The 55,783-nt window shown below is 69.6% G+C and carries 55 protein-coding genes (2 of these 55 running past the window's edge); 32 read left to right on the forward strand and 23 right to left on the reverse strand.

Going from position 1 to position 55,783, the window contains the following annotated elements; genetic code table 11:
- Positions 1-526 carry the beginning of a Y-family DNA polymerase gene (locus FHY06_RS06040; RefSeq protein ID WP_184603857.1) on the reverse strand. It extends 848 nt beyond the left edge of the window, so only the first 526 of its 1,374 coding nucleotides appear in the window; it begins with the start codon at positions 524-526; its stop codon lies off the left edge, out of view.
- The gene (gene imuA, locus FHY06_RS06045) at positions 495-1,301 is read right to left on the reverse strand and encodes a translesion DNA synthesis-associated protein ImuA (protein ID WP_126182169.1); all 807 of its coding nucleotides are present in this window, start codon (positions 1,299-1,301) and stop codon (positions 495-497) included. The genes FHY06_RS06040 and imuA overlap by 32 nt, the downstream gene beginning before the upstream one ends.
- Positions 1,302-1,485: 184 nt before the next feature.
- On the opposite strand from imuA, the gene FHY06_RS06050 reads away from it, so the two are divergent.
- Both FHY06_RS06050 and FHY06_RS06055 read left to right on the forward strand, forming a co-directional pair.
- Positions 1,486-2,322 (forward strand): CmcJ/NvfI family oxidoreductase, encoded by an 837-nt coding sequence (locus FHY06_RS06050; protein ID WP_126182170.1) that lies wholly within the window; start codon positions 1,486-1,488, stop codon positions 2,320-2,322.
- A complete protein-coding gene (locus tag FHY06_RS06055; protein WP_019652088.1) occupies positions 2,319-2,927 on the forward strand; it encodes a 2-hydroxychromene-2-carboxylate isomerase in 609 nt (202 codons plus the stop codon). Before FHY06_RS06050 ends, FHY06_RS06055 begins: the two co-directional genes overlap by 4 nt.
- Here the strand turns inward: FHY06_RS06055 and FHY06_RS06060 are convergent.
- Entirely contained in the window at positions 2,916-3,830 is a 915-nt protein-coding gene (locus FHY06_RS06060) for a LysR substrate-binding domain-containing protein (protein WP_184603859.1), read from the reverse strand. The genes FHY06_RS06055 and FHY06_RS06060 overlap by 12 nt on opposite strands.
- A gap of 90 nt (positions 3,831-3,920) precedes the next feature.
- Here FHY06_RS06060 and FHY06_RS06065 point away from each other — a divergent pair, with 90 nt between their 5' ends.
- Complete coding sequence (locus FHY06_RS06065) at positions 3,921-4,859, forward strand: aldo/keto reductase (protein ID WP_184603861.1); 939 nt, start codon at positions 3,921-3,923, stop codon at positions 4,857-4,859.
- Here the strand turns inward: FHY06_RS06065 and FHY06_RS06070 are convergent.
- The 7 genes from FHY06_RS06070 to FHY06_RS06100 all read right to left on the reverse strand — a co-directional run bounded on the left by FHY06_RS06070 (position 4,846) and on the right by FHY06_RS06100 (position 13,057).
- Complete coding sequence (locus FHY06_RS06070; protein WP_145758700.1) at positions 4,846-5,808, reverse strand: Bug family tripartite tricarboxylate transporter substrate binding protein; 963 nt, start codon at positions 5,806-5,808, stop codon at positions 4,846-4,848. The genes FHY06_RS06065 and FHY06_RS06070 overlap by 14 nt on opposite strands.
- Before the next feature lie 14 nt (positions 5,809-5,822).
- Positions 5,823-6,956 (reverse strand): porin, encoded by a 1,134-nt coding sequence (locus tag FHY06_RS06075; protein WP_145758701.1) that lies wholly within the window; start codon positions 6,954-6,956, stop codon positions 5,823-5,825.
- A 129-nt stretch (positions 6,957-7,085) separates the two neighbouring features.
- Positions 7,086-8,795, reverse strand: a complete 1,710-nt coding sequence (ilvD, locus tag FHY06_RS06080; protein WP_184603864.1) for a dihydroxy-acid dehydratase — start codon at positions 8,793-8,795, stop codon at positions 7,086-7,088.
- Positions 8,792-9,247: an aconitase X swivel domain-containing protein gene (locus FHY06_RS06085; protein ID WP_132751367.1), complete on the reverse strand. Its 456-nt coding sequence runs from the start codon at positions 9,245-9,247 to the stop codon at positions 8,792-8,794. Before FHY06_RS06085 ends, ilvD begins: the two co-directional genes overlap by 4 nt.
- 61 nt (positions 9,248-9,308) lie before the next feature.
- The gene (locus tag FHY06_RS06090; protein ID WP_019652081.1) at positions 9,309-10,604 is read right to left on the reverse strand and encodes an aconitase X; all 1,296 of its coding nucleotides are present in this window, start codon (positions 10,602-10,604) and stop codon (positions 9,309-9,311) included.
- A gap of 53 nt (positions 10,605-10,657) precedes the next feature.
- A complete protein-coding gene (locus FHY06_RS06095; RefSeq protein WP_019652080.1) occupies positions 10,658-11,503 on the reverse strand; it encodes an IclR family transcriptional regulator in 846 nt (281 codons plus the stop codon).
- A 93-nt stretch (positions 11,504-11,596) separates the two neighbouring features.
- Entirely contained in the window at positions 11,597-13,057 is a 1,461-nt protein-coding gene (locus FHY06_RS06100; protein ID WP_019652079.1) for an FAD-dependent oxidoreductase, read from the reverse strand.
- A 155-nt stretch (positions 13,058-13,212) separates the two neighbouring features.
- Between FHY06_RS06100 and FHY06_RS06105 the strand changes: the two genes are divergently transcribed.
- Both FHY06_RS06105 and FHY06_RS06110 read left to right on the forward strand, forming a co-directional pair.
- Positions 13,213-14,208 carry a Bug family tripartite tricarboxylate transporter substrate binding protein gene (locus FHY06_RS06105; protein ID WP_019652078.1) on the forward strand — a complete coding sequence of 332 codons (996 nt, stop codon included), beginning with the start codon at positions 13,213-13,215 and terminating at the stop codon, positions 14,206-14,208.
- Between the two features lie 5 nt (positions 14,209-14,213).
- On the forward strand, positions 14,214-15,230 hold the full coding sequence (locus tag FHY06_RS06110; RefSeq protein ID WP_184603865.1) for a Bug family tripartite tricarboxylate transporter substrate binding protein: 1,017 nt from the start codon (positions 14,214-14,216) through the stop codon (positions 15,228-15,230).
- A gap of 39 nt (positions 15,231-15,269) precedes the next feature.
- Here the strand turns inward: FHY06_RS06110 and FHY06_RS06115 are convergent, their stop codons facing one another.
- Both FHY06_RS06115 and FHY06_RS06120 read right to left on the reverse strand, forming a co-directional pair.
- Positions 15,270-16,115: an alpha/beta fold hydrolase gene (locus tag FHY06_RS06115; RefSeq protein WP_019652076.1), complete on the reverse strand. Its 846-nt coding sequence runs from the start codon at positions 16,113-16,115 to the stop codon at positions 15,270-15,272.
- A complete protein-coding gene (locus FHY06_RS06120; RefSeq protein WP_019652075.1) occupies positions 16,106-16,666 on the reverse strand; it encodes a cytochrome b in 561 nt (186 codons plus the stop codon). The genes FHY06_RS06115 and FHY06_RS06120 overlap by 10 nt, the downstream gene beginning before the upstream one ends.
- 147 nt (positions 16,667-16,813) lie before the next feature.
- Here FHY06_RS06120 and FHY06_RS06125 point away from each other — a divergent pair, with 147 nt between their 5' ends.
- The gene (locus tag FHY06_RS06125) at positions 16,814-18,280 is read left to right on the forward strand and encodes a glycosyltransferase family 2 protein (protein WP_184603867.1); all 1,467 of its coding nucleotides are present in this window, start codon (positions 16,814-16,816) and stop codon (positions 18,278-18,280) included.
- Positions 18,281-18,311: 31 nt separating this feature from the next.
- Here FHY06_RS06125 and FHY06_RS06130 read toward each other — a convergent pair whose 3' ends face one another.
- A complete protein-coding gene (locus FHY06_RS06130; RefSeq protein WP_019652073.1) occupies positions 18,312-19,139 on the reverse strand; it encodes a DODA-type extradiol aromatic ring-opening family dioxygenase in 828 nt (275 codons plus the stop codon).
- Positions 19,140-19,256: 117 nt separating this feature from the next.
- Here FHY06_RS06130 and FHY06_RS06135 point away from each other — a divergent pair, with 117 nt between their 5' ends.
- Entirely contained in the window at positions 19,257-20,177 is a 921-nt protein-coding gene (locus FHY06_RS06135; RefSeq protein WP_038113894.1) for a LysR family transcriptional regulator, read from the forward strand.
- Between the two features lie 82 nt (positions 20,178-20,259).
- Entirely contained in the window at positions 20,260-22,116 is a 1,857-nt protein-coding gene (locus tag FHY06_RS06140) for an ABC transporter ATP-binding protein (protein ID WP_184603869.1), read from the forward strand.
- A 109-nt stretch (positions 22,117-22,225) separates the two neighbouring features.
- Here FHY06_RS06140 and FHY06_RS06145 read toward each other — a convergent pair whose 3' ends face one another.
- Positions 22,226-22,654 (reverse strand): VOC family protein, encoded by a 429-nt coding sequence (locus FHY06_RS06145; protein ID WP_126182183.1) that lies wholly within the window; start codon positions 22,652-22,654, stop codon positions 22,226-22,228.
- A gap of 70 nt (positions 22,655-22,724) precedes the next feature.
- Between FHY06_RS06145 and FHY06_RS06150 the strand changes: the two genes are divergently transcribed.
- The 3 genes from FHY06_RS06150 (at position 22,725) to FHY06_RS06160 (ending at position 26,548) form a co-directional block, all read left to right on the forward strand.
- Positions 22,725-23,330: a TetR/AcrR family transcriptional regulator gene (locus tag FHY06_RS06150; protein WP_132798290.1), complete on the forward strand. Its 606-nt coding sequence runs from the start codon at positions 22,725-22,727 to the stop codon at positions 23,328-23,330.
- 384 nt (positions 23,331-23,714) lie between these two features.
- Complete coding sequence (locus FHY06_RS06155) at positions 23,715-25,127, forward strand: DUF2868 domain-containing protein (RefSeq protein ID WP_184603871.1); 1,413 nt, start codon at positions 23,715-23,717, stop codon at positions 25,125-25,127.
- Positions 25,124-26,548, forward strand: coding sequence for a GTPase/DUF3482 domain-containing protein (locus FHY06_RS06160; protein ID WP_184603873.1), 1,425 nt, complete (start codon positions 25,124-25,126; stop codon positions 26,546-26,548). Before FHY06_RS06155 ends, FHY06_RS06160 begins: the two co-directional genes overlap by 4 nt.
- Here FHY06_RS06160 and FHY06_RS06165 read toward each other — a convergent pair whose 3' ends face one another.
- The gene (locus tag FHY06_RS06165; RefSeq protein WP_184603875.1) at positions 26,549-27,535 is read right to left on the reverse strand and encodes a sialic acid TRAP transporter substrate-binding protein SiaP; all 987 of its coding nucleotides are present in this window, start codon (positions 27,533-27,535) and stop codon (positions 26,549-26,551) included.
- A gap of 165 nt (positions 27,536-27,700) precedes the next feature.
- Here FHY06_RS06165 and FHY06_RS06170 point away from each other — a divergent pair, with 165 nt between their 5' ends.
- From FHY06_RS06170 to FHY06_RS06205, 8 genes are all read left to right on the forward strand, one after another.
- Entirely contained in the window at positions 27,701-28,216 is a 516-nt protein-coding gene (locus FHY06_RS06170; protein ID WP_184603879.1) for an O-acetyl-ADP-ribose deacetylase, read from the forward strand.
- 39 nt (positions 28,217-28,255) lie between these two features.
- Positions 28,256-30,004: an IlvD/Edd family dehydratase gene (locus FHY06_RS06175; RefSeq protein WP_184603882.1), complete on the forward strand. Its 1,749-nt coding sequence runs from the start codon at positions 28,256-28,258 to the stop codon at positions 30,002-30,004.
- A gap of 18 nt (positions 30,005-30,022) precedes the next feature.
- Positions 30,023-30,793 carry a class I SAM-dependent methyltransferase gene (locus FHY06_RS06180; protein ID WP_184603883.1) on the forward strand — a complete coding sequence of 257 codons (771 nt, stop codon included), beginning with the start codon at positions 30,023-30,025 and terminating at the stop codon, positions 30,791-30,793.
- 151 nt (positions 30,794-30,944) lie between these two features.
- Positions 30,945-32,402, forward strand: coding sequence for a glycerophosphodiester phosphodiesterase family protein (locus tag FHY06_RS06185; RefSeq protein ID WP_019652062.1), 1,458 nt, complete (start codon positions 30,945-30,947; stop codon positions 32,400-32,402).
- A 43-nt stretch (positions 32,403-32,445) separates the two neighbouring features.
- Positions 32,446-33,069, forward strand: a complete 624-nt coding sequence (gene trhA / locus FHY06_RS06190; protein WP_126182191.1) for a PAQR family membrane homeostasis protein TrhA — start codon at positions 32,446-32,448, stop codon at positions 33,067-33,069.
- Between the two features lie 37 nt (positions 33,070-33,106).
- Positions 33,107-34,024: a bestrophin family protein gene (locus FHY06_RS06195; protein WP_184603884.1), complete on the forward strand. Its 918-nt coding sequence runs from the start codon at positions 33,107-33,109 to the stop codon at positions 34,022-34,024.
- Positions 34,025-34,084: 60 nt separating this feature from the next.
- The gene (locus tag FHY06_RS06200; RefSeq protein ID WP_184603885.1) at positions 34,085-34,513 is read left to right on the forward strand and encodes a hypothetical protein; all 429 of its coding nucleotides are present in this window, start codon (positions 34,085-34,087) and stop codon (positions 34,511-34,513) included.
- 58 nt (positions 34,514-34,571) lie between these two features.
- Positions 34,572-35,459, forward strand: a complete 888-nt coding sequence (locus FHY06_RS06205) for an amidohydrolase family protein (RefSeq protein WP_184603886.1) — start codon at positions 34,572-34,574, stop codon at positions 35,457-35,459.
- 12 nt (positions 35,460-35,471) lie between these two features.
- On the opposite strand, the gene bla is transcribed toward FHY06_RS06205, so the two are convergent.
- Positions 35,472-36,359, reverse strand: coding sequence for a class A beta-lactamase (gene bla, locus FHY06_RS06210; protein ID WP_132798312.1), 888 nt, complete (start codon positions 36,357-36,359; stop codon positions 35,472-35,474).
- 174 nt (positions 36,360-36,533) lie between these two features.
- Between bla and FHY06_RS06215 the strand changes: the two genes are divergently transcribed.
- The 6 genes from FHY06_RS06215 (at position 36,534) to FHY06_RS06240 (ending at position 43,251) form a co-directional block, all read left to right on the forward strand.
- A complete protein-coding gene (locus tag FHY06_RS06215; protein ID WP_184603887.1) occupies positions 36,534-36,881 on the forward strand; it encodes an ArsR/SmtB family transcription factor in 348 nt (115 codons plus the stop codon).
- Between the two features lie 37 nt (positions 36,882-36,918).
- Positions 36,919-37,455, forward strand: coding sequence for an SRPBCC family protein (locus FHY06_RS06220; protein ID WP_184603890.1), 537 nt, complete (start codon positions 36,919-36,921; stop codon positions 37,453-37,455).
- 249 nt (positions 37,456-37,704) lie between these two features.
- Entirely contained in the window at positions 37,705-39,810 is a 2,106-nt protein-coding gene (locus FHY06_RS06225) for a LamG-like jellyroll fold domain-containing protein (protein ID WP_260310067.1), read from the forward strand.
- A 52-nt stretch (positions 39,811-39,862) separates the two neighbouring features.
- Positions 39,863-40,063, forward strand: coding sequence for a hypothetical protein (locus FHY06_RS06230; RefSeq protein ID WP_184603892.1), 201 nt, complete (start codon positions 39,863-39,865; stop codon positions 40,061-40,063).
- A 49-nt stretch (positions 40,064-40,112) separates the two neighbouring features.
- Positions 40,113-42,320 (forward strand): phosphocholine-specific phospholipase C, encoded by a 2,208-nt coding sequence (locus tag FHY06_RS06235; RefSeq protein ID WP_184603894.1) that lies wholly within the window; start codon positions 40,113-40,115, stop codon positions 42,318-42,320.
- A gap of 154 nt (positions 42,321-42,474) precedes the next feature.
- Positions 42,475-43,251, forward strand: a complete 777-nt coding sequence (locus FHY06_RS06240; RefSeq protein WP_019652051.1) for a DeoR/GlpR family DNA-binding transcription regulator — start codon at positions 42,475-42,477, stop codon at positions 43,249-43,251.
- 21 nt (positions 43,252-43,272) lie between these two features.
- Here the strand turns inward: FHY06_RS06240 and FHY06_RS06245 are convergent, their stop codons facing one another.
- Entirely contained in the window at positions 43,273-44,112 is an 840-nt protein-coding gene (locus FHY06_RS06245) for an AraC family transcriptional regulator (protein WP_221404102.1), read from the reverse strand.
- Between the two features lie 54 nt (positions 44,113-44,166).
- Here FHY06_RS06245 and FHY06_RS06250 point away from each other — a divergent pair, with 54 nt between their 5' ends.
- A complete protein-coding gene (locus FHY06_RS06250; RefSeq protein ID WP_260310069.1) occupies positions 44,167-45,396 on the forward strand; it encodes an FAD-dependent oxidoreductase in 1,230 nt (409 codons plus the stop codon).
- Positions 45,397-45,439: 43 nt separating this feature from the next.
- On the forward strand, positions 45,440-46,462 hold the full coding sequence (locus FHY06_RS06255) for a DUF2272 domain-containing protein (RefSeq protein ID WP_260310071.1): 1,023 nt from the start codon (positions 45,440-45,442) through the stop codon (positions 46,460-46,462).
- 13 nt (positions 46,463-46,475) lie between these two features.
- Here FHY06_RS06255 and FHY06_RS06260 read toward each other — a convergent pair whose 3' ends face one another.
- The 6 genes from FHY06_RS06260 to FHY06_RS06285 all read right to left on the reverse strand — a co-directional run bounded on the left by FHY06_RS06260 (position 46,476) and on the right by FHY06_RS06285 (position 50,979).
- Positions 46,476-46,724 carry a DUF3297 family protein gene (locus FHY06_RS06260; RefSeq protein ID WP_019652047.1) on the reverse strand — a complete coding sequence of 83 codons (249 nt, stop codon included), beginning with the start codon at positions 46,722-46,724 and terminating at the stop codon, positions 46,476-46,478.
- Between the two features lie 67 nt (positions 46,725-46,791).
- Complete coding sequence (locus FHY06_RS06265; protein WP_019652046.1) at positions 46,792-47,265, reverse strand: ribonuclease HI family protein; 474 nt, start codon at positions 47,263-47,265, stop codon at positions 46,792-46,794.
- A gap of 11 nt (positions 47,266-47,276) precedes the next feature.
- On the reverse strand, positions 47,277-47,747 hold the full coding sequence (locus FHY06_RS06270) for a DUF4124 domain-containing protein (protein WP_026346114.1): 471 nt from the start codon (positions 47,745-47,747) through the stop codon (positions 47,277-47,279).
- A 101-nt stretch (positions 47,748-47,848) separates the two neighbouring features.
- The gene (locus FHY06_RS06275) at positions 47,849-48,823 is read right to left on the reverse strand and encodes a Bug family tripartite tricarboxylate transporter substrate binding protein (RefSeq protein ID WP_132751389.1); all 975 of its coding nucleotides are present in this window, start codon (positions 48,821-48,823) and stop codon (positions 47,849-47,851) included.
- 58 nt (positions 48,824-48,881) lie between these two features.
- Positions 48,882-49,826 (reverse strand): hydroxymethylglutaryl-CoA lyase, encoded by a 945-nt coding sequence (locus FHY06_RS06280; protein WP_184603899.1) that lies wholly within the window; start codon positions 49,824-49,826, stop codon positions 48,882-48,884.
- Positions 49,819-50,979, reverse strand: a complete 1,161-nt coding sequence (locus FHY06_RS06285) for a CaiB/BaiF CoA transferase family protein (protein WP_184603901.1) — start codon at positions 50,977-50,979, stop codon at positions 49,819-49,821. Before FHY06_RS06285 ends, FHY06_RS06280 begins: the two co-directional genes overlap by 8 nt.
- Positions 50,980-51,109: 130 nt before the next feature.
- Between FHY06_RS06285 and FHY06_RS06290 the strand changes: the two genes are divergently transcribed.
- The 5 genes from FHY06_RS06290 to FHY06_RS06310 form a co-directional block, all read left to right on the forward strand.
- Positions 51,110-52,009 (forward strand): LysR family transcriptional regulator, encoded by a 900-nt coding sequence (locus FHY06_RS06290; RefSeq protein ID WP_184603904.1) that lies wholly within the window; start codon positions 51,110-51,112, stop codon positions 52,007-52,009.
- A 33-nt stretch (positions 52,010-52,042) separates the two neighbouring features.
- The gene (locus FHY06_RS06295) at positions 52,043-52,786 is read left to right on the forward strand and encodes a glutamine amidotransferase (protein WP_184603907.1); all 744 of its coding nucleotides are present in this window, start codon (positions 52,043-52,045) and stop codon (positions 52,784-52,786) included.
- A 148-nt stretch (positions 52,787-52,934) separates the two neighbouring features.
- A complete protein-coding gene (locus tag FHY06_RS06300; RefSeq protein ID WP_184603908.1) occupies positions 52,935-53,573 on the forward strand; it encodes a CDP-alcohol phosphatidyltransferase family protein in 639 nt (212 codons plus the stop codon).
- Between the two features lie 34 nt (positions 53,574-53,607).
- The gene (locus FHY06_RS06305; RefSeq protein WP_126182213.1) at positions 53,608-54,189 is read left to right on the forward strand and encodes a glutathione S-transferase family protein; all 582 of its coding nucleotides are present in this window, start codon (positions 53,608-53,610) and stop codon (positions 54,187-54,189) included.
- Positions 54,190-54,283: 94 nt separating this feature from the next.
- Positions 54,284-55,783: the 5' portion of a penicillin acylase family protein gene (locus FHY06_RS06310; protein WP_184603911.1), read on the forward strand. Its footprint extends 903 nt past the window's final position; only the first 1,500 of its 2,403 coding nucleotides appear in the window; the start codon lies at positions 54,284-54,286; its stop codon lies beyond the right edge, outside the window.

Below are 55,783 nucleotides of genomic sequence, written 5' to 3' on the forward strand. Positions count from 1 at the left end.
CGGGCAGCGTGAGCCACGAATGGCTTTCGGGGCGCAGGCCCCAGGCGATGTCGAGCGCCTCGCGAAGACCGGTGCCGAAGCGCCGCGTGAGGCCGCCGCGCGGCAGCGCAGCCACATCGCCCCAGCTGCGGCAACCCAGGCGCGCGAGCAGGTCGAGGTGCTCATGGGCGGCGGTCAAGGTGTCCAGCGGCAGGCCGGCGGGTATCTCCTTCGGCCGTTTCTCGTCCCGGGCGAACAGGCGCAGCCGCGCCAGCGCGATCAGGCTGGTGGGGCCCTGTGCGCCCAGCATGCGCGCGTCGGGCACGGGGTTGTCGGCCAGCAGCAGGCGCATCAGCGTCATGCGCCCGCCCCAGAGGCGCTCGCAGGCGGAGACTTCGAGCATCAGGGCTTCGTCGAGCCAGGCGACGTGGGGCGTGTACTTCAGGGCCCACCAGCCCAGGGACTCGGGCGTAGGCATCGCCGCCAGGGCTTCGGGCGTGTCGGTCGTACCGGCTTCAGGCAACCACCGCAAGGCGATCCAGTGCATCCGGGCCTCCTTTCCACGCGTCGATGCGCACCACCGTGGCCGAGGCTGCCGGCTCGCCCGCAGGGGCCACACCCTGCTGCTGCAGGCGCAGCTTGCGCCGCAGCCGGGCGGCGGCCAACAGCGCGGTCATGCGCTCGTTGCGCGCCGGCAGCATCACCGGCGCGGCCAGCGGCGGGCCTCGGCGCTTGAGGATGTGCAGTTCGATCTGCGACACGTCGGCTTCGCTGCGGTCGGCCTGGATGCGCAGCCGCGCGGGCGATGCCGACAGCGCCACCGACTCGGGCCGGCACACGAAGAGCAGTACCTCGTGCTGCGCGGCCGCCAGCTGCAGCCGACGCAGCTCGCCCACGCGCGCCTGCGGCAGCCAGGCCACGACGGCGGACACGTCGGCGCAGCGCAGCGCCTGTTCGCAGGCCCACAGCCGCGCGGCCGGGGCCTCGCTGCGCACCCACATCAGCGCCTCCACCGGCAGCCCCTGCGCCGCGAGCGAGGCGCCGCAGGGCTCGTAGGGCGCGCCGATCAGCACCACCGGCCCGCCCCGGGTGGCCACCGCCTGTGCCAGCGCCGGCAGCAGCAGCCGCCAGACATGGGCCTCCGGCGCGGGCAGCAGCAGTTCCGTCATCGCACCGACCGGCCAGCCGCCGCCCGGCAGCTCGGCGTCGAGCGCCGCATGGCCGGTGGCGACGACCTGAGCGTCGGCCAGGCCGAGTTCATCGGCATGCCAGACGCCACGGCCCGCGGCAGCGGAAAAGGAATCGAGGAAAGGAAGGCCCATGGTGATGACTGTTAACTGTATTTTCATACAGTATTTCGCAGCCTACAACAGGAACGCCGCTTTCCCTGTTTTTCTTCTTTACAGCCGACTTTCACATTCCCAATGCTCATGCGAAGGCGCCAAAAAGTCGTTTGAGCCCGAGGCGCCGCCTCGCTCCAATGGACCCATCCAAAGGAGCCATCGCATGACCACCCAGAGCACCGTCACCGCAGGCCTGAACTACCTCCAGCCTTCCGCCCTGCGCCCCTTCAGCTACACCTTCCAGCCGCCGCCAGACACGCCTTGGGAAAGCGGCAGCTACGAACTGCGCCCCATGCCGATCGCCGACGCGCGCACCGCCGCCACGCCGCCCGACATCGAGCGTGAGGGTTTCGTGCTGCGCGACGCGCCCACGGCAGTGCGCGACTTCCTCGACGACGCGGAGGTCACCGCCGTCTACCACCGCGAGGTGGCCGAGCTGGCGCTGGCCGTCACCGGCGGCGCACGCGCCTTCGTGTTCGACCACCTGGTGCGCCGGCGCGAGGCCGACCGCACCGCTTTAAGCTTCGGCCGCCGCGCGACCGACGGCCGGGCCGCCGCCAACGGGCGCATCCATAACGACTACACCGAGGAATCCGGCCGCCGCAGGCTCGCATTGGTGCTGACCGATCCCGAAGAGGCCGCGGCCGTGCGCCGCTACTGCATCGTCAATGTCTGGCGCTCGATCAAGGGGCCGGTGCTCGACACGCCGCTGGCCGTGTGCGACGCGCGCTCCGTGATGGCGAAGGACCTGGTCAGCGCCGAGGTGCGCTATCCGCGCCGCACCGGCGAGATCTACCTGGCGACGCATTCGCCCACGCACCGCTGGTCGTACTTCTCCGCGATGGACCGGCACGAGGCGCTGGTCTTCAAGCAGTACGACTCGCAGCTCGGCGGCGTCTCGCGCTACACCCCGCACGCTGCCTTCGACCATCCCGAAACGCCTGCCGACGCGCCGCTGCGCGAGAGCATCGAGGCCCGCTGCCTGGTGGTGTTCGAATGAGCGCCGCCATCGAGTTCTGGTTCGACTTCGGCAGCAACTACAGCTACCTGAGCACCATGCGCATCGAGGCCGAAGCCGCCGCGCACGGCATCGCCGTCCGCTGGCGGCCCTTCCTGCTGGGGCCGATCTTCCGCTCCTTCGGCTGGGAGTCGTCGCCCTTCGTGCTGCAGAAGGAAAAGGGCGACTACACCTGGAAGGACATGGCCCGCCAGTGCCGCAAGTACGGCCTGCCGTGGCAGCGGCCGAGCCACTTTCCGCGCCCTGCCGTGCTGCCGCTTCGCATCGCGCTGGTGGGTGCCTCGCAGCCGTGGATGGGCGAGTTCTGCCGCCGCACCATGTCGATGAACTTCGCCGAGGACCGCGACATCGATTCGCCCCAGGCCATGCACGAGCTGCTGGGCTCCCTTGGCCTGCCGGCGCACCGCGTCATCGAGGAGGCGCTGTCGGACGCCAACAAGCTGCGGCTGCGGCGGCAGACCGAGACGGCGGCCGAGAAAGGCATCTTCGGCGCGCCCACCTTCTTCGTGGACGACGAGATGTTCTGGGGCAACGACCGGCTCGACGAGGCGATCGCGTTCTGCAAGGCGCAGGCCTCAGCCGACTGACGACCTTCGCGCCTCGTCCACCAGCCATTCGGCGACGTGGCGCACGTCCTCGCGCGGCGACTCCTCGGCCTGGATCAGCCAGTAGGCGTGGCCCGAAGGCTGCGCCGGCGAGGGCGCCGCGATGCGCACCAGCCTGCTGTCGTCGAGCAGCGGCTGGATCAGCTCCAGCCGCCCCAGCGCCAGGCCCTGCCCGGCCAGTGCGGCCTGGATCAGCTGGTCGTACTGGTTGAAGTGCAGCACCGCCTGCGGCTTCGCGTCGGCCCAGCCCACCGACGCGAGCCAGTCCTTCCACTGCAGCCAGGGGTGCTGTGGATCGTCGAAGGCCAGAAGGCACTGGCCGGACAGCACACCGGGCCCATCGAGCGAGCGCAGCCCGAGCGAGGGATGCGCCACCGGTGCCACCGTCTCCCCGAAGAGCCGCACCGCGCCGGCCGGCGCCAGCGCGGGCGTGGTGTATCGGATGGCCAGGTCGATGCCGTCGTTGCGCAGGTCGGCCAGCCGGTTGTTGGAGGACACGCGCACGTCCACGCCCGGATGCAGCTTCTGCACCCTGCCCAGCCGCGGCAGCAGCCACAGCCCGGTCATGCCGATGCTCGCGCTCAGCGTCACGGGGCGCTGCTCGCCGGACCGGCTGATGCCGCCCATCACGTCCTGCAGTTGCTGCACCGCGCCGTCGGCGCTGCGAAAGAGCCGCTCGCCCTCGGGCGTGAACGAGATCGAGCGGTGCCCGCGCACCAGTAGCGCCACGCCGAGCAGAGATTCGAGCGCGTGGATCTGCTTGCTGACCGCCGACTGCGTGAGGCACAGGTCCTGCGCCGCGAGCGAGATGCTCATGCGCCGGCCCACCGCGACGAAACCCCGCACCAGGTCCAGAGAGGGCATGCGAAGCAGGGAGAGTGGCATTCCCATGGTGAATATGAGGCAGCGAAAAGGCGGATTGGAGCACAGGGTGGGGAATCGCGCCCGGCGCCGCGCCGCCGGATACTGGGCCGGATGCCACCCCGGAACGACTTTCCAGCCCTCACCCGCGCCGAGTTGCTGCGCCTGGGCATCGCGCTGTGCGCCAGCGCCGCGCTACCGGCCCTTGCCCAAACCCAGTCCAAGCCCACGATGAACACCCGCCCCATCCCCTCCACCAAGGAAGCGCTGCCCGTCATCGGCTGCGGCACCTGGATCGGCTTCGACCAGCGCCCAGGCAGCGAGGAATACGCGCGCCTGCCAGGCGTGCTCGATGCCCTTTTCGCGGCCGGCGGCACCCTGATCGACAGCTCGCCCATGTACGGCCGCTCCGAGGAAACCACCGGCGAGCTGCTGGCCGCGTCGAAGCAGCAGGCCAGGGCCTTCCTCGCCACCAAGGTCTGGACCTCGGGCCGCGAGGCCGGCATCGCGCAGATGGAGCAGTCGTTCTCGCGGCTGCGCACCCGGCGCATGGACCTGATGCAGGTGCACAACCTCGTGGACTGGCGCACGCACCTCGCCACGCTGCGCGGCTGGAAGGAACAGGGCCGCGTGCGCTACATCGGCATCACGCACTACACCGCCTCGGCCTACGGCGACGTCGAGGCCGTGCTGAAGGCGGAGAAGCTCGACTTCCTGCAGATCAACTACTCGCTGGACGCGCGCGAGGCCGAGCAGCGCCTGCTGCCGCTGGCCGCCGAGCGCGGCGTGGCGGTGATCGTCAACATGCCCTTCGGCGGCGGCGGACTGCTGCGCCGGCTGCGCGACAGGCCGCTGCCGCCCTGGGCCGCAGAGATCGGCTGCACCAGCTGGGCGCAGGTGCTGCTGAAGTTCGTGCTGAGCCACCCGGCCGTGACCTGCACGATTCCGGGCACCAGCCGCGGCGAGCACATGGCGGACAACGCGGCGGCCGGCACAGGCAGCTTTCCCGATGCGGACTTCTGGCGCCGCGAGGCCGCCGCTATTCGAACTTGACGTTGTGCTCGCGCACGGTGGCGCCGAAGGCGTCGTACTGCGTGCGGAAGAACTCGTTGAACTTCGCGGGGCTCATGCCGTAGCCCTCGAAGCCCTGCTGCACCAGTTGCGCGTGCACCTCGGGGCGCTTGAGCGTGTTCTGCAGTTCCTGCGAGAGCCGGTCGGTGATCGCCTGAGGCAGCCCCGGCGGGCCGAAGAAGCCGGCCCACGGCGTGATGGTGAGCTTGCCCAGGCCCAGCTCGCCGCCGGTGGGCACGTCGGGCAACAGGGCGCTGCGCTGCGGCAGCAGCGTCACCAGCGCGCGGATGCGCCCTTCCTTGACGAAGCCCGGCGCCAGCGTGCCGGTGGTGAACATCATCTGGATCTGCCCGCCGAGCAGGTCGGTCATGGCCTGCATGTCGCCCTTGTAGCGCGCGTTGACCACCTTGCGGTCGCCCAGCAGCTGCAGCATCGCGAGCTCCGAGGCGCTGTTGCTCGACGCCGAATTGAGCGCCCCCGGCTTCGACGCCACGAGCGCGAGCAGCTCGTTCACGCTCTTGACCGGCAGGCTCGCCGGCACCACCAGGAACATCGAGAACTGCCCGGCCGAGCTGATCGGCGTGAAGGCCTTGAAGGGGTCGTAGGGCGGCGTCGGCCGCAGCGTGGGCGCGGCCACCATCGCGGTGTTGGTGCCCATCAGCAGCGTGTAGCCGTCGGGCCTGGCCGACGAGGTGGCCTGCGCGGCGAGCACGCCGTCGGCGCCGGGGCGGTTCTCCACGATCACCTGCTGGCCGAGCTGCTTGGCCAGCCCCTCCGCGATGATGCGCGTGAGCACGTCGGCGCCGCCGCCGGCCGCGAAGCCCACGATCAGCTTGAGCGGCTTGTTGGGGAACGCATCGGCGCTCCATGCCGCCGCACCGGGCAGTGCCGCGGCCGCGAGGGCCGCCAGGGTCAGGGTTCTGCGTCGCATGAGATGCCTCCGTTTCAGAACAGATGGCGCACGCCGAATTCCCAGCCGGTCGAGCGATGCCCGGCCGCCGGCGCCACGCCGCCGCTGACCACGTAGCGCCCCTGTCCGCTGTTCATCAGCCGCGCATAGGTGCCGTAGAGCGCGGTGCGCTTCGACAGGTTGTGCACGTAGCCGATGCCGAACTGCCGCGCGTCGTCGCGGTTGCGCGGCATGCCGTTGGCGTTGCGCAGGTTCTCGTCGCTGCGGTCGTCGAGGTAGGCGTAGCTGATGCGGATGCGCCCGACCTCGAAGGCCGGGATGTGCGCGCCGATCTCGGCCGTGTTCTTGCGCACCGTGCCGGCCGCCAGCTTCACCGTCACCTTGTTGTAGAGCGCGAAGAACTTGGCGAAGCCCGCGTCCCACGAGCCGCCGATGTTGGCGTGCGTGTAGTTGCCGACGGTGGCGGTGGCGTTGAACTTCGAGCGGGTGACGGCCGCCGCCACATCGAAGGCGCCCGATGCGAAACCGAAGCGTGCGCCGGCGAAGTTGCCGTCGTGGCGGTTCGCCAGGGTCGAGTCGTTCTCGCCGGTGCCCACCATTGCCATGCCGTAGAAGCCGCCGATGTTGGGCGGCAGCCAGTAGCTCACGGTGTTGCTGCCGGTGATGGTGGTGGGCAGCGGCCCCGTGCCCACGGACGCGAAGGTCAGGTTGCCCGCGCGCGCCACGCCGTTGGCGTTGAAGGGGTCGAAGTAGATGCTGTTGTAGTGCGTGGGAATGAAGTCGTGGCCCAGCCGCAGCTCGCCCAGCGTGTCGGACGAAAGGCTCACGAAGGACATGCGGTCGAAGGTGATCGGGCCCGCCGTGCCCGCGCCGCTCGCCTGGTTGTTGGAATTGCTCGGGCGGCCGGTGCCGGTGTCGGGATTCAGGCTGCCTTCGAGCCAGAAGCCCGCGCGCAGACCGCCGCCGAGGTCCTCGGTGCCGCGAAAGCCGAGTCGGCTGGTGGAGAGACCGCCGTTCGACAACGCCTTCACCGAGCCGCCGCCCGGGCCCGCGCCGTTCGTGTACTGGATGCCGAGGTCCATCACGCCGAACACGGTGACGCTGGATTGCGCCTGTGCCACGCCGGTGCCGGCCAGCCCCAGCGCCGACCACATCAAGATTCTCTTCATGGTTTGCTTGTCTCCTGCTTCTTTTCTTGGGTTGAAAACTCTGTCGAACGAACGAAGGCGCGCAGGGCTGCGCCACCGGGTGCGCTCGGGTGTGCGCACCGGTTGGCGAAAGCCGGGGTTGGAAGAGGTCTAGCCTGGTGGCGCGGTGCGCTCGATGCGCTCGGTACGCACGAGCACGGCGCCCTTCGACAGCGGCCCCACGTTGCGCCGGTACTGCTGCAGCCAGCCGGTGTCGTTCACCGGCGGCGGCGACTGCCAGCCGTCGCGTCGCGCCTGGAGTTCTGCGTCGCTCAGGTCGATGTCGAGGCGGCGTGCGTCGAGGTCGATGGTGATGAGGTCACCGTCTCGCACCAGCCCGAGCGGCCCGCCGAGCGCGGCTTCGGGCGACACCTCGGCCACCACGAGGCCCTTGCAGACCAGGCCCGACAGGTGGCCGTCGGTCAGCAGCGCGACCTGGTCGCCGAGCCCCGCGCCGTCGACCGCGAAGACCACGCGCGACGCGCCGCCGCCCATCGCCGGACCGCCGCAGGCACCGGCACCGCGCATCACGATCACCTGGCCGGGCACGATCTCGCCCTTCTTCAGCGCGGCGATGGCTGCGTCCGAGGTCCAGAAGCACACGGCCGGGCCGGTGAAGCGGCGCACCTTGCGCTCGGCGATGCCGGTCTTGATGAGGCCCGACTCCGGCGCGAGGTTGCCGCGCAGCAGCACGATGGCAGGCAGCGGCGCCACGGGCCGGCCGATGGGGCGGATCACTTCGGCATTGGCCACCTCGGCATCGCGCAGGTTGTCGGCGAGCGTGCCGCCGGTGACGGTGCGCACGCCGGTGTCGAGCAGCGGCTCCAGCTGCTTCATCAGCGCGCGGCAGCCGCCGGCCGCCTCGAAGGCTTCGATGGAATCGCTTCCGATGGGACGCACGCCGGCCAGCACCGGCGTCTCGGGGCCCAGGCGCTCGAACATGCCGTAGACGTCGACGCCGGTCTCGCCCTCGGTCGCCACCGCCTGCAGGTGCTTGGCGGTGTTGAGCGAGCCGCCGATCGACAGCACCGCGCGCACCGCATTGGCGAAGGCGCCGGGCGTGAGGATGTCGCGCGGCTTCAGGTCATCCCACACCATCTGCACGATGCGAGTGCCGGCCGCGCGCACGTCGGCCATCATCTTCGGGCTCAGTGCCGCCACCGGCGCGCTGCCGGGCAACGCCATGCCGAGGGCCTCGCAGACAATGTGCATCGAGTTGGCAGTGCCCAGGCCGGAGCACACGCCGGGGCCGCGGATGGCCTCGCGGCTCATGCCCACGAGTTCCTCCACCGGCAGGTTGCCCGTGACCGCATGCATCGCGCCGATGAACACTTCCTCGATGTCCATGTGGTGGCCCTTGTACTCGCCGCTGGGCTGATAGCCGCAGGGCACGAGCAGCGTCGGGATGTTCAGCCGCGCGGCGGCCATCAGCTGACCCGGAACGGTCTTGTCGCAGGAGGTGAGGCAGACCATCCCGTCGAGCTGCGCGCCTTCGACGGCCACCTCGATGTCGTTGGTGACGAGGTCGCGCGCCGCCAGCATGTAGGCGCCGCGCGCTCCCGCGCCGGTGATGAAGTCGCTGGGCGCGGCCGTGCGGATCTCGAAAGGCACGCCGCCCGCCGCGCGGATGGCTTCCTTGATCTCCGCCGCCACGCGGTCGAGGTGGCTGAAGCAGGCGGCCAGCTCCGAGGAGCTGTTGACGATGGCGATCTTGGGCTTCTCGCAGTCCTCCTCGGGAATGCCGAGCGCGCGCCAGTGCGCGTTGCGCACCGACCAGAGGTAGGAGCCGCGCGGGAAGTTGCTGCGCAGTGGGCGGGTCATTCGGCACCTTCCTGTTTCTTCTTCGTGATCTCTACCACGCCGCGGTCGGCGTCCACGCGCACCCAGTCGCCGGTCTCGATGCATTCGAGCGGGTCGCGCTCGAAGTCGGTCATCGCGGGCGAGTGCGTGACCACGGCGCCCAGCGCCATCTTGGTCGTCATCTCGTTGAACAGGAACGCGGCCGGCGCCGAGTTCATGAGCCGCGTCATGTGGAACATGGCCGACCAGCCCGAGGAGCCCTTGGCCCCCGGGAACACCAGCACCTTGCCCGCGAAGCTCTGCCCGCGCAGCTCGTGCCGCGTCTCGACGACGGTGCCGGTGCGCGGATCGATGCCGCCCCAGCCCGAGATGCGGTCGCGCGTGACCAGCGCCTCGCCTTCCGCAACGCCGCCCACCACCTTGCGGCCGCGGATGACGAGGATCTGTTGTTCGGTGATGACTGCGGCGTTCATTGCAATACCTCCGTGCTTCGCACTGCGGTGCGAGCTTGCTTGGGGCGGCCCGGCGCGTCGCTCATGCATAGCCTCCGTTCCAGCGCCCGGTGCAGGCCGCGTCGATGCATTCGGCGGTGCTGCCGAACCAGGCCTGCACGCCCAGGATGGCGGGCAGGTAGTGCGCCTGCTTGGCGGAATCGAGCGCGACGGTCTTCGTGCCCTTGGGCACGGCGCGGCTCATGGCGGAACAGCTGTCGCCCATGATGATGCCGCCCGCGTCCTCGATGATCTTCGTGTAGCCGTTGCGATCGGCCAGCGCCTTGATGGCGCGCGGCGTGAAGATCCACAGCTCGCAGTCGGGGTGCACCTTGCGCCCTTCGATGAGCTGCGCGGCCTCCCAGATCTGCTCGATCGTGTAGTGCGGGCAGCCCAGCATCACGTATTGAACCTCGGCGTCCCTGGCCGTGATGTTGATCTTCTCGTAGGTGGCGCGGCGCTCGGCCTCTCCGTAGCGCAGCACCTCCACGGGCGCCCTTGCGCCGAGCGCCTGCTCGAGCGTGAGCGCCTCGGGCGTGACGCCCGCGATGTGATACATCTCCACGCCGCCCGAGGACGAGGCCGCCGCGCCGAAGTGCTTGAGCCTCGGCAGGTTCGGCACCCGCGAGATGCCGCGCCGGCTGTGCACCACCGGCACGCGCTCCTGCACGTGCTCGCCGATGTAGTAGCCGAGCAGGCCCCAGTCCTGCACCGATTCGACCTCGATGTCGAGCTCGACCACGTGCGTGGCATGGCGGTTCTGGTCGAGGTGGTAGCCCCAGTAAGGGATGCGGCCGGTGAGCATGGCAGCGCCGGTGCTCTCGCGGCCTTCGGTGTTGGTGCGCGCGCCCAGCACCGAATTGCAGTACACGACCGCCGACGACTCCATCCATGCGCAGTGCTCGCCGCGCGTCGGAATGTTGCCGACCTGGTAGGGCGTGCAGGTGTTCATGATCTGAGCGCCGAGGCCGGCGGCATGGCGCTCGCTCTTCTCGTAGAAGCGCACGATCTCCTCGCTCACGCCCATGCGCTCGGGCTGGCCGGGGTCGAAGCCCAGCTGCAGGTGGCTGGTGAAGACCTTGAACTTCGGGATCTCGACGGTCTCCTGGCTGTCGAGGCTGAATTCGGAGAACACCGCGTCCATGCCGCCGCCCTTGGCGAGCGCGAAATCGCGCTGGAAGGGCGTGGTCGATGTGATGGTGGCGCACACGTTGCGCGTCTCGACCAGCCGCTCGGCGCCCAATGCTTCGCCGTAGCGCACCAGCAGGTCCATCGCCTTCTGCACGGCCGGGCCGTCGCGGCCGTCGTACATGGCTTTTTCTTCATCGCTCAGGTGCATGACCTGTGTCTCCGTTCTTCTGTCGTCATGGGGAATGAACCCCGGCCGGGCTGCTAGCCCGGCGAGGGCGTGGGTACGTGGCCGCCGATGTCGCGCGCGATGCTCAGCGCGATGTCGTGCAGGCGCGGCGCGAGTTCGTTGCGCAGCCGGTCTTCCGTGAACACGAAGGCGGCGCCGCCGCCGTTGAGCGCCATCACCTCGCCGTCGGGCCCGATGAGCGGCACCGACACCGAGTTGATCTCGCGGTGGAATTCGCCGAGCGACAGGCAGTAGCCCAACCGCTTCGACTCGCCGATGGCGCGGTTCATGCTGGGCGCGATGCTGTCCCATTCGGGGCCGCGCAGGAGGCGCATCGAATCGACGAGCTGGTTGCGCTGCGCCTCGGGCAGTGCCGAGAGGTACGCGCGGCCGAGCGCCGAGTTGGCAAGGGGTGCGCGCGAGCCGACGTCGAGCCGCGCCGAGAGCATCGACGAGCGCGGGCGGCAGGCTTCGATCAGCACCATCTCCATGCCGTCGCGCACGGCCAGGTAGACCGAGGCGCCGACCTCCTCCGCCATCGCCTGCATGCTGGGCCGTGCGGCGGCGCGCACGTCGAGGCTGCCGAGGAACACGCGCGACAGCGACACCACGCCCGGGCCGAGCATGAAGCGGTCGGGCGCCTGCGCCGGCTTGAGCATGCCCAGCGAGAGCAGCGTGGCGACCAGCCGGTTGACGGTGGCGCGCGGAATGCCGGTCATGCGCGCCACATCGGCGTGCCCGAGCACGGGCCGGTCTTCGCTGAAGCAGCGCAGCACCGAGATGCCGCGCTCCAGCGCGCTCACGGTGTCGGAGCGCTCGCCGCGCGCGTCGGCCTGCTGTTCGGCCTGGGGGAAAGAGGTGTCGTTCTTTTCGGTGGACATGGAGGAACCCTTCGCAAGACTCTCAGGATCGGGACTCCCGAATGTAGAGGCTCGCGGACGGAGGGTTGCCGGGTTCATGGCCGCGCAGTGCCATCAGGCGCCGGCCTCGGCCGTGGCGGGCGAAGCCGCCGCGCCCTGGCCCTGGCCTGCACCGGCGCGCAGGTACACGCCCTGCTCCAGCAGCGCGGACTGCAGCGCGCCCACGTCGACGAAGCGGGGGGCGATGCCGCCTCGCGAAGCGATCGCCGCGGCTACGCCGGCCGCCTGGCCAGTGATCCAGCACTGCGGGATCTCGCGCATGAAGCCGTGCGAGTTGCGGTCGCAGGAGATGTGGCGCCCGCAGGCCAGCAGGCCGTCGAGCTGCTTCGGCACCAGTGCGCCGTAGGGGATGGAGATGTTCGGGAACTTGGGCGAGACGGCAGGCGACACGCCGATCTCGTCGGCCAGCGGCACGCCGTCGGGCCACTGGCTGCGCAGCACCGAGCCCACGCCGACGAGTCGCCGTGCATGGCGCACGCCGATCTGCGGCGCGCTCAGCATCAAATAGGCGTTCTCGAAACCCGGCGCATGGGCGCGGAAGTAGTCGAGGTGCGCGGCCATGGCGCGGTGCGAGCGCACCTCCACGGCGGTGAGGTCGTCCACGTCGAGCGCGGAGTAGCCCGACTGGCGCGGCCCCATGAAGAGCGCCACGTCATTGCGCCACGAGACGAAGGGCCGCTCGAACAGGCCGCACTGCTCGCGGCCGCCCGCCATGAAGGCGGTGAAGGCCTCGGGCTGGCCGGCCTTGAACTCGATCCAGCGATTCATGTCCACGCCGCCGAAGAGCCAGGAGGTGTTCATGCAGTGATGCACGTCGGCCTCCTCGATGTCGTTCACGTACTCGGCGCCGGCGCGGGCGAACAGGTCGCCGTCGCCGGTGGCGTCGACCACCACGTCGGCCATGATGGCCATGCGGCCTTCCTTGCTCTCGAACACCACGCCCTTCACCGCGCCGTCCTGCACGATGGGAATGGCGGCCCACGAGTGATAGATGAGCTTGACCTTGCGCTCCAGCACGATCTCCTGCGAGAGCAGCTTCAGCCGCTCGGGGTCGATGGTGGGCGACCAGGTGACGACGCCGTGGTAGGCGGCGGTGCGCTGCGACCAGTGCGCGGCCTTGGCCGTGTCCTGCGAGCCCCAGTCCTCGCGCGCCGGGCCGGCGATGGCCTCGGCCGGCAGGCGGTCGAACAGCTCTTCGGCGAAGCCGCGGATCACCAGCTTGCCCTCCCAGTCGGTCATGCGGTCGATCCAGATGACCAGGCCGCCGGTCGACAGGCCGCCCAGGTGGTTGTAGCGCTCCAGCAGCGCCACGTCGGCGCCCGCGCGGGCGGCGGCGGCCGCGGCGGCGGTGCCCGAGGGGCCGCCGCCCACCACCAGCACGCCGCAGCGGTGATAGACCGGAATGCTCTTGCCGGGCTCGGCCCAGCTGCCGTGGTCAGGCCGCTTGACGCGGCTGTCGCGGTCGAAGATGTCGGAGGTCAGGATGCGCTCGTCGGTGCGGACGACAGTTTTCATGAATGCGTTCTCGGCTTGGCTTGTTTCGTCGTATTTTGATTTCACTTTCCATTTTGTCAAACTCAAAAGCCGATTATTCGGGGTATTCCCTAGTAAATATGGCTTTTTATGGATTTGAAGATCAATATTGAAAAAGCATTCCAACGGAGACATCGATGAAGAAACCTCACGGCACCCGCCGTGCCTTCGGCTCGGCCATCGGCGCCGCAGTGCTTCTGGGCCTCGCCCCCCTGGCCATGGCGCAGGACTTTCCGGCGCGCGGCAAGCCCATCCGCATCGTCGTGGGCTTCACCCCCGGCGGCGGCACCGACGCGCAGGCGCGCATCGTTGCGCAGAAGCTCGGCGAGGTGCTGGGCACCAGCGTGATCGTCGACAACAAGCCCGGCGCCAGCACCATGCTGGCGGCCAACGAGGTGTCGCGCGCCCAGCCCGACGGCTACACGCTGCTGTACGCGCCCTCCTCCACCATGGCGCAGAACCCGCACACCTTCGCGCAGGTGCCCTACGACCCGTTCAAGGACTTCACTGCCATCTCGATGGGCGGGCGCGGGCCGCTGGTGCTGTCGCTGAGCACCAGCGTGCCGGTGAACAACGTGAAGGAGCTGGTGGCCTATGTGAAGTCGCACCCCGGCAAGGTGAGCTACGCCTCGTTCGGCGCGGGCACCTCCTCGCACATCTACGGCGAGGCCTTCGTGAAGAAGACCGGCATCGACGCGGTGCACATTCCGTACAAGGGCGGCTCCGACGCGGCGAAGGACCTGATCGGCGGGCGCGTGCAGTACATGTTCGACTCGGCCTCCTCGGCCATCATCACCGCCTCCACCGGCAAGGTGAAGATCCTCGCGGTGGCCGCCGGCTCGCGCATTGCGGCGCTGCCCGACGTGCCCACCTTCGCCGAACAGGGCTACGCCGGGCTCGACCTGCCGAGCTGGCTGGGCTTCTACGGCCCGGCGCGCATGCCGGCGCCAGTGGTGGAAAAGCTCAACGCGGCGCTCGCCAAGGTGCTGGCGATGCCGCAGGTGCAGGAGTTCTATCGAAGCGGCGGCTACGAGGCTGGCGCCACCACGCCGGCCGAGTTCGCGAGCATCACGCGCTCGACCTACGACAGCTGGGGCGCGATGGTGCAGCAGGTCGGATTGGTCAAACAATGAGCGACATGACGGCTTCTTCCTCCTTCTCCTCTTCGCTGCAGCGCCGGCGCTTCGCGGCCTGGCTCGCGCTCGGCGCCGCAAGCTCCCTGCTGCCGGCCCGCGCCGCCGCGCCCTTCCCGGAAAAGGGCCGCACCGTCCGCATCGTGCTGGGCCTGGCGGCCGGCGGCGCCTCGGACGCGCAGGCGCGCTTCGTCGCGAACAAGCTCGGCGAGGTGCTGCAGACGCCGGTGATCGTGGAGAACCGGCCGGGCGCGAGCTTCATCCTTGCGACCGAGGAGGTGATCCGCTCCGCGCCCGACGGCTACACCTTCATGTACGCGCCCTCCTCCGTGGTGGCGCAGAACCCGCAGACGCTGGCGCAGGTGCGCTACGACCCCTTCAAGGACCTCACGCCGATCTCGCTCGGCGCCCGCGGCCCGCTGGTGCTGACCGTGCACACGAGCGTGCCGGCGCGCACGGTGCAGGAGCTGGTGGCGTACATCAAGGCCAACCCGGGAAAGATGAGCTACGCCTCCTTCGGCACCGGCACCTCCTCGCACATCTACGGCGAGGCCTTCGCGCGGCAGGCCGGGCTGGACGTGGTGCACGTGCCGTACAAGGGCGGCGCCGACGCGGCCAAGGACTTCCTCGCGGGCCGCGTGCAGTACTACTTCGACGCCGCGCCCAACGCCATCCAGAACACCGCCACCGGCAAGGTGCGCATGCTGGCGGTGGCCGCGCCCAAGCGCAGCCCGATGCTGCCCGACGTGCCGACCATGGGCGAACAGGGCGTGAGCGGCGTCGACATGCCGAGCTGGCTGGGCTTCTACGGGCCGGCGCGCATGCCGGCGCCGGTGGTGGAGAAGCTCAACGCCGCGCTGGCGCAGGTGCTGGCGATGCCGGCCACGCGCGACTTCTTCCGCCAGGGCGCATACGAAGCCGAATCGTCGAGCCCGAAGCAGCTGGCCGACCTGACGCGCTCGACCTACGACCAGTGGGGCGACATCATCCGCAAGCTGGGGCTGGTGAAGCAGCAGCAATAGCAGCTTCAATGGCAGCCGCCATCGCGGCCGCAGCGAGGCTCAGCGAAAGAACTCCACGAGCCGCGCGTTGACCTCGTCGGCGCGCTCGTATTGCGCCCAGTGCCCGGCGCCGTCGATCACCACGCCTTCGCGCCCCGGGCCTTCGGCAGCGAGTTGCGCCACCAGCGGGCGCGGATCGGCCGTGACGTCGAACTCGCCCCACAGCAGCAGCGTCGGCACACCCATCGTTGCCAGCGCCTGCTGCAGCCCGCCCGACTGAGACACCTCCTTGCTGCGGAAGCGCGTGCCGTGGCAGGAGACGTCGTGGATGGCGAAGGCCAGCTCGTCGATGGCGGCGGCGTCGTGCAGCATCAGCGCCCCCAGGTTGTGCAGCAGTGCCGCGCGCTCGGCCTCGCGGTCGGGGGCGGCGCGCCAGTTGATCATCTGCGCCGTCATGCGCCGCAGCGTGCCGTGGCCGCCGCTGCCGATCAGCGCGAGGCGGCGGACCGCACCGCGTCCGGCACCGAAGCGCGCCGCCGTGAGCCCCCCGAAGGAGAAGCCGCCGAGGTCGATGACGGTGCCCGCGCCGACGAGCTGGTCGAGCGTGCCGCCGAGCGCGGCGAGCAGCGGCCGCAGCGGGTCTTCGCCGGGTGCCGCGCGCGGCGGTGCGTCCGATTCGTTGAAGCCGGGCATGTCGGGCAGCCACAGCGTGCGGCCGGCCGAGAGCGCCTCGGCATTGAGCAGCCAGTGCATCCAGCTGCCGTGGCCGCCGTGCAGCAGCACCAGCGGCGGGCGGCTGGCGTCCGAGCCGAAGCGGCGCCAGCGCACGCGCACGCCCTCGTGCACCGCGTCGTGATGGGTCGAGAGCGCGTCGATGCGCGCGATGAGGTCGGCGTTCAAGGCCACATCCTCTGCAGTTCGCGTTCGCCGTCGAGGAACTGGTGCTTCAGCGCGGCCAGCACGTGCAGGCCGACGAGCACGTACAGCACGTAGCCGGCCCATTCGTGCACACCGCCCAGCACGGTGTGCCAGGTCTCCTTCACCGTCGGCTCGATCGCCATGATCCAGCCGATGCGCGGCCATTCGAACAGGCCGAAGAGCTGCATCGGGTGCGTGGCGGCGTCCTTCCAGGCCGAGTCGTGCATCCAGCCCGACAGCGGCAGCAGGATCATCAGCACGTACAGCGCACCGTGCGCCAGGTGGGCCGCGAAGCGCTCGAAGGCGCCGTAGGAGCCCGGCATGGCCGGCGGCTTGTGCGTGGCGCGCCAGAGGATCCGCATGATGACCAGGCCCAGCACCGTGATGCCTATGGACTTGTGGGTGTCGACGGCCGGGCGCACCCACTCGTCGGGATAGCGGTCGACCAGCAGGATCAGTGCGATGTTGATGATCATGAGGACCGCGATCAGCCAGTGCAGCGCGATCGCGGTTCGGGTGTAGCGGGTTTGTGCGAGCATGCGGGGAATTTTCGGGCGGGTGCCGACTCAGTCGGAAGCGCGTGCGATTGTCCGGGCATTCCTCGGGCTTTTCGAAACCGCAGGCCGAGTATTTGCGTATCACGAACCTCCGACCGACCGATCGACAGCCGCCCTGGCCCACTTTCCTTGAACGATCCTCTACAAAGCGCCTTCGTGGCCGCGTCGCCGCGCCTGTCTCCCCCCGCCACGCCGCTGCGCAGCTGGCTCATCCACGGGGGCGTGCTCGTGCTGTGGGTGCTGCTCTTCGCCATGGCGTTCAAGGCCGTCGACGTCGGGGCGTGGTCGGTGGGCGTGGCCTACGTGCTGTACGACACGGTGCTGCTGCTGTTCGTCGCGTGGATGACGCTGCCGATCCTGCGGCCGCGGCCGGCGCCTTCGCCCGCGGCAGCCGCGCGGCGCGACTCCCTGGGCGTGATCGTCGCCTCGCACAACGAGGCCGCCGTGCTGCCGGTGACGCTGGCCGCCCTGCTCGCCCAGACCGACCTGCCCGACCGCATCGTGATCGCGGACGACGGCTCGAGCGACGGCACGGCCGAGCTGCTCACCACGCGCTACGGCCTCGTCGCTCCCGGACTCGGCGAGCTGAGCGCTCCCAGCTCTCTGCATCCGTCGCTGCGCTGGCTGCGGCTGCCGCACGGCGGCAAGGCGGTGGCGCTGAACGCGGCCATCCTGTGCGTCGACACCGACATCGTGCTCACGGTCGACGGCGACACCCTGCTCGACAGCCGCGCCATCGGCGCCGTGCGCCGTGCGTTCTCGCAGGAGCCGGAGCTCGTCGCCGCCACCGGCGTCATCACGCCCGTGTGCAGCCGCACTCTGGCCGGCCGCTGCTTCCAGTGGTTCCAGACCTACGAGTACATCCGCAACTTCCTCTCGCGCTACGCATGGATGCGCGTCAACGGCCTGCTGCTGATCTCCGGCGCCTTCGCGGGCTTTCGCACCGAGGCCGTGCGCGCGGTGGGCGGCTTCGACACCGACTGCCTGGTCGAGGACTACGAACTCATCCACCGCCTGCACCGCCACGCCCAGGCCCATGGCCTGCCATGGACGGTGCGCGTGCTCGGCGACGCGCAGGCGCACACCGACGCGCCGAGCAGCACCGGCGCCTTCCTGCGCCAGCGCCGCCGCTGGTTCGGCGGCTTCCTGCAGACGCAGTTCTGGTACCGCGCCATGGTGGGCGACCGGCGCTACGGCTGGCTCGGCGTGGCGATGCTGCCGGTGAAGGCCGTCGACACGCTGCAGCCGCTCTACGGCCTGGCCGCGTTCGGCCTGCTGCTGGTGTACCTGGTGCGCGGCAACCTCGGCGTGCTGGCGCCCGTGGCCGGCGTGATCGGCGCGAAGATCGTGCTCGACCTCGTCTTCCACCTGTGGTCGGTGCACCTGTACCGCCGCTGGCTGGGCGCCGCCGGCGAGGCCGCCAAGGTCGGATTCGCGCAGGCCTTCGCGGCCGCGCTGGTCGAGCCCTTCACCTTCCAGATCCTGCGGCACACGGGTGCGGCGTGGGGCTGGTGGACGTTCCTGACGGGGCGCGGCACCTGGGGCCGGCAGACGCGGGTGGGGCTGGTCGACGCCGACGGGGCTCGGCGCGGCTGAGCGCCCGTCCCCTTGTCTCTTATTTCTGGCGTCAGGCCCCGAACCGGAAGCTCGACACCACCAGCCCGCCCATGAAGGCGTCCTCGTGATAGACGCGCTCGCCGGCTTCGCCCTCGGCCGCGCCCACGGCCACCATCAGCGGAATCAGGTGCTCCTCGCGCGGATGCGCCATGCGCGCCGCGGGAGCTGAATCCCACTGCAGCAGCTGCGCGCTGCGCTCGCCGGGGGAGCTCTTTACCACGGCAGCGTCGAGCCAGTCGTCGAAGGCCTTCGACACGCCGTGCGCCTGCGGACCGAAGTTGCGCAGGTTGTGGTAGCTCAGCCCGCTGCCGACGATCAGCACGTTCTCGTCGCGCAGCGGTGCGATCGCGCGGCCCAGCGCGAGGTGCTCGGCGGGGTCGAGGCCGCGGCGCAGCGACAGCTGCACCACCGGCACATCGGCCTTGGGATAGATGGCCGCCATCGGCGAGAACATGCCGTGGTCGTAGCCGCGCTGGGGGTCGATCTGCGCCGGCAGGCCGGCGGCGGCGATGAGCGACTGCACGCGCTGCGCCAGCTCGGGCGAGCCGGGCGAGTCGTAGTGCACCTCGTAGGTGTGCGGGGGAAAGCCCCCGTAGTCGTAGATCATCGGCGGCTTCGCGCTGCCCTGCACGGTGAAGACGGGTGCCTCCCAGTGCGCCGAGACCATGAGGATGGCGGCGGGCGTGCGGCCGATCTGGCGCGGCATGTCGGCCAGCGAGGCCTCGAGCTGGTCGTAGGTCGGGCCCATTTCCTTCTTCATCCAGGGCCAGGGGCCGCCGCCGTGGGAGATGAAGTAGGTGGGCAGGCGGGGCGAAGCGGAAGTGTTGTCGTGGGTCAAGTCGATGCTCCTCGATGAAAGCGTTGGATCGACTGTAGACATTTCCTTGGAGGAAATCGACAGGCTACGATGCATCGGATCAGTTCCTGCCAGGAAATCTTCGACAAGGATGCGCACATGGACCGGATGACCAGCCTGCGGGTGTTCCGCGAAGTCGTGGAGGCGGGCAGCTTCGTGGCGGCGGCCGAACGGCTGGGCATGTCGCCGCCGATGGCGAGCAAGCACGTGGCGCAGCTGGAGAAGTCGCTGGGCGCGCGGCTGCTGCACCGCTCCAGCCGGCACCTGAGCCTGACCGAGGCCGGCACCGCCTGGTACGAGCAGAGCCGCCGCGCGCTCGACCTGCTCGACGAGGCCGAGGCCGCCATCGGCCAGACCAGCGACGTGCCGCGCGGCCTGCTCAAGGTGAGCGCGCCCGTGTGGTGCGCCACGCCGCGCTTTGCCCGGGTGCTGGCCGACTACCGCGAGAAATACCCCGAAGTGCTGGTCGACATGCACCTGGAGAACCGCAAGGTCGACCTCGCGGCCGACGGCTACGACCTCGCATTGCGCGCCACGCAGGAGCCCTCGCCCGCGCTGATCGCGCGCCCGCTGTGCCAGGTGCCCTTCTTCCTCGCCGGCACCCCCTCCTATCTCGAGCGCATGGGCGGCGTGCCCGCCGTGCCGGCCGACCTCGCGAAGCTCGGCGCCATCGTGCCCAGCTACGTCAACCTGGACAACCTCGCGCTCAGGGGCCCGGGCGGGCGGATGTTTCCGCTGCGGCTGGCGCCGGCCATGCGCTCGGACGACACCACGCTCACGCTGCACGCGGTGCGCGCGGACATGGGCATCGCCTACATGCCCACCTGGCTGATCGACGAGGACATCGCGCAGGGCCGGCTGCTGAGGCTGCTGCCGGACTTCGAGGCCACGCCGGTGACGCTCTTCGCGGTCTACACCAGCCGGCAGTACATGGCGCCCAAGCTGCGCACCTTCATCGACTTCCTGGGCGAGCGGCTGGGCCCGCCGGCGGCCGCCCAGGGAGGCCGCGCGGCCCGCTGAACGCTTGCTGAAGAACGCACCTTTTCGGGGCAAGGTCATGCATGCGCGGCTAAAGTCCTGAGCTCTCCGGGAGACTGCGCCCTTGTTCCGATTCTTCGAAAAACTCCTCCACCCCTACCCTGCCGCCGAGCCCGCGATGCCGCCGCAGGGCTTCTTCGCCTTCCTCTGGGCCTGCACGCACGGCGTGCGCGGCAAGATCGCGGTGATGGCGGTGCTCACCGCCGCGATGTCGATCTTCGAGGCGGCACTGTTCGCCATCCTCGGGCGCATCGTCGACTGGCTCGCGGGCCAGGAGCCCTCGCGCCTGTGGCAGGACCGCGGCGGCACGCTCATGTGGCTGGCCGCCTTCCTCGTCATCAGCATCGTGGTGGTGGCGCTGCAGACCATCGTGAAGCACCAGACGCTCGCGGTGAACCTGCCGATGCGCCTGCGCTGGAACTTCCATCGGCTGATGCTGGGCCAGAGCATGGCCTTCTACCAGGACGAGTTCGCCGGCCGCATCACGGCCAAGGTGATGCAGACCGCGCTGGCGGTGCGCGACACCATCTTCGTGCTGGCCGACGTGCTGGTGGCCATGGGCGTGTACGTGGCCACGATGATCATCCTGGTCGGCCTGCTCGACACGCAGCTGGTCTGGCCCTTCCTGATCTGGCTGGTGCTGTACGTCTGCTCGCTCGTGTACTTCGTGCCGCGCCTGGGCAAGGTCGGCAAGGAGCAGGCCGACGCGCGTGCGCTCATGACCGGCCGCGTGACCGACGCCTACACCAACATCGCCACCGTCAAGCTGTTCTCGCACACCCAGCGGGAGGCCGGCTTCGCGCGCGACGCGATGCGCGAGTTCATGAAGACCGGCTACGGCCAGATGCGACTGGTGAGCGCCTTCGAGATCGTGAACCACACGCTGAGCATGGGGCTCACGGCCGGCATGGCGGGCGTGGCGCTGTGGCTGTGGTCGCACGGCTCGGTCGGCGTGGGCGCGGTGGCGGCGGCCACGGCGATGGCGCTGCGGCTGCAGGGCATGTCGCACTGGATCATGTGGGAGATGACCAGCCTGTTCGAGAACATCGGCACGGTGCAGGACGGCATGAAGACGCTCTCGCGCCCGCGCGCCGTGCTCGACGCGCCCGACGCCAGGGTGCTGGAGGTGCCGCGCGGCGAGGTGCGCTTCGAGCACGCGAGCTTCCGCTACGGCGACGCGGGCCGCCGCGTGATCGACGACCTGACGCTGACGGTCAGGCCCGGCGAGAAGATCGGCCTGGTCGGCCGTTCGGGCGCAGGCAAGTCGACGCTGGTGAACCTGCTGCTGCGCTTCCACGACCTGGAGAGCGGCCGCATCCTGATCGACGGCCAGGACATCGCGCACGTCACGCAGGACTCGCTGCGCAGCCACATCGGCATGGTCACGCAGGACACGTCGCTCATGCACCGCTCGGTGGCCGACAACGTGGCCTACGGCCGGCCCGATGCGACGAAGGAGCAGATCGAGGCCGCGGCCAGGCGTGCGGAGGCGCACGACTTCATCCAGACCCTGGGCGACGCGACCGGCCGGCGCGGCTACGAGGCGCACGTGGGCGAGCGCGGCGTGAAGCTGTCGGGCGGCCAGCGCCAGCGCGTGGCCATCGCGCGCGTGATGCTGAAGGACGCGCCGATCCTGCTGCTCGACGAAGCCACCAGCGCGCTCGACTCGGAGGTGGAGGCCGCCATCCAGCAGAGCCTCTACACGCTGATGGAAGGCAAGACCGTGATCGCGATCGCGCACCGGCTCTCGACCATCGCAGCGATGGACCGCCTCATCGTGCTCGACGAAGGCCGCGTGGTGGAAGAAGGCGATCACCGCACGCTGATGGCGCAAGGCGGTCTCTATGCGCGGCTGTGGGCCCACCAGAGCGGTGGCTTCCTGGGCGACAGCCTCGAAGAGGACGAGGCGCTGCGCGCCTGAGGAGCCTTCTCCGCGAAACACCGTGGAACCGGCTTTGCCGGGCCGCAGGTGTTGCCCCCGGAAGGGGGTTGGCATAGCGACACGAAGTGCGCGAAGCCTGGGGGAGAACCTAGCCCGGCAAGGCACCGGCCTCGTATTGGGCGACGAACTCCCCGCTCGGCGGGATCGGCTTGATGATGTCGATCAGCACCCCGTTCGGATCACGCGTGATGAAGTGGCGCTGGCCGAAGGCCTCGTCGCGCAGCGGCAGCAGGATCGGCAGGCCGGCGGCCTTCAGCCGGTCGTGCACCGCGTCGGGGTCGTCCACCTCGAAGTTCAGCAGCGTGCCGCCCGCCACCTGGCCGCGCGCGGCTGCGGGAATGGTCTCGTGGCGGCCGTCGAGCACGGCGAGGTTCACCGAGGGCTCGTCCGCCATCTGCAGATGCACGTACCAGTCGCTCGTGAAGAGCGGCGTGAAGCCGAAGTGCGTCTTGTAGAAATCCGCGGTCGCCGCGACGTCGGCGGTCATGAGAACGGGGTAGTAGCTCGTCACTTTCACGGTGGACCCTTTCATTTAACATACAGACTGCATGTAAATTGAATATAACTTACAGACAGGCTGCATGTAAATGAGCAAGACCACATCGGCGACCGTCAGGACCAACCGCGAGCGCACGGAAACCACCCGCCTCGCCCTGCTGGACGCGGCGCGCGCCCTGTTCGTCGGCAAGGGCTACGCCGACACCTCCACGCCCGAGATCGCGGTGGCCGCGGGCATTACGCGCGGAGCGCTGTACCACCACTTCGAGGACAAGCGCGACCTGTTCCGCCAGGTGCTGCAGCGCGAAAGCCAGGCCGTGGCGGCCGACATCGAGGCGGCCGCGCCCGAGCAGCTCTCGCCGCGCGAGGCGCTGCTCGAAGGCAGCAAGGCCTATCTGAACGCGATGACGGCGCCGGGCCGGACGCGGCTGCTGCTGATCGACGGGCCCGCCGTGCTCGGCATGGAGGAAATCATGGCGCTGGACGACACCACCTCGGCCGCGTCGCTGCGCCAGGGCCTGGAGCGCGCCGGCGTGGGCAGGGACGAGGCCTCACTCGACGCGCTCACCCCACTGCTCTCGGCCGCCTTCGACCGCGCCGCGCTGGCCATCGACGCAGGCGCGGACGCCGAGGAAACCCGCACCGCGATGCTGTGGCTGCTGGAGCGCGCGCTCGGGCCCGCTCGTCAACCCTGACGGCTCGCTCCGGCTCGGCGCTTCACACCCGCCTACACCACCCGCCGCCCCCTGCCGACAGTGGCGCCGCGATACCGGCGCGATGCTGAAACCATCGTCAACACTGAGGAGTAATCGCGTGAATTCCATCATCTACATCGTCGGTCTGGTCGTGGTGGTCGTTGCCGTTCTTTCGTTCTTCGGCCTGCGCTGATCCACGAGCCCTGCTCATCCCTTCAAACGGGGCCGTTCGCGGCCCCGTTCTTCGTCGTGCCCTCGCGGGAACCCGCCGAAACCCGCCGGGCATAATTTGCGCGGCCCCGCCCCGCTCGACCACCGTGTCGCGCCCGTTGCGCAGGGCCTCATCGACTCATCCGGATACAGATCGGCTTCAAAGGGACCCTGTTGACCAACACCGCGCTGCGCGACCCCGCCTTTACCGACGCGGTGATCACCGAGGCCATCCGATGGACCGAGCAGAGCGGGCCGCTCGACGATGCACAGGCGCTGCGCACCGCGGCCTCCCGCACGACCGATCCGCACCGCCAGGTCACCGAGCGCGCGCTGCTGCTCGGAGAACGCATCGGCCTGCAGCCTGAACTCGCGCGTGCGCGGCAGTGGGCGCCATGGGTGCTGATCGGTCTTTCGGCGCTGATCGTCATCGCCGGCCTCGGGCTCGCGGGCAACGTGGTCGGCGGGGGCGAGCGCCACATCAACGTGATCGTCGCGCTCGCAAGCCTGCTCGGCCTGCATGCGCTGACGCTCGTGCTGTGGCTCGCAGGGCTGTGGTTGCCGTTGGGCTCCTTCAGCACCGCCTCGCTGGGCTGGATCTGGCTGTCTCTCACCGCACGCGTGGCCGGCGGCAAGCGCGGGCAGGCGCCGGTTCTGGTGCGCGCGGCCACCGGGCTGCTCTCGCGCGCGAAGCTGCTGCCCTGGGCCTTCGGGCTCGTGAGCCACGGAATCTGGTCGCTGTCTTTCGCGGTGGTGCTGGCCGCGATGCTTTTCGCGCTCGCGTTCCGCAGCTACACGCTGAGCTGGGAGACGACGATCCTGGAGCCGGAATTCTTCGTGCATGCGGTGCAGGCGCTCGGCTGGGCTCCGGCGAAGCTGGGTTTTCCGGTGCCCGATGCCGCGACCGTGATGGCCTCCCCCGGCTCCCCTGGCTCGGTGAATGCGGCCGGGCAGCGCACCTGGGCGCAGTGGCTCACCGGCTGCATCCTGGTCTACGGCTTTCTGCCCCGGCTGGTGCTGACCCTTTTGAGCGGCGCCATCCTGCACAGCCGCCGCAAGGCGCTGCAGCCCGACTGGCGCGAGCCCTACTACCGCAAGCTGCTGGCCCGCTTCGCCGCGATGGCGCCGGCAGCCATCGTCGATGCCGACCCGGGCCGCCTGCGCGCCGCCACGCCATCGGGCCTGCCGGCCTCGGAACTGCACGACGCCCTCTTCGTCCTCGGCTTCGAGCTGCCGCCCGACATGCCCTGGCCGCCGGCCGCGCTGCCCGCGGCCATTGCAGCGCAGGCGCAGCGCATCGACGGCAGCGCCCCCGCGCGGCGCGCCGTGCTCGACCAACTGGCCCGAATCCATCCGCGCACCGTGCTGATGGTCTGCCACGCAGCCTCGAGCCCCGACCGCGGCACCGAGCGCTTCCTTCGCGAGCTGCTGGCGCACTGCGGCGAATGCCGCCTGTGGCTGGCCGACTCGCCCGGGGCCGACGCCACGCAGCGCTGGCTCGACTGGCTGCGCGACACCGGCCTGGATCGCGTCGCCGCCAGCGAACGCCTCGAAGCCGCCCTGCCCGAAAGCGCCATCGCCCCATGACGCAACAGCCCATCCGCATCGCCGTCGTCGGCCACACCAACGCGGGCAAGACCTCGCTGCTGCGCACGCTCACGCGCCGCGTCGACTTCGGCGAGGTGTCGCAGCGCCCGGGTACCACGCGCCATGTGGAGTCGGTCGATCTCGACGTGGATGGCGAAACCGCCGTGCGCTTCTTCGACACACCGGGCCTGGAAGACGCCGTCGCGCTGCGCGAGCACCTGGCCGCCGGTTTCGACGCGCAGGCCACGCCGCCGGAGCGCATCCGCCAGTTCCTGCGCGGGCCCGAGGCGCACGGCGTGTTCGAGCAGGAGGCGAAGGTTCTGCGCACCATGCTCGACATCGACGCCGCCTTCCTGGTCATCGACGTGCGCGAGCCGGTGCTGCCCAAGTTCCGCGACGAGATCGAGCTGCTCAACTCCTGCGCGCGACCTGTGCTGCCGGTGCTCAACTTCGTGCGCGACGCCGCCAGCCGCGAGCCGGCGTGGAAGGAACTGCTCTCGGCCTACGGCCTGCACGTGCAGGTGCGCTTCGACGCGGCGGCCCCCTTCGTGGGCGCCGAGCGCGACCTGTACGGCGACCTCTCCACGCTGCTGCGCGATCGCCGCGAGCTGCTGCGCGGCGTGGTCGATTCGCTGGCTGCCGAAGCCGCACGTCGGCGCGAATCGGCGTGCTCGCGCATCGCCAGCCTGCTGGTCGATGCAGCGGCGGTGCGGCGCACGGTACCGTCCACCGAGTTCGCCGACGACGCGCGCCGCAAGTCCCTCGTTGCCGCGCTGCAGAAGGAGGTGTTCGACAAGGCCCAGCGCTGCACCGACGACCTGCTCGCGCTCTACGGCTTTCGCCAGGGCGATGCCGACGAGGCGCCGCTTCCGATCATCGAAGGCCGCTGGACGCTGGACTTCTTCAGCCCCGAGGCGATGAAGGATGCCGGCCTGCGCCTAGGCAAGGGTGCCGTCATCGGCGCGGCGGTGGGCGTGGTGGCCGACCTCGCGGTGGCCGGCATCTCGCTCGGGGCTGGCGCGGCGCTCGGCGGCGCCATCGGCGGCGCGGTGTCGCAGGGCCTGGGGCCGCTCGGGCGCAAGCTGGCCAACAAGCTGCGCGACGTGCACGAGCTCACCGTGGAAGACGGCGTGCTCTTCACGCTGGCCGCGTGGCAGCTGAAGCTGACCCAGGCCCTGGAACTGCGCGGGCACGCAGCCACGCAGCGCATCACCGCCGAATCGCCCGAGGACGGCGATGCGCCCACGCGCGCGGCCGCCGCCGCGGTGCGCGCCGCGCAGCCGGCGCGCAACCATCCCGAATGGGAAGCCGCCGGTATCACCTCCCGCAGCTTCTGGCGTCCTTCGCCGCAGCGCGAGGCCCTGGTGGCGCAGCTGTCGACGGCGCTGCAGCGCGCCTTCGAAGCCGCGCCCCAGCCCTAGTCAGTTCACCAGCGCCTGCAGCCGCGCATAGTCGCCCGGCCGCGCGCCCAGCTGCTCGGGCGTGGAACGCCTGACGACGCGCTCTTGGAACAGCTGCCGGTTGGCCGGCGACACGGTCATGCCCTTGTCGCGCAGGAACTTCTCGTCTTCCAGCTCGCCGGCGATCACGCCGACGTTGGTCCACTTCGCGGTGTCCGCCAGCACCTTCTCGACCATCGCCTGCTGCTGCGGAGTCAGCCTGCCCCACGCCGCCTTGCCGATGACGATGCCCAGCGTGTCGTAGACGTGCGAAGTCAGCAGCACGTACTTCTGCACTTCGTAGAGCTTCTTCGACTTGACGATGTCCAGCGGGTTTTCCTGCGCCTCGACCTCGTTCTTCTTGAGCGAGCCATACAGGCTCATGAAGGGCAGCGTCACCGGCTTGGCGTCGACCGCGGTGGCGAAGAGCTGATAGGCCGCGGCAGTGGGAACGTACAGGCGCAGGTCGCGGAAGTCTTCGGGCCTGGCCAGCGGCTTTGCCGATGTGACCTGGCGCGCGCCGTAGTAGACGGAGGCGACCATGCGGTTGCCGCTCCTCTCGTTGTAGCCCTTCATGAGCTCGGCCAGCAGCGGGCTCGCCAGGTACTTGCGCATGTGGTCGAGGTCCTTGAAGGCGAAGGGATAGCTCGCCAGGCTCAGCGGCGGATAGCCCTCGGCCAGCGTGGCCTGGCCGACGTAGGCGATCTGCATCGAGTCGTTGGCCAGCATGAGCGGATAGTCGCCCTCCTGCCCCAGCCTGGAGGAAGGCACCACCTCGATCTTGATCTTGCCTTCGGACTGTTCGGCGATCTTGCGCGCCGCCAGCTCGGCCTGCTGGTGGAAGATGCTCGTGGGCTCGTAGACGTGGCCCCACTTGAACTGCAGCGCCTGCGCATGGGCAGCCACTGCGCCCGCGAACGCCATGCAAAGAAAAACACCGGCGCGGCGCCACGGCAACAAGCTTTTCATCGACTCTCCCTCGGGTTGAAAACAGCCCGGCCCCATGCAAGATCGACGCCATGGTGGCGGGCGCTGCCGGGCAGCATGTCCGGCGCGGCGATCGTAAGTATTTGAAACCTTATTCGTAACCGGGTTTGCCCGACTGCGGCCCACGCGCCTACGATGCCTCTGCACATGACCGATACGACCAAGCTGCGCGCCATCCGCGCCGACATCACGACCCTGCGGGTGGACGCCATCGTCAACGCCGCCAACTCCTCGCTGCTCGGCGGCGGCGGCGTGGATGGAGCGATCCATCGCGCGGCCGGGCCCGAACTGGTGCACGAATGCCGGCTGCTGGGCGGCTGCAAGACGGGCGATGCGAAGCTCACCAAGGGCTACCGGCTGCCCGCCCGCTTCATCATCCACACCGTCGGACCCGTATGGCGCGGCGGCGGGTCGGGCGAGCCGGAGCTGCTGGCCTCGTGCTACCGACATTCGATGGCGCTCGCGGCGGCACAGGGCGTTCGCAGCATCGCGTTTCCGGGCATCAGCACCGGCATCTATGGCTACCCGGTGGAGCCGGCGGCAAGGCTGGCGGTGAGCACGGTGCGGGAAGCCCTGGCGGATGCCGCATCGCCGGTGGAAGAAGTGGTCTTCTGCTGCTTCTCCGCCGCAGACCTTGCCATCTACGAAGCGGTGCTGGCCTGATCCGGCATCGGCCCTGAAGAAAAACCAACCCCACACCCCATGTCCGAGTCCAAGCTCCAGTCCGAGGACAGCGACGACAACGCCGGCATGCGCAAGGGCCTCACCAGCTACGGCGACCGCGGCTTCTCGCTCTTTCTGCGCAAGGCCTTCATCAAGGGCGCGGGCTATACCGACGCCGCGCTCGACCGGCCGGTGGTCGGCATCGCCAGCACCGGCAGCGCCTACAACCCCTGCCACGGCAACGCGCCTCAGCTCGTCGAGGCCGTGAAGCGCGGCGTGATGCTCGCGGGCGGGCTGCCGATGGAGTTTCCGACCATCTCGGTGCACGAGAGCTTCGCCGCGCCGACGAGCATGTACCTGCGCAACCTCATGGCCATGGACACCGAGGAGATGGTGCGCGCGCAGCCCATGGACGCGGTCGTGCTGATCGGCGGCTGCGACAAGACCGTGCCGGCGCAGCTCATGGGCGCGGCGTCGGCCGGGCTGCCGGCCATCCAGCTCATCACCGGCTCGATGCTCACCGGCAGCCATCGCGGCGAGCGCGTGGGCGCCTGCACCGACTGCCGCCGCTACTGGGCCCGCTATCGCGCGGGCGAGATCGACGCGCAGGAGACCGCAGACGTCAACGACCAGCTGGTGGCGAGCGTGGGCACCTGCTCGGTCATGGGCACGGCCAGCACCATGGCCTGCATCGCCGAAGCGCTGGGCATGACGATGCCGGGCGGGGCCTCGCCGCCCGCGGTCACGGCCGACCGCATCCGCATCGCCGAGCAGACCGGCGCGCAGGCGGTGCGGATCGCGCGCGAGCGCCTCACCATCGACCAGGTGCTGACTCCCGCCGCCTTCGAGAACGCGATGCGCGTGCTGCTGGCCATCGGCGGCTCGACCAACGGCATCGTCCACCTCGCGGCCATCGCCGGCCGCATGGGCCTGGACATCGACCTGCACGCGCTCGACCGCATGGGCCGCGAGACGCCGGTGCTGCTCGACCTGAAGCCCTCGGGCCGGCACTACATGGAAGACTTCCACGCCGCGGGCGGCATGGCCACGCTGCTGCGCGAACTCAGGCCGCTGCTGCATCTCGACGCCCTCACCGTCACGGGCCGCACGCTGGGAGAGGAGATCGAGGCCGCCGGCCCCGGCTTCGCGCAGGACGTGGTTCGCCCGGCGGCGCAGCCGATCTACCCGCAGGGCGGCATCGCGGTGCTGTGGGGCAACCTGGCACCGGGCGGCGCGATCATCAAGCAGTCGGCCGCCGACCCGGCGCTGATGGAGCACGAAGGCCGCGCCGTGGTCTTCGAGAACGCCGAGGACCTGGCCCGCCGCATCGACGGCGACGAGCTCGACGTCACGCCGCACGACGTGCTGGTGCTCAAGAACATCGGCCCCAAGGGCGCGCCGGGCATGCCGGAGGCGGGCTACCTGCCGATCCCGCGCAAGCTCGCCCGGGCCGGCGTGAAGGACATGGTGCGCATCTCCGACGGCCGCATGAGCGGCACCGCCTTCGGCACCATCGTGCTGCACGTGACGCCCGAGTCGGCCATCGGCGGGCCGCTGGCCCATGTGCGCAACGGCGACCGCATCCGGCTCAGCGTGGCGAACCGCGAGATCTCGCTGCTGGTGAGGGACGAGGAACTGGCACGCCGCGCGAAGGAGTCGCCAGCCGTGGTGCCGACCGCCGAGCGCGGCTACCGCAAGCTCTTCCTGCAGGCCGTGACGCAGGCCGACAAGGGCGTGGACTTCGACTTCCTCCGCGCGCCGGGCAACGCGGGCAAGGTGCCGCGCTAGCCACCGCACAATGCGCGGATGACCAACGACTTCTACGACCAACTCGCACCGCTCTATCACCTGATCTATCCGGACTGGAACGAGAGCATCCGCGTACAGGGCGAGAAGCTCTCGCAGCTCATCGAGACCGCATGGCCCTGCACTGAAGCGCGCCGCAGGGTGCTCGACGTGTCGTGCGGCATCGGCACCCAGGCGCTGGGGCTCGCGGCGCTGGGCCATGCAGTGACGGCGTCGGACCTGTCGCCCGATGAGATCGAGCGCGCGAAACGGGAAGCCGGCCAGCGCGGCCTCGACATCGCCTTCTCGGTGTGCGACATGCGCGAGGCACACACGCACCACGGCGGCGGCTTCGACATCGTGATGTCATGCGACAACTCCATGCCGCACCTGCAGACCGACGCCGACCTGCTCACGGCCCTGCGCCAGATGAGCGCCTGCCTTCGCCCCGGCGGCGGCTGCGTGGTCAGCGTGCGCGACTACGCGAAGGAAGAGCGCGGCAGCAACATCGTGAAGCACTACGGCGCCCGCCTGGACGACGGCAGGCGCCATGTGCTTTTCCAGGTCTGGGACTTCGACGACGGCGGCAGTGGCGATCACTACGACCTCGGCTTCTTCTTCGTCACCGAGGATCTCGCGACGCAGGCGGTGAGCACGCGCGTGATGCGATCGCGCTACTACGCCATCTCGACGGCGAGGCTATGCGAGCTCATGCAGGAAGCAGGCCTCAAGGACGTGCGGCGCATCGACGGTGCCTTCTTCCAGCCCGTGCTGGTGGGCACGCGGCCCTGACAAGAAGCCGCCCGGGCGTCGATCCGACGCTGGTTTTCAGGCTGTTGCAGGGGAAGTTGCGGGGGCGCATGCCGGTCACTGTCCCGTCATGGGGCAAACCTAGCATCCGCCGGCTTTCGCTTCTTCATCAACAGACACCTGAAAACCACATATGAAAAAGAGCGTTCCCGCGTCTGCGAACCGTCCCGTCCTCGCGACCATCGCCGCAATCACCGCCATCGGCGGAAGCATCCTGATGACGGCCTGCGGCGGCGGCAACGGCGGCGGCATCTCTTTGCCGGTGCTTCCGCCGGCACCGGCGCCCGCCCCCGCACCGGCTCCCACGCCCGCTCCGCCCGCGCCAGCGCCGCTGGGCACGCTCGACGGCTCCGTGCCCCTGGTCATCGGCCATCGCGGCCTGCCGGGCCTGTATCCGGAAGAAACGAAGACCGCCTACGAGGCCGCCGCCGACGCCGGCGCCGATTCGCTCGAAACCGACCTGCACCTCACCAAGGACTGCGTGCTCGTCGCGCGCCACAACCCCTGGCTGAGCGACAACACCAACATCGCGGAAGTCGCCAAGACCAACACCACCGTCGCCGGCCGCAAGCGCACCGTGCCGGGCGTGCTGGTCGACGTGAAGTACCCGCCCATCGCAGCCAACGGCCCGGCGCAATACCTGAGCGACCTGACCGACCCGAGCGATCCGAAGTCGGTGCTCAAGTCGCTCATCGTCGACGGCGAGGACCACACCAACGACTGGTCCATCACCGACTTCACGATGGACGAGCTGCGCCAGTGGATCCGCGGGACCACCTACGACGCCAGGGACCAGCGCCCCACCGACCTCAACGGCAAGCTGCCCATCATCAGCTTCCAGGAACTGATCGACATCGCCAAGGCCAAGAGCGCCGCCACCGGCCGCACGCTCACCGTGTACCCGGAAACCAAGAACCCGATCTGGAACAACGCCCAGGCCATCGCCAACGGCTGCGGACCGGCCGGCAGCCATCCGCTGGAAGACGCGCTGCTGAAGGTCATGAACTTCAACGACCTCAACCGCAAGGATGCGCCCATCTTCGTGCAGAGCTTCGAGCCCGAGAGCCTGAAGTACCTGCGCTCGGCCGGCATGAAGGCGCGCGCGGTGCAGCTGATCGACGGCAACGACGTCAACTACCAGACGGGCGAGATGATCTACGTCACCAACGACGTCTACACCTTCGTCGACGGCCGCCCGTACAGCTGGACGCTGGCCGGCAACCCGAAGTGGTTCGGCGAGATGCTCACGCCGGCGGGCCTGGCCGAGGTCAAGACCTACGCCGACGGCATCGGGCCGTGGAAGCCGCAGGTCATGGCGCACACCATCGTGCCTTTCGTCGCAGGCAAGGGCCTGGCCGACGTGAACACCGTCAAGCCCACCAGCCTGATCGCCGACGCGCACAAGGCCGGCCTCTTCGTGCACAGCTACACCTTCCGCAACGAGGCCAAGTACCTGGCAGGCGTCTACAAGGGCGACCCGACGGCCGAGTACCTGGCGTTCTTCCGCGCGGGCGTCGACGGCGTGTTCTCGGACTTCGCGAACACCGCCTTCGCGGCGCGCAAGACCTACCTCAAGGAAACGGGGCGCTGAAGCAAGGCACGCGAGGCAGGCAGGCGAATTCCGGCGAGGCACGATGTACCCGGGCGAACGGCTCAACGGATACAGCCACCTGCTGGGCCTGCTGCTCGCGCTGCCGGCAATGGCCCTGCTGCTCGCCAAGACGTTGCCCACCGGCGATCCCGCGCGCATCGTGGGCGCGCTGGTGTTCTCCCTCTCGGCGGTGGCGCTGTATGCCGCCTCCACCCTCTTTCACAGCACGCGCGGGCGCCTCAAGCGCATGTGGGAGCGCGCGGACCACTGCGCCATCTTCCTGCTGATCGCCGGTACCTACACGCCCTTCGCGCTGGTCACGATGCAGGGCCCGTGGGGGCTCTTGCTGCTCGCGACGATCTGGACCGCGGCCGCCTTCGGCATCCGGCGCGAACTGGTTCCGGCGAGGAATGGCGCGCCGAAGAAGCCGTCGCTGCCGATCTACATCGGCCTGGGCTGGCTGGTGGTGCTGGCTGCCGTGCCGCTGGCTGCAAGGCTCGATACGGCAGGCCTCGTGTGGCTGCTGGTCGGCGGCGTGTTCTATACGACGGGCACGGTGTTCTATCGCAACCGCTCGGGCTTCAGGCACGCGCACGGGGCGTGGCACCTGTTCGTGCTGGCGGGAACGACGAGCCACTACGTGGCGGTGGGCTGGTTCGTCCTCTGAGCTTCGAGTCGGCGGGCGCGGGGATAATCCCCCACCGATGATCGTCCGACCCCGCCCCCACTGGCTGCGCATGCTCTTCGTATGGCGCGGCTCCGTCCTGTCGGACATCGCGCCCCAGCTGCTGTGGACCACCGCCTTCGCGGTGCTGGTGACGGTGCTGCACGGCCGGCTCTTCCAGTGGAAGGTGCCGCTGAACTTCGTGCCCTTCTCGCTCATCGGGCTGACGCTTGCCATCTTCCTGGGTTTCCGCAACGGCACGAGCTACTCGCGCTACTGGGAGGCGCGCACCCTCTGGGGCACGCTGCTCAACGAGACGCGCACGCTGGTCCGGCAAGTGCTCACGCTGACGGATACGCCCGCTGAGGCATCCACGCCGGCCATGCGCCTGGTCGCCTTCGTCCACGCGCTGCGCCATCAGCTGCGCGGCACCGACGCTTCGACCGACCTCGCCCGGCTGCTGCCCGCACAAGACTGCGCACGCCTTCGGGCCGCGCGCTTCAAGCCCGCCGTGCTCCTGCTGATGGTGGGCGAATGGCTGCGCGAGCAGCGCCGCCACGGCCGGCTCGACCCGACGCTGGCGCAGGCCATGGAGCACCCGCTGGGCCGACTGACCGAAGCGCTGGGCGGCTGCGAGCGCATCGCGGGCACGCCGATACCGTTCACGTACTCGGTCATCATCCACCGCACCATCTACCTGTACTGCGTGCTGCTGCCCTTCGGGCTGGTTGACGCGATCGGCCCGATGACGCCGGTGGTGGTCGCCTTCATCGCCTACACCTTCTTCGCGCTGGAGGCGCTGGGCGCGGAGATCGAGGAGCCCTTCGGCACGCAGCCCAACGACCTGGCGCTGGATGCGATGTCCCGCACCATCGAATCGACGGTGCGCGAGATGCTGGGGGAGCCGCAGGTGGCGCCGTCTCCCACGGCCGGGCCCGCGGGGTACATCCAGACCTGAGGAGCGAGCGGCCTGTCACCTGCAGCCTGCAATTCCTCGAGCACATTCCCGGAACCTCCCATGCTGTCCAAGCCCCGGCATCCGCTGCACGCCATGCTCGCAATCGTGGCGGGCGCCGTGGTCGCGCTCCTCGCCGGATGCGAGCGCGTCGACACCGCCGCGCAACCCACCGCCGAAGAAATCGCCATCCGCACCGCGCCTGCCGAGCAGGTGTTCCAGGGCACGCTCGCCGGCCAGCCGGTCCATCTGGTGGTGCACGACTGCGAAGTGCTTCGCGTGCGGCAAGGCCCGCAGGGCCGGCTCGAATGGACGAGCATGCTGGCTCCCGAACCGTATCCGCTTCCGACCGCGTGCGAGCGCCAGTCGCTGAGCTTCGATGCGGGGCAGGTCACGGCAAGGCTCGGTCGACGTGCCTTCGGCTCGGGCGGCTGCTGCGCCAGCGGCGGCACCTATCGCTCTGCCGATGGCCTCACCTGGAAGAAGCTCTAGCGCCCGGCATCGCCTCCAGGCCCGGATAATCCGGCTCCTTTCATCACGAGGGGTACGCATGAGAGCCGCCGCATCCGCCATCGCCATGCTCCTGGCCGCCGGCACGGCGTTCGCCCAGGGGACGCCGGCTCCGTACAAGGGCCCTCTGTTCGACACGCACCTGCACTACAACCAGGAAGCCTGGGATGGCAACACCGGCCCCTTCCCGCCCTCGGAGGCGCTGGCGCGCATGCAGCGCAACGACGTGAAGGCGATCATCGCGAACTCGCGCCCCAATGCCGGCACGCAGACGCTGGCGGCGGCTCGCGAGACGCGTGCGGCGGGCGTGACGGTGGTTCCCTTCGTGCGGCTCTACCGCAACCGCGACGACTACACCAACTGGTTCCGCGACGAGACCATCTACGAGATGGTGCAGACAGAGCTTGCGCGCGGCACGGCCAGCGGCCCCTATCGCGGCCTGGGCGAGTTCCACCTGTACGAGAGCGCCAACGCCAACGGTCCGGTCGCGAAGAAGCTGGTCGCGCTGGCGGAGCGCGAGAAGCTCGCGGTGCTCGCGCACGTCGACGACGTGGCGGTCGACCTGCTGATGGCGAATGCGCCTTCGAAGGGACAGTCGCTGCGCCTCATCTGGGCCCACACGGGCATCGGCGGCACGCCGGTGGAGCGGGTGCAGGCGATGCTGGAGCGCTATCCGCTGCTGATGGGCGAGCTCTCGTACAGGCCGGGGCTGACCTGCGAAGGCGGCAGGCTCTGCCCCGAATGGCGCGCGCTGATCCTCAAGCACCCGGGCCGCTTCATGGTCGGCTCCGACACCTGGATCAACCAGCGCTGGAGCAGCTACGACGAAACGATGCGCGCCTATCGGGTCTGGCTCGGCGACCTGCCGGAGGATGTGGCGCAGCGAATCGCCTGGGGCAACGCGGCCGGACTGTTCGGCTTGCGCTGACGCCGCAGGTCCTCAACCGGCCAGCGCGGTGGCAGCGATGCGCGCGGCCGAGGCGATCACGTCGTTGCGGCCCTTCGCATCCTTCTGCGGGAAGGTCAGGTACACCGACAGCACGATGGGCGCACCGGCCGGCGGCCACAGCACGCCGACGTCGTTGGTCGAGCCATAGGAGCCCGAGCCGGTCTTGTCGCCCACCTTCCATCCCGCCGGCACGCCCGCCAGGAAGCGCTCGGTGCTGGTGGTGTTGCCCAGCAGCCAGGTCTTGAGCTGATCGCGCTGCGCCGCGCCCAGTGCGTCGCCGAGCACGAGGCGCTGGATGCTGTCGCTCATGGCCGACGGCGTCGTGGTGTCGCGCGGATCGCCCGGGATGCTGGTGTTGAGTTCGGGCTCGGTGCGGTCGAGCCTGAAGGTCTGGTCGCCGATGCCGCGCGCGAAGGCGGTGACCGTGGCCGGGCCGCCCAGCTCCTTCAGCAGCAGATTGGCCGCGGCGTTGTCGCTGTACTGGATGGTGGCAGCACACATGGCAGCCACCGTCATGCCGGTGGCGACATGCTTCTCGGTGATCGGCGAATGGTCGATCAGGTCGCCCTTGCCGTAGCTCAGGTTGCGCGACAGCAGGCTGCCGTCCCTGGTGCTGCGCTCGAGCACCGCGGCGGCCAGCATCAGCTTGAAGGTGCTGCACAGAGGAAAGCGCTCGTGCGCCCTGTGCTGCAGGCGCACGCCGCTGCCCGTGTTGAAGCCGGCCACGCCCAGGCGACCGCCCGATGCGCGCTCCAGCTCTGCGAGCTGCGCTTCGGCGGAAGACTGGGAGCCCGCGCCCGACCACGCTGTGCAGGCGCCGGCAAGCGGCAGGACGGAGGCGGCGAGCAACAGGGTGCGGCGCTGGATGGGAGATGTCATTTCGTTTTCTCTTTCTTTTTGCGAGTGGATGGAACGAAACGAATCCTAGGAGCGCCCCCTGCCACGATCCAGCCTGATGCCGGCGTTTCCCGTCCCGGGTGTATCCGGTGTAACGGACATCATTATTCAACCATTTAGTTGAACATTAGCGGGATCGCGTCTATATTCAACCACATGGTTGAACTAGAACTCGCAGACGAACGGCTCGACGCCGTGTTCCACGCCCTTGCCGACAGCACGCGCCGCACGATGCTGCAACTGCTGTCCCATGGCGAGTGCAGCGTAGGCGAACTGGGCGCGCCCTTCCAAATGTCCTTCGCCGGGGCGTCCAAGCACGTGAAGACGCTGGAGCGCGCGGGCCTGGTGTCGCGCACCGTGCAGGGCCGCGCACATGTCTGCCGGCTGGAGCCGGAGGCGCTGGCCATGGCGGATGCATGGCTGCGCTACTACGAAGGCTTCTGGAGCAATCGCCTCGATGCGCTGGAGCAGGAGCTGCGGCGCGATTCGCAGGCCCGAAAGTGAGCGTTTCTCCCCCATCCAACCCAAGGAGCATCAGCAAATGACGACCAAGCACAACCTGGGCACCCAGGTCGACGCCACCACCCTGCGCATGGAGCGCATCCTGCCCGCGCCCATCGAGCGCGTATGGGCCTACCTCGCCGACTCCGACAAGCGCGCCACATGGCTGGCCGGCGGCGCGCTGCCTCCGGCGCCAGGCGAACTCTTCGAACTGCGCTTCGACCACACCAGCCTCACCGGTGAAGTGGCGCCCGATCGCTTTGCCGAGTGCCGAGAACCGATCCTGCAGAAGTCGCGGCTCCTGCGCATGGAGCCGCCCAGGCTGCTGGCGATCAGCTGGAACGAGGGAGGCGCGGCACCATCGGAAGTCACCTTCGAACTCACGCCGCAGGGCGACACCACGCGGCTGGTGCTCACGCACAGCCGGCTGGCCAGCCGCAAGGGCATGCTCAGCGTGGCGAGCGGCTGGCACGCGCATGTCGACGTGCTCATCGAAACCCTGGCGGGCGGCAAGCCGCAGGGCTTCTGGACGAATCTGCTCGCGCTCGGGCAGGAGTACGAGGCGCACATCGACTGAGGCTGCGCGCTCTTTCGCCCACTCCCTTCTCTTGCATTTCTCTCCACGGGGCCTTCGGGCCCCGTTTTTCTTGGCCGTCGACCTTCACGGTCCTGTCAAACCGTTGTCACCCGCGAAGCTCAATATCTGAGGCATTCGGAGCATTTGTGCGTTTTGTTGCAAATGCATTTCCTTGCACAACCACATGCGGGAACACGCAATCCCATGGTCGGAGCCACGGGCCGGCATCTCAACACTTCGAGGGGAATCATGATCAGAGGATTGAACGCTCGCCATGCGCGTGCGTGGGGAAGCGCTTGCACGCTGCTGCTTCTTGCGGCCTGCGGTGGGGGTGGTGGAGGTGCCGGCGCGAGCTTCCCGCTCGTCGGTACGCCACCGGCAAGCAGCGGCAGTGGTGGCAGCGCCGGCAGCAGCAACGCGCCGCCGCCGGTCAACCAGGGCAAGAGCGGACCGAAGGCATTGGTCGTGGAGATCGACGGCCTCACGCATTCGGCGCTTCGCGATGCGATGGCGCAGAACAAGGTCGCGGCCCTTCAATCGCTGCGCGTTGCGCCGGCCTGGACCGGCGGCGCCAACGGCACACCGAGCGAGCAGCGCACCACCGACGGCCCCGGCTGGGCCACGCTGATGACCGGCACCTGGGCACAGCGCCACGGCGTGCGCTGGGACACGGCCGACCAACGCATCGACGTCAAGCTCGCACCTTCCGTCTTTGCGCTGGCCAGGCAGAACAACAAGGCGGCCGGCTACAGGACGGCATCGGTCACCTCGAGCCCGCTGTACCCGCTGCTGCTGGCGAACGAAGCCGGCACGGTGGACAGCGCCATCGACTGCGCGGGTGCCGACGCCTGCGTCACCGACCGCACCTCGCAGCTCATCGACGCCGGCTACGACCTGCTGGTGGCGCAGTACGGCGCACCGGCAGCAGCCGCGGGCAACGGCCTGAAGAGCGACGCCTACCAGCGCTCGATCGCCGACACCGCGGCAGGCATCGGCCAGCTGCTCGCACGCGTCGCACAGCGCTCTGCCAACGACCCGAAGGAAGACTGGCTGGTGATCCTCACCACGGGCCATGGCCTCGATGCCTTCGGCAGCGCCACCGGCGTGCAGGACAACGGCAACAAGACGGTCTTCATCGCGAGCAACAAGACCCTGGCAGCCCTGCCGGGCGTCGGCGCTGCTGCTCCGGCAGATGCCACGCTGCTCGCGCTCGCTGCCGCCACCGACATCGCGCCGACGGTGCTGCGCCACCTCGGCGCGCTGCCTGCGGCAACGGACTACCGCTTCGCCGGCCAGGCCTTGCAGGCCAGCACCTCGCTGCGCAGCCTTGCAGCGAAGACGGGCGCGGACAAGCGCAGCATCGAACTCTCGTGGACCCTTGCCGGCAACACCAGCGCCGCGGTGCAGGTCCTGCGCGACGGCAAGGTAGTGGCCACGCTGCCGGCCGGCTCCACCGCCTACACCGATCCCATCGTCGCGGCGAGCGACGGGCTCTACGCCTTCCAGTACACGGTCGTCGCGGGCGAAGCCAGCGTGGCGCTTGCGGCTCAGATCTCGTATGTCGCGCCCGAGGCGCCGGTGACGCTTGCACCCACGCTGGCGAACGGACTGGTCAACTACTACCCGCTCGACGCCCTGCCCGGCGTGGACACCAAGAACGCCTCCACGCTAGCGCCGTGGGCGTCCGACGCCAACGGCGGTTCTCTGGTCGACGACGGATACAGCGCACCCTACAAGGCCAAGGCGCTGCGCGTCGACAGCACTGTGAAGAACGCCAGCGGCATGGCCGGCTACCGGCTCGTGCAGAACAACGACGTCACCACCAACGCCGCGGTCACGGCATTCACCATCGGGTTCTGGGTGCGCACCGATGCCACCTGCAGCCAGGGGGTGAGCAACGGCGGCACGGTGATCGGCAACAAGAACTACACCACCGGCGGCAACGCGGGCCTGGCCATCGGCCTGTTCGGCAGCTGCGAGATCCGCTTCAACGTCGGCACGGGCAGCGCGCGCGCGGACAGCAACGGCTACAGCCTCAGCGCAGGCCAGTGGGCCTACGTGGCGGTGGTCGTCGACAAGGCGGCGCTCACCATGCGCGGCTACGTGATGGACCCCGTGCGCGGCGTGCAGACGAACAGCACCGCCATCACCACCGCGCTGGTCGACAAGCTCGGCGGCCTCGGCAACGGCCTGGGCCTCAACGAGGACGGCACCGGCCTCTACTACCAGCGCGAGAGCAGTTCGCCGCGCGGCGCCATGGACTTCAACGACTTCGCGATCTGGAACCGTGCGCTCACGAGCGCCGAGCTCAACAGCATCTTCAAGTCGGGCCAACCGCTGTCGAGCCTGCCCTGAGCCCAGATCACCTTCAGCCCCAAGACAACAACGCCCACAGAGGACATCAACCATGCAACTTCATTCACGTCTCCTCGCGCGACTCGCACCCGCGCTCGTCCTGGCCTGCGTCCTGTCCGCCTGCGGTGGCGGCAGCGGTGGCGGCAGCGGCTTCTTCGGCGGCACGCCGACGACTCCAGGCACGCCCACCACGCCTGCCACGCCCACGCAACCCGATACCGGCGCCGCTCCCGTGAAGAGTTGCGCACCCTGAGCCCCACATCCAGCCCCAAGCCATGCCTCAACAAGAGAAGAACAAACCCATGACGAATTCACGTCGCAAGTTCCTCACCGGCACCGCCACCACCGGCGCCGCCGCCCTCGCACTCTCGGCCTTTCCCCCCAGCATCCGCCGCGCGCTGGCCATTCCGGCCAACAACGCCACCGGCACGATCAAGGACGTCGAGCACATCGTCATCCTGATGCAGGAGAACCGCTCCTTCGACCAATACTTCGGCACCCTGATGGGCGTGCGCGGCTTCGGCGACCGCTTCACCATTCCGCTGCCCAAGGGCCTGAACGTGTGGCAGCAAAGCGATGCCAACGGCAAGGTCATCCTGCCCTACCACCTCGACAGCCGCAAAGGCAACGCCCAGCGCGTGAGCGGCACGCCGCATTCGTGGAGCGACGGCCAGAACGCCTGGGACGGCGGCCGCGCCTACCAGTGGCCGCGCTACAAGAACAACGCATCGATGGGTTACTTCAAGGAAGCGGAAGTCACCTTCCAGTTCGCGCTGGCCAACGCCTTCACGCTGTGCGACGGCTATCACTGCAGCATGCACACGGGCACCAACTCCAACCGCATGTTCCACTGGACCGGCACCAACGGCCCCTCGGGCCAGGTCGGCACGGGCGTCGCGGGCGTGGCCTCGGTCGTCAACGAATGGGACGACATCGGCCCCTCGACCAGCGGCTACGAGTGGAAGACCTACCCCGAGCGCCTGCAGGAGGCCAAGGTCAGCTGGTTCATCTACCAGAACATGCCCGACAACTTCACCGACAACCCGCTGGCGGGCTTCAAGCAATACCGCCAGGCCAACGAGGCCTCGGGCAAGCCGGTGAGCAACGACACGGCGTCACCCGCCTACGACCCGGCCAGCGACGATGCAGGCAACCCGCTCTACAAGGGTATCGCCAACACCATGCCCGACGGCGGCTTCCTCGAGCAGTTCCGCCAGGACATCAAGAACGGCAAGCTGCCGCAGGTGTCGTGGATCATCGCGCCGGCCACCTACTCCGAGCACCCCGGACCGTCGAGCCCCGTGCAGGGCGGCTGGTACATCCAGCAGGCGCTGGACGCGCTCACCGCCGTGCCCGAGGTGTGGAGCAAGACCGTGCTGCTCATCAACTTCGACGAGAACGACGGCTACTTCGACCACTATCCCTCGCCGGCAGCGCCCTCGCTCAACCCCGACGGCACGATGGCCGGCAAGACCACGCTGCCCGAGTCCGACCTCGCCGTGGAACGCTTCACCCACCCGAAGCCGCCGGGCACCAGCAGCCAGCCCGCACCCGACGGCCGCGTCTACGGACCCGGCGTGCGCGTGCCGATGTACGTCATCTCGCCCTGGAGCCGCGGCGGCTGGGTCAACTCGCAGGCCTTCGACCACACCTCGGTGCTGCGCTTCATCGAGGCGCGCTTCGGTGTGAGGGAGACGAACATCTCGCCGTTCCGCCGTGCGGTGTGCGGCGACCTCACGAGCGCGTTCAACTTCGCGACGCCCAACAGCGAAGCGCTGCCCACGCTGGCAGGGCGCACCACCAGGGACGCCGCCGACAAGCTGCGTGCCGACCAGCAGGCGCTCGCACAGGTGGCGCTGCCCCTCGACCCGCAACTGCCCCGCCAGGCCACCGGCACGCGCCCCTCGCGCGCCCTGCCCTACGAGCTGCACGTGAGCGGCCGCGCCGATGCCGTCAACGGCCAGATGCGGCTGATCTTCAAGAACAGCGGCAAGGCCGCTGCCGTGTTCCATGTGTACGACAAGCTCAACCTCGACCGCCTGCCCCGTCGCTACATGGTCGAACCCGGCAAGCAGCTCGACGACACCTGGAACCCCGCCAGCGACAACAGCGGCTTCTACGACCTTTGGGTGCTCGGTCCGAACGGCTTCCACCGCCACTTCAAGGGCGACCTCAACAAGCTGCGCGCCGGCGGCTGGCCCAACCCCGAGGTGCGCGTGTGCTACGACGTGACCAACGGCAACGTCTCGGTGGAGATGCTCAACGGCGGCAGCGGTGCCGCGAAGTTCACGGTGCGCGCCAAGGCCTACCGCGACGACGGCCCGTGGACCGCCACGGTCAACGGCGGCGCCAAGGCCGAGCAGGCCTGGGTGCTGGCCAGCAGCGGGCAGTGGTACGACTTCGCCGTCACCTGCGACTCCGACCCGGCCTTCTATCGCCGCTTCGCCGGCCGCGTGGAAACCGGCAGGCACTCGGTGAGCGACCCGGCCATGGGCCTGACCGACCTCTGAGGGCGGCATGGGCGTGCGGGTGTGCGGTCGATTGATCGCGCATCCGCACGGGCGTACTCGGGCACACGGGCACAATGGCGCGGCTTTCGCGCCTGCCCGGGGCGGCCGTCTCGCGACGCCGCCTTTTTCACTTCTTCCCTCAAGCCGCGTTTCCATGCTCCAAGAAGAACGATTCCTGCGTATCCGCAGCCTGCTGGCCACCTTCTCGCGGCTGAGCGTGGAGCGCATCGTCCAGGACCTTGCCGTGTCGCGCGAAACCGTGCGGCGCGACCTGGTCGAACTCGAGAGCCTGGGCGAACTGCGGCGCGTGCACGGCGGCGCAGTCGCGGTCAAGGCGGAGCCCGAACCGCCGCTGGCGGTGCGGCTGGTGGCGCGGCAGCGCGAGAAACGCGCCATCGCCAAGGCTGCGGTCGCCCTGCTGCAGCCGGGCCAGACCATCTTCATGGACGCTGGCAGCACCATGTCGATCTGCGCGGAAGAGATCGCCACGCTCAGCGGCATGACGGTCATCACCAATTCGCTGAGCATCGCGCTCAAGCTCGCGGGCGCGGGCGAAGGCCGGCTCACCGGCAACCAGACCATCCTGCTGGGCGGCCAGATCGACGTGAAGGCGCAGGCCACCTTCGGCGACACCACGGTGGAAGCCATCCACCGCTACCGCGCCGACATCGCGCTGCTGTCGCCCGTGGGCCTGCATGCGAAGCACGGGGCCATGAGCTTCGAGCACCACGAGGCCACCGTCGCGCGCGCCATGGCCGAGCAGGCGCAGCAGCTGGTACTGCTGGCCGACCACGCGAAGATCGGCCAGGCCAGCCGCGTGACGTACGCGCGCACGGCGGACGTCGACGTGGTCGTCACCGACGCCAAGGCGCGCGAACTGCCCGGCCTTTCGGGGCTGCGCAAGGCCTGCGAGCGGGTGATCCTGGCCTGATGCCGGCGCTCACCGGCGGGCTCAGCCGCCTCGCCGCGAGAAATAGCGCCCGGGCGATTCCCCGAAGGCCTTGCGGAACATCGCGATGAAGTTGCTCGGCGTCGCATAGCCGAGCGCATCGGCGACGCCCGCGACGGACTCGCCGTTGGCAAGCCTCTCGAGTGCCGTCGCAAGCCGCGCCTGCTGGCGCCACTGGATGAAGCTCATGCCCGTCTGCGCAACGAAGTGGCGGCGCGCGCTTCGTGCCGAGAGGCCTGCCCATGCCGCGAGCTCGTCGAGCGTTCGCGGGTCTTCCGGATGCTCGATCAGGAGATTGGCCATCGTCACGAGACGGCGCTCGGTCGGCATCGGCAGGCCGAGCGGCTCGCGCGGACCGAGCCGGATCTCGTCCAGCAGCACCGCGACCAGGCGCTCCTGCTCGGGCTGCAGATGTTCGCTGCCGCCCCAGCTGGCGGCGCGGCGCACCAGGGCGTGCAGCACCTCGCCGACGCCCATCACGCAGGGCTCATCCGGAAGGCCGGTGCTGGCGTCGGGCCGGAGCATCACGCCCCAGCCGCTCAGGGCGCCGCTCACGCTCACCTTGTGATCGACCCCGGGCGGAATCCATCCGGCGCGGTGCGGCGGCAGCAGCCATGCGCCGCGCGCGGTGCGCACGCGCACCAATCCACGATCGATGCAGAAGAGCTGGCCGCGCACGTGGCTGTGCCAGTCGTATTCGCGGGTGCCGAGCCGGAATTCGCTTTCAGGCTCGTCGCTGCCCCAGAAGGCAAAGAGCACCGGCCCGTCGGCACGCTCGCTGGGGTCGGGAGATGCGCTCGTGCCCGCTCGGGCCGACGTTGGTCTGTGTTGGCCGTTTCTCATTGTTTTTCGTCCCGATGAAATTATCAGGCCACCGCATCCGGCACTTAGCCTCGAATGAAGGAGAAACAACGGATGCAGCAGCAATCACATGTCTCGATCATCGGCGCGGGCCTCGGCGGCCTCTGCCTCGCCCAGGGCCTGCGGCGCGCGGGCATTGCTTTCGACGTCTACGAGCGTGATCCGGCTGCCGCCAGCCGCAGCCAGGGCTACCGGATCAGGATCGACGCTGACGGGCAGGCCGCGCTGGCGCGGTGCCTGTCGCCGGAGCTCTACGAACTGTTCCGGCGCAGCTGTGGCGGCAGCTCGGGCGGCGTCCGCTTTGTCGGCAGCGACCTGGAGCCGGTGCCAGGACGCCCCGCCAGAAGCTGGCGCGCCTCTGACTCCGGCAATGCGCCTTCCCGGCCCCACGATCTCAGCGCGAACCGCCAGACGCTGCGGGAGATCCTGCTGTGCGGACTGGAAGGCCGCGTGCACTTCGGCAGGACCTTCCGCCGCTTCGAGGCCCTCGACGACAACGACGTGCGGATCGTCTTCGAGGACGGCAGGGAAGCGAGGTCGACGCTGCTGGTCGGCGCCGACGGAGCGAACTCGGCCGTGCGCAGACAGCTCGCTCCCGGCGCCGAGCCCGTCGACACCGGCGCAGCCTGCATCTACGGCAAGACCATCGCGACCGCCGCACTGCGCGAGAGCCTCGGCGCGGACCTTTGGGCGGGCACTTCCGTGGTCTTCGCCGACGGCTTCGCGGTGATCCTGGACCCGATGCTGTTCCAGCAGCCGTTGCCAGCCATGGCGGCGACGCTTGCACCCGCCTGCTCGCTGGAGCCTGTCGACGACTATCTCTACTGGGCGTTCATCGGTCCTCGCGCAAGGCTCGGGCTGGGTCCCGGGCAATTGCCGGATCAGGCACGGCTGCCTGCGCTCGTCGAGGCGGTCGTGCGGCAATGGCATCCCAGGCTTCGCACGCTGTTCGAGCAGGGCGACATTCGCACTCTCGCGGTGCTGCCGGTGCGCAGCTCGCCGCCGGAAATCGCGGCATGGAGCTCCGGTCCCGTCACTTTGCTCGGCGACGCGGTCCACACCATGAGCCCCGCCGGAGGCGTCGGCGCCAACACGGCGCTGCGGGACGCGGCGGCGCTCGCCAGTGCCATGGCCGGCGAGCGCTCGTCGCTCACTGCCGTTTCCGTCTACGAGACCGCGATGCGCGCATGGGCCAGGGCCGCCATCACGGCTTCCAACGACGGTGCGCGCAGCCTGTTCGATACCGGCACGCCCGACGGCAACTGAAGGCATGCCGGCACGCGGTCGCCGGGCTATGCTGCGCGACCACATGCCGCGACACGACGCCTCCGCCAAGCTCCCAGCTCTTTCTTCTTCGCTGCGTGCAGCGCTGCTGTGCGGCGCCCTGATGCCTGTACCGACACTCGCCGCGCCGGTCTGCCTCGACACCGCCACGCAGGTCCCGCCACCCGCGCGCGCCCTCGCCATGGCCAGCTTCGCCATGCAGGAGCACGAAGCGTTCGGCGGCCAGGCGATGGACGCCGAAGGCCGCATGACCGAGGCCGGCGACTCCGAAGCCGAGGACACGCGCCGCACCGTGCCCGGACTCGCGCCGTGGCAGCGCGTGCTGGGCTACTGGAAGGCGGTCGACCCGCGGCTGCCCTCGCAGGTGCGCTTCGGCGCCCTGCGGCCGGCCGACCGCCATCTGCTGATGCAGGCGCTGAACGAGGCGACGGCCGGACGCCTGCAAGGCATGGGCGTGGGTCCCGACGAGGGGCTGGATTCATCCGAACTGCGCGCCGTGCAGGCAGCGCTGGCACGCGCCGCGGTGATCGACACGCCCTGGTCCGCAGCCTTCATCAGCTGGCTGGCACGGCAGGCCGGACTGGCCGAAGAGGAATTCGTGTTCTCCGAAGCGCATGCCGACTACGCGGGAGCCGCGTGGCAGGCCGGTGTCGACGAAGGCTTCGGCCGCGGCACGCGCTATGCGCTGCGGGCCTGTGACCTCAGGCGCACGCCGCCGCGCGTCGGCGACCTGGTCTGCCAGGCGCGCGGAACAGGCGCCGAGCTCGACACATTCGAAAAGATCGGCGAGGTGCTGGCCGCTCGGACCACCGGCGGCGAGCCGCTTCCCATGCACTGCGACGTGGTGGTGGCGGTGGATGCCACGGGCTTCGATACCGTGGGCGGCAACGTGCTGCAGTCGGTCACGCGGCGCCGGCTCGATTTCGCGCCGGGCACGCGGTGGCTGGACCCGAGCTACCTGCCCGAGGGATGCGCTTCGGGCACGCCGGGCTGCATCGATCGCCACATGAGCCGGCAGCCCTGGTCGCTGCTTCTGCAGTGGCGATGAGCGGCCGTGTCTCTTACTTGTAGTACGCCTCGACAGCGCCCTTGAGCTTGATCAGCAGCGGCTTGCCCTTGCGGTCGAGCGTCTTGCCGGCGGGCACCTTGATCCAGCCTTCGCTGATGCAGTATTCCTCGACGTCGAGGCGGTCCTTGCCGTTGAATCGGATGCCGATGTCGTGCTCGAAGGCGGCAGCCACGTGGTGCGGGCTGCGCGGGTCGATGGAGAGATGGTCGGGGAGAGGTGGGCGGGAGGTGGCTTCTGTCATGGCGCGTGATGATAGGGGCTCCGGCACGGGCTCCCTTTTTCCGGAACCCGTCGGCACCTACCGGCGCCTACCGGCGCTTGCGGTGCCGGCGCGGTGGCGGCTTGGGGCCGAACCCCAAGGCGGCGCGCGCCAGTGCGTCGGCCTCGCCATTGCGATGACGCGGAATCCAGTGCAGGCGCACGTCGTCGAAGCTGCCCAGCAGTGCACGCGCTTCGTCGAAGAGACCGGCCAGGCGGACGATGGGTGCGGGCTCGGGCCCGGTCGCGCCGAGCTGCTCGACCAGGATGCTGTTGTCGCTGTAGGCCCGCACCGCCGTCGCACCGCGCTCGCGGAGGTCCCGCAGCGCGAGCGTCAGCGCCAGCAGTTCGGCTTCGTTGTTGCAGCCCGTGGTGTGCGTGGCCTGCGAGAGCGTGTGGCGGCTGCCGTCCGGCGCGGTGATGACGGCACCGATGCCCATCCGGCCCGGATTGGGCATGGCGCTGCCGTCGCAATGCACGACCCACGGCGCACTGCCGGCCTCCTGTTCGTCCCCAGCACTCATCCGGTCGGTCTTCAGCAGTTGTTGCGCTTGATGCCGGCGAGGTTCTGGCAAGGCCGCTGGCCGGGCGGCGGACCGGGGTCTTGCGCATGCGGCGGACGCGGCCTGCGGATGGGGCGCACGCCGTCGTAGTACGGGTCGGGGCTCAGGATGACCACCCCCGGCGGATCCGCCGCGGCCTGCGGCAGGCTCTCTTCCGGATAGCGCGGAATGATGGCCGGCCCGGAGGGCGGATTGCCCGCCACCCGGCTCGGCGGCGCGACCGGAGGTGTCGGCGAGGCCTGCGGCGGCGTGTAGTCGCGCCGCGCCGGGTCGGGCGGAGGCGATTCGAGGATCGGCACCTGCCGCGACTGCTTGCTGCCCGGCGGGCAGGCCACGTTCGTGTACGACACGGCCCCGCTGGCATCGGTGCAGCGCACCACCTCGGCGGCGTGCGCACCGAGCGCAGCGGCGGAGATCGACAGGAAGATGGCCAGGGAACGCATCGGATGGGTCGGTTGCCCGGAAAGGATGGAAACAGGCCGACTGTAGCCCTACCCCGATCCGCTTGCGAGCCCCCCGGCACCCGGCCCCACCCGTGGCGTCGTCATTCCGGCTGGATGCCGGCCGCGCGGATCACCTGCCCCCACTTCTGCGATTCCGCCGCCTGGAACCGGGCCAGCCCCTCTGGCGTGCTGGTGGCTGCTTCGCCGCTGGTGGTGGCCTGATAGGCGACGACGGCGGGCGCAGCGGACACCTTGACCATCATCTCGTTGAGCTTCTGCGTGATGGCGGCCGGTGCGCCTGGCGGGAGGTAAACGGCCGTCCAGTAGGACATGTCGTAGCCCTTCACGCCGGCCTCCTCCACGGTGGGCAGCGCGGGCACGGCCTCGAGCCGCTTGCTGCCGCTGACGGCCAGCGCACGCAGCTTGCCGCTTCTCACCTGCGGCAGCGCCGTCGGCGCGTCGGCGAACATGAAATCGACCTGCCCGCCCAGCAGGTCCGTGATGGCCAGAGGATTGCTCTTGTAGGGCACGTTCACCACGTCGATGCCAGCCATCTGCTTGAGCAGCTCGCTGGCCACACGGCTGGACGAACTGCCGCTGCCGAAGTTGAGCTTTCCAGGCGACTTCTTTGCGGCCGCGATGAGGTCGGCCACCGACTTGATCGGCGAATCGGCATTCACCAGCAGCAGCATGTGGCCCTTGGACAGCAGCGTGACCGGCGTGAAATCCTTCACCGGGTCGTAGGGCAGCTTCCTGAAGAGGTGTTCGTTGGCCGCGTGCGTGGTGTTGGTGGTCATGAGCACGGTGTAGCCGTCGGGCGCGGCCTTGGCCACGTATTGCGCGGCGATGAAGCCGCTGGCGCCGGCACGGTTGTCCACGATGACCGGCACCTTGTACTCGGCGCCCAGCGCCTGCGCCATGCTGCGCGCCTGCTGGTCGGTGCCGCTGCCGGCGCCGAAGGGCACGACGATGGTGATGGGCTTGGCGGGGTACGGCTGGGCATGGGCCGAGGCGATGGTCAGCACGGCCGCGCAGAGCGCCGTGGCTGCGCGGAGTCGGGAAGCGAAGGTCTGCACGGTGTTGTCTCTTTCTGTGGTTTGTTTTCTTCTTCGGCTCGCCGGATGGCGGCAGCGATCAGTGGCGGAAGCGCCCGAGCGTGCCCGCCCGCATGAGCTTGCCTGGCAGCGGGTGACCGACGATCTCCTCGGCCATGCGCGCGCAGCCGATGAGCGCATCGAGGTCCACGCCGGTCTCGATGCCCATCTCCTCGCACATGAAGGCCAGGTCCTCGGTGCAGATGTTGCCGGCCGCCCCGGTGTGGCCTGCGAACGGGCAGCCGCCCAGGCCGGCGCAGGCGCTGTCGAAGGTGTCGATGCCCATCTGCAGGCCCATGAGCGCATTGGCCATCGCGGTGCCGCGCGTGTCGTGCAGGTGCAGGCCCAGCCGCAGATCGGGCCAGCGCTCGCGCACCGCGCCCACCACCGAGGCGATGGCGTTGGGCTGGGCCCAGCCCACGGTGTCCGCCAGCCGCAGGATCGGCAGGTGCAGGCCGAACTCGGCCATCACCTCGAGCATCTGCGCCACGCGCTCCACCACGGTGGCCGGGGCGATCGCGCCTTCGAGATTGCAGCCGAAGGCCGTGGTGACGATGCCGCGCGTCACCGCAACGCCGTGGTCGATGCAGAAGGCCAGCGTCTCGCGCTGCGACTCCCGCAGCGCGTCCAGGCCTTTGCCGTTGTTGCGCACCGAGAAGGCTTCCGACGCGCTGGTGCCGATGGTGCCTTCGATGTCGAGCTGCGTGCGCATCGCGCGCTGCATGCCGCGCAGGTTGAGCCACAGGCCGGTGTAGCGCACGCCCTCGCGCTTGCGGATGGCCCGGGCGACCTCCTCGGCGTCGGCCATGCCGGGCACGCGCTCGGGGTTCACGAAGGAGACGCACTGCACCTCCTCCAGCCCGGTTTCGGCCAGCGCCTCGATGAAGCGCACCTTGTCGGCGGATGCGATGGGGCCGGCCTCGATCTGGAAGCCCTCGCGCGGGCCTTCCTCGTGCAGATGGACGCGGCGCGGCAGATCAGGCATGGGTGCTCCCTTCCTTCGACGGCACGGCGGGCGCGCCGAATTCCGCGTTGTGCTGGCCCAGCCGCGGCGCGACCGAGCGGTGCGACGGCCGCTGGCCATCGATCGACAACGGCAGCGCGGTGAGCCTGAAGTCTTCTCCCGGCACGCCCTGCAGCATGCCGAGCGCCTCGACTTGCGGATGCGCGATGGCCTCGGGCAGCGTGTGCACCGGCGCGCAGGGCACGCCGGCCGCGGCGAAACGCGCGCTCCACTCGTCGCGGGTGCTTGCGCGCAGCAGCGTCCCGATCTGCGCGAGCAGCTCGGCCTTGTGGCGCAGCCGCATGCGGTTGGTGGCGAAACGCTCGTCGGCGATCCAGTCGTCGCGGCCGAGTTCGTGCGCGAACTTGGCGAAGAGCCGGTCGTTCCCGCAGCACACCAGCAGCGGCGCGTCGGCGGTGTCGAAAGCCTCGTAGGGCACGAAGCCGGGGTGGCCCGAGCGATGGCGATCGGGCTGGCGGCCCTCGTTGGCATAGGCGTCGGACTTCTGGCCGGTCCAGACCAGCGCGGTCTCCAGCAGCGAGGCGCTCACCACGCCGCCCCTGCCTGTGACATGGCGCCGCTGCAGCAGCGCCAGCGCGCCGATCACCGCCCACATGCCGGTGCCCTGGTCGCACACCGAGGCACCGGTGCGCATGGGCGGGTCGTCCGGTCCGCCGTTGATGCTCGACAGGCCGCTGAAGGCCTGGATGAGCGGCTCGTAGCCCGGCTGAATGGCAAGCGGCCCGGTATGGCCGAAGGCGGAAATGGCGCAGTAGACGAGGCGCGGATGGCGCGCGCACAGCGATGGCCCGTCGATGCCCATCGACTCGGTGACGCCCGGGCGCAGGTTGTGGATGAGGATGTCGGCCTCCCCTGCGAGCCGCTCGAACACGGCCATGCCCTCGGCGCTCTTGAGATCGATGGCCACCGACTTCTTGCCGCGGTTGAACACGTGGAAGTTGAGCGCGTCGCCGTGCCGGAACGCCGGGCCCATGTGGCGCGCGTCGTCGCCGCCTTCGACGCGTTCGAGCTTGACCACGTCGGCGCCCAGGTCCGCGAGGATGGCGCCGGCGAACGGGCCTGCCAGCACCTGTCCGAGTTCGAGCACCCGGATGCCTTCCAGAATTCCTTGCATGACTCGTGCCCCCGCAGGGGGTTGTCTCCGTTGTAGATGGCTCGAAGTCTGGCCTCCGCTCACTGATCTGGGAAGACGAATGTTCCTATATCTGTGATAACTTGAGCGGATCAATCCCGAAGGAAGTGCCTTGCGAGTCGACATCACGCTGCAGCAGCTGGAGGCCTTCGCCGAGGTCGCGAAGACCTCGAACTTCCGCGCCGCCGCATCGGCGCTGCACGTTTCGCAGCCGGCATTGAGCCGCACCATCCGCATCGTCGAGGACCTGGCCGGCGCACGGCTCTTCGACCGAGACACGCGGCATGTCGAACTCACGCCCGCCGGGCGCGAGCTGCTGCCGATCGCGCTGCGCATCCTGGAGAACTTCAACAGTTCGTTCAGCGAGCTGTCGCAGTTCCTCGAGGGACGCAGCGGGCACCTGACCATCGCGGCGCTGCCATCGACCGGCGTGGCGCTGCTGCCCAATGCGATCGCCGAGTTCCGCCGCAGCCATCCGCAGGTGGCGTTCTCGTTCGTCGAGGGGCCGGCGGAGCTGGTGCGCTCCGCGGTGGACGAAGGCAAGGCCGACTTCGGCATCAGCGTGCGTCCCGGGCCGCAGGAGCCGATGCTCTATCGACATCTCATCGACGACCCGTTCATGCTGCTGTGCCGGCGCGACGACCCGCTCGCGTCGCGAGCCTCGGTCGCGTGGTCGGTGTTCGCGACGCGGCCCTTCATCGCCAGCGGATTCCGCAGCAGCATCCGTCCCATCACCGACGCGGCCTTCCTGCAGCGCGGATTGCAGGTGGTGCCGGCGCTGGAGTACCCGAGCGTGGCTGCCGCGGGCGCGCTGGTCGCGGCAGGGCTGGGCATCACAGCCCTGCCCCGGCTGGCGCTGCAGCTCGCGCACAACGACGATCTGGTGACGGTGCCGCTGCAGAGGCCGGTCATGTCGCGGCCCATCGGGCTGGTGACGCGGGCGGGCCGCTCGCCCTCGCCGGTGAGCCGGGCCTTCATGGACCTGCTGCACAGCCGGGAAGCCGCCCGCTGAAACCGAGCTTTCGCTCTGCGGCATGATCGCGGAATGGACATCTCCCGACCGCATCCCCTCGTCATCGTCAAGCTGGGAAGCACCTTCGAGGCCCTGCGCGCGCAGCAGGGCGGCGACTTCGAACACTGGATCGCCGACGGGCTCGGCGAACACGCGCTGCCGCTGCTGGTGATCGATCCGCGCCGGGGCGACGCCCTGCCCGACCCCGCCGGCGTGGCCGGCGCAGTGGTCACCGGCTCGCATTCGATGGTGTCGCACCGCGAGCCCTGGAGCGAAGCCACCGCCGCCTGGCTCGCGCGGCTGGTCGCGCGCGACACGCCGGTGCTGGGCATCTGCTACGGCCACCAGCTGCTCGCGCATGCCCTGGGCGGCGAAGCCGGCGACCATCCGCAGGGCGCCGAAGTCGGCACCGTCACCGTCACGCTCGGCGAGGCCGCCGCCACCGACGCGCTGCTGCAGGGCCTGCCCGCGCAGTTCCCCGCGCATGCGGTGCACTGGCAGAGCGCGCTGCGCCTGCCCGAAGGCGCCGTGCCGCTGGCCCGCAACGACCATGAGCCGGCGCACGCCTTCCGTGTCGGCCGGCACGCCTGGGGCGTGCAGTTCCACCCCGAATTCAGCGCCGACGCCATGCGCGGCTACATCGGCATGCTGGCCGGCGAGCTGGCCGCCAAGGGCGCCGACGCGGCCGCGCTGCGCGATGGCGTGGTCGACACCGATGCGGCCGCCAGCCTGCTCGGCCGCTTCGCGCGCATCGTCGAGGCGCACCGGCAGGCCTGAACGCCTGTCCTGCCCTGTCCCGGCCTGCCCCGGCCTGTCCGACAGGCGGCGCCCGCGCGTCGGACCGCGACTACAGGCTGCGCCCGCCGCTTCGGTTAAGGTGCGGTCCATCGGCCGCCAGCCAGTCCTATTTCTTCCTTCGCTCTTCATGACCACACCATCCCCCGTGCCGGGCCGCAAGCATTTCTCGATGATCCGGGAGTTCCATCTCGCCGACGTGTTCACGCTCGGCAATGCGGCGTGCGGCGTTGGGGCGGTCTTCCTGGCGATGGCCTTCATGGCGAGCCATTCGATCGCGCAGTTCATGTGGGCCGCGGCGCTCGCGCCCACGGCCTTCGTCTTCGACGTGCTCGACGGCCGCATCGCGCGCTGGCGGCAGACGCAGTCGGCCCTCGGGCGCGAGCTCGACTCGCTGGCCGACGTGATCTCCTTCGGCGTGGCGCCTGCGGCGCTCGGGTTCGCGGCGGGGCTCGATGGCGGCTGGGACTGCGCCATCCTGGTCTATTTCGTCTGCTGCGGCGTGAGCCGGCTCGCCCGCTTCAACGTGACGGCCGAGACGCTTTCGGCCGGTTCCGACAAGGTGAAGTACTTCGAGGGCACGCCCATCCCGACCAGCGTGGTGCTGGTGGCCGTGCTGGCGTATGCCGCATGGCAGGGCCGCATCGGCGCCGACGTGTGGGGCGGCGCATGGGTCGTCGGGCCCTGGCAGCTGCATCCGCTGGCGCTGCTGTTCGCGCTCTCGGGCACGCTCATGATCAGCAAGACGCTGCGCATTCCCAAGTTCTGACCGATCGCCCGTCGAGGCCGCAGGAGACACACCCATGACCATGAAGCTGTATTTCGACCCGCACAGCCGGGCGCAGGTGGCGAAGTGGATGCTCGACGAAGCCGGCGTCGACTACGAGATCGTGCCCACCCTCATCCGGGAGAAGGCGCACAAGACGCCCGAGTTCCTCAAGATCAACCCGGCCGGCAAGCTGCCCGCGCTGGTCGACGGCCGCACGCGCATCTTCGAGAACGCGGCCATCTGCATGTACGTGGCGGAGAAGTTTCCCGGCAAGCGGCTGGCGCCGCCCGTCGGCTCGCCCGAGCGGGGCCGCTACCTGTCGCTGATGGTCTATTCGACCTCGCAGCTCGAGCCCGCGATGGGCGACGCCATCCTGAAGATCCGCAGCAACAACAGCGCGCGCGGCTGGACCGACTTCGAGGCGGCCAAGGACGCGGTCGAACGCGAGCTGGGCGACGGCCCCTACCTCTTCGGGGCGCAGTTCACGGCGGCCGACGTGATGATCGGCTCGATGTTCATCTGGCACCGCGCATTCGGCGGCCGCTCGAACCGCCCGAAGATCGATGCGTACATCCACCGCCTGCAGGCCCGTCCCAAGGGCATGAAGTTCGGCTGAACCCGGCGCGGCGTGCCGCGCTGGTGACAACGCGCGGCGAAGGCACGTCCTTTAATCGGCTTGCTTGTTCCCATCCAAGAAGAGAGACGCCCGCATGACATCGAAGAACACCACGCCCTCCCGGTTTCCGCTCACGGCCCTTTCGCTGGGCCTGGCCGCCCTGCTTACCGCCTGCGCGAGCACGCCGCCGCCCGGCGGGCGCAGCGTGACCATCGAGCGCACCACCTTCGGCATCGCGCACATCACCGCGCCCGACTACGAGGGCCTGGCCTACGGCAGCGCCTACGCGCATGCGCAGGACAACGTCTGCCAGACGGCCGAGCACCTGCTCACGCTGCGCGGCGAGCGCTCGCAGTTCCTCGGCGCGCAGAACACCGGCGAGCTGGGCCTGGGCCGCGCGCCGAACGCGCAGATCGACCTGTTCATCCGCTATCACATGGACGACGCCGCGCTGGCACGCGCGGGCGCCACCACCAGCCCCGAGGTGCAGGCCGCGTTGCGCGGCTACGTGGCCGGCTACAACCGCTACCTGCAGGACGCCGGCCCCAATGGCCTGCCCGAAGCCTGCCGCGGCAAGCCCTGGGTTCGCCCGATGACGGCCGCCGACCTGTCGCGCGCCACCGAGATGTCGATGATCCAGGGCGGCCTGGGTGCACTGGCCGGCGCCGTGCTGGCCGCAGTGCCGCCCGCGCCCGGCGCGAAGACTGGCGCCGCGCCGGTCGAGCTGAAGGAAGCCGTCGCCGAGATCGGCCGCCACAGCTTCAACGCCAACCCCGAGGGCGGCGAGCTCGGCTCCAACGGCTGGGCCTTCGGGCGCAACGCCACGCCGGACGGCAGCGGCCTGCTGCTGGGCAATCCGCACTTCCCGTGGAACGGCACCAACCGCTTCTGGCAGATGCACCTGACCATCCCCGGCAAGCTCGACGTGATGGGCGCGACCGGCGGCCTGAGCCCCGTGGTGGCGATCGGCTTCAACAAGGACGTGGCCTGGACCCATACCGTCTCGACCGGCAAGCGCTTCACGCTCTACGAACTGAAGCTCGACCCCGCCGATCCGACCACGTACCTGGTCGACGGGCAGCCGCGCAAGATGCTCGCGCGCACCGTGACCCTGCCCGCCGCCGCAACGGGCGGCAGCGCGCCCCAGGTACAGCACACCTTCTATTCCACCGACTGGGGCCCGGTGATCTCGCTGCCGCGCGCCGGCCTGGGCTGGACCGCGCAGAGGGCCTACGCCATCCGCGACGCCAACACGCTCAACGTGCGATCGGCCGACGCGTGGATGAAGATGGCGCTGGCGCGCAACATCACCGAGCTGCGTGCCGCCATGGGCAACCAGGGCATGCCGTGGATCAACACCATCGCCGCCGACCGCGACGGCAACGCGATGTACGCAGACCTGTCGGTGGTGCCCGACGTGTCGGCCGAGATGCTCAGGAGCTGCGCGCCCTCGCCCGCCGCCGCGGCGCTGCTCAACGCGGCCGGTCTGGCGGTGCTCGACGGCTCGCGCAGCGCCTGCGCCTGGAACCGCGACAGCGCCGCCGCCGCGCCCGGCATCATCGCGCCGGCACGCATGCCGGTGCTCGTCACGCCC

Source organism: Variovorax atrisoli, assembly GCF_014195185.1.
Taxonomy (GTDB): domain Bacteria; phylum Pseudomonadota; class Gammaproteobacteria; order Burkholderiales; family Burkholderiaceae_C; genus Variovorax; species Variovorax atrisoli.

Coding starts and splice junctions, on each gene's coding strand:
- imuA (WP_126182169.1), bottom strand. CDS start 1,301: ATGGGCCTTCCTTTCCTCGATTCCTTTTCCGCTGCCGCGGGCCGTGGC.
- FHY06_RS06050 (WP_126182170.1), top strand. CDS start 1,486: ATGACCACCCAGAGCACCGTCACCGCAGGCCTGAACTACCTCCAGCCT.
- FHY06_RS06055 (WP_019652088.1), top strand. CDS start 2,319: ATGAGCGCCGCCATCGAGTTCTGGTTCGACTTCGGCAGCAACTACAGC.
- FHY06_RS06060 (WP_184603859.1), bottom strand. CDS start 3,830: ATGCCACTCTCCCTGCTTCGCATGCCCTCTCTGGACCTGGTGCGGGGT.
- FHY06_RS06065 (WP_184603861.1), top strand. CDS start 3,921: ATGCCACCCCGGAACGACTTTCCAGCCCTCACCCGCGCCGAGTTGCTG.
- FHY06_RS06070 (WP_145758700.1), bottom strand. CDS start 5,808: ATGCGACGCAGAACCCTGACCCTGGCGGCCCTCGCGGCCGCGGCACTG.
- FHY06_RS06075 (WP_145758701.1), bottom strand. CDS start 6,956: ATGAAGAGAATCTTGATGTGGTCGGCGCTGGGGCTGGCCGGCACCGGC.
- ilvD (WP_184603864.1), bottom strand. CDS start 8,795: ATGACCCGCCCACTGCGCAGCAACTTCCCGCGCGGCTCCTACCTCTGG.
- FHY06_RS06085 (WP_132751367.1), bottom strand. CDS start 9,247: ATGAACGCCGCAGTCATCACCGAACAACAGATCCTCGTCATCCGCGGC.
- FHY06_RS06090 (WP_019652081.1), bottom strand. CDS start 10,604: ATGCACCTGAGCGATGAAGAAAAAGCCATGTACGACGGCCGCGACGGC.
- FHY06_RS06095 (WP_019652080.1), bottom strand. CDS start 11,503: ATGTCCACCGAAAAGAACGACACCTCTTTCCCCCAGGCCGAACAGCAG.
- FHY06_RS06100 (WP_019652079.1), bottom strand. CDS start 13,057: ATGAAAACTGTCGTCCGCACCGACGAGCGCATCCTGACCTCCGACATC.
- FHY06_RS06105 (WP_019652078.1), top strand. CDS start 13,213: ATGAAGAAACCTCACGGCACCCGCCGTGCCTTCGGCTCGGCCATCGGC.
- FHY06_RS06110 (WP_184603865.1), top strand. CDS start 14,214: ATGACGGCTTCTTCCTCCTTCTCCTCTTCGCTGCAGCGCCGGCGCTTC.
- FHY06_RS06120 (WP_019652075.1), bottom strand. CDS start 16,666: ATGCTCGCACAAACCCGCTACACCCGAACCGCGATCGCGCTGCACTGG.
- FHY06_RS06135 (WP_038113894.1), top strand. CDS start 19,257: ATGGACCGGATGACCAGCCTGCGGGTGTTCCGCGAAGTCGTGGAGGCG.
- FHY06_RS06150 (WP_132798290.1), top strand. CDS start 22,725: ATGAGCAAGACCACATCGGCGACCGTCAGGACCAACCGCGAGCGCACG.
- FHY06_RS06160 (WP_184603873.1), top strand. CDS start 25,124: ATGACGCAACAGCCCATCCGCATCGCCGTCGTCGGCCACACCAACGCG.
- FHY06_RS06165 (WP_184603875.1), bottom strand. CDS start 27,535: ATGAAAAGCTTGTTGCCGTGGCGCCGCGCCGGTGTTTTTCTTTGCATG.
- FHY06_RS06170 (WP_184603879.1), top strand. CDS start 27,701: ATGACCGATACGACCAAGCTGCGCGCCATCCGCGCCGACATCACGACC.
- FHY06_RS06175 (WP_184603882.1), top strand. CDS start 28,256: ATGTCCGAGTCCAAGCTCCAGTCCGAGGACAGCGACGACAACGCCGGC.
- FHY06_RS06180 (WP_184603883.1), top strand. CDS start 30,023: ATGACCAACGACTTCTACGACCAACTCGCACCGCTCTATCACCTGATC.
- FHY06_RS06185 (WP_019652062.1), top strand. CDS start 30,945: ATGAAAAAGAGCGTTCCCGCGTCTGCGAACCGTCCCGTCCTCGCGACC.
- trhA (WP_126182191.1), top strand. CDS start 32,446: ATGTACCCGGGCGAACGGCTCAACGGATACAGCCACCTGCTGGGCCTG.
- FHY06_RS06195 (WP_184603884.1), top strand. CDS start 33,107: ATGATCGTCCGACCCCGCCCCCACTGGCTGCGCATGCTCTTCGTATGG.
- FHY06_RS06200 (WP_184603885.1), top strand. CDS start 34,085: ATGCTGTCCAAGCCCCGGCATCCGCTGCACGCCATGCTCGCAATCGTG.
- FHY06_RS06205 (WP_184603886.1), top strand. CDS start 34,572: ATGAGAGCCGCCGCATCCGCCATCGCCATGCTCCTGGCCGCCGGCACG.
- bla (WP_132798312.1), bottom strand. CDS start 36,359: ATGACATCTCCCATCCAGCGCCGCACCCTGTTGCTCGCCGCCTCCGTC.
- FHY06_RS06215 (WP_184603887.1), top strand. CDS start 36,534: ATGGTTGAACTAGAACTCGCAGACGAACGGCTCGACGCCGTGTTCCAC.
- FHY06_RS06220 (WP_184603890.1), top strand. CDS start 36,919: ATGACGACCAAGCACAACCTGGGCACCCAGGTCGACGCCACCACCCTG.
- FHY06_RS06225 (WP_260310067.1), top strand. CDS start 37,705: ATGATCAGAGGATTGAACGCTCGCCATGCGCGTGCGTGGGGAAGCGCT.
- FHY06_RS06230 (WP_184603892.1), top strand. CDS start 39,863: ATGCAACTTCATTCACGTCTCCTCGCGCGACTCGCACCCGCGCTCGTC.
- FHY06_RS06235 (WP_184603894.1), top strand. CDS start 40,113: ATGACGAATTCACGTCGCAAGTTCCTCACCGGCACCGCCACCACCGGC.
- FHY06_RS06240 (WP_019652051.1), top strand. CDS start 42,475: ATGCTCCAAGAAGAACGATTCCTGCGTATCCGCAGCCTGCTGGCCACC.
- FHY06_RS06245 (WP_221404102.1), bottom strand. CDS start 44,112: ATGAGAAACGGCCAACACAGACCAACGTCGGCCCGAGCGGGCACGAGC.
- FHY06_RS06250 (WP_260310069.1), top strand. CDS start 44,167: ATGAAGGAGAAACAACGGATGCAGCAGCAATCACATGTCTCGATCATC.
- FHY06_RS06255 (WP_260310071.1), top strand. CDS start 45,440: ATGCCGCGACACGACGCCTCCGCCAAGCTCCCAGCTCTTTCTTCTTCG.
- FHY06_RS06260 (WP_019652047.1), bottom strand. CDS start 46,724: ATGACAGAAGCCACCTCCCGCCCACCTCTCCCCGACCATCTCTCCATC.
- FHY06_RS06265 (WP_019652046.1), bottom strand. CDS start 47,265: ATGAGTGCTGGGGACGAACAGGAGGCCGGCAGTGCGCCGTGGGTCGTG.
- FHY06_RS06270 (WP_026346114.1), bottom strand. CDS start 47,747: ATGCGTTCCCTGGCCATCTTCCTGTCGATCTCCGCCGCTGCGCTCGGT.
- FHY06_RS06280 (WP_184603899.1), bottom strand. CDS start 49,826: ATGCCTGATCTGCCGCGCCGCGTCCATCTGCACGAGGAAGGCCCGCGC.
- FHY06_RS06285 (WP_184603901.1), bottom strand. CDS start 50,979: ATGCAAGGAATTCTGGAAGGCATCCGGGTGCTCGAACTCGGACAGGTG.
- FHY06_RS06295 (WP_184603907.1), top strand. CDS start 52,043: ATGGACATCTCCCGACCGCATCCCCTCGTCATCGTCAAGCTGGGAAGC.
- FHY06_RS06300 (WP_184603908.1), top strand. CDS start 52,935: ATGACCACACCATCCCCCGTGCCGGGCCGCAAGCATTTCTCGATGATC.
- FHY06_RS06305 (WP_126182213.1), top strand. CDS start 53,608: ATGACCATGAAGCTGTATTTCGACCCGCACAGCCGGGCGCAGGTGGCG.